Source organism: Jiangella muralis, from assembly GCF_001270745.1.
GTDB classification, from domain to species: domain Bacteria; phylum Actinomycetota; class Actinomycetes; order Jiangellales; family Jiangellaceae; genus Jiangella; species Jiangella muralis.
On the sequence record NZ_KQ434755.1, the window covers coordinates 223,271 to 280,941 of the forward strand.

General features: G+C 72.3%; 48 protein-coding genes (1 of these 48 cut by a window edge). 37 read left to right on the forward strand and 11 right to left on the reverse strand.

Annotated elements, in window-relative coordinates; genetic code table 11:
* Both ACW62_RS11355 and ACW62_RS11360 read left to right on the forward strand, forming a co-directional pair.
* On the forward strand, positions 1-239 hold the end of the coding sequence (locus ACW62_RS11355; protein ID WP_157574678.1) for a carbohydrate ABC transporter permease. Its footprint begins 661 nt before the window's first position; only the last 239 of its 900 coding nucleotides appear in the window; its start codon lies beyond the left edge, outside the window; it ends in the stop codon at positions 237-239.
* 25 nt (positions 240-264) lie between these two features.
* Positions 265-1,218, forward strand: a complete 954-nt coding sequence (locus tag ACW62_RS11360; RefSeq protein WP_053204216.1) for a carbon-nitrogen hydrolase family protein — start codon at positions 265-267, stop codon at positions 1,216-1,218.
* Between the two features lie 69 nt (positions 1,219-1,287).
* Here the strand turns inward: ACW62_RS11360 and ACW62_RS11365 are convergent, their stop codons facing one another.
* From ACW62_RS11365 to ACW62_RS11395, 7 genes are all read right to left on the reverse strand, one after another.
* Complete coding sequence (locus tag ACW62_RS11365) at positions 1,288-4,152, reverse strand: carbohydrate binding domain-containing protein (RefSeq protein ID WP_053204217.1); 2,865 nt, start codon at positions 4,150-4,152, stop codon at positions 1,288-1,290.
* A gap of 31 nt (positions 4,153-4,183) precedes the next feature.
* A complete protein-coding gene (locus tag ACW62_RS11370; RefSeq protein ID WP_157574679.1) occupies positions 4,184-7,087 on the reverse strand; it encodes a hypothetical protein in 2,904 nt (967 codons plus the stop codon).
* Positions 7,088-7,124: 37 nt separating this feature from the next.
* Positions 7,125-9,551, reverse strand: a complete 2,427-nt coding sequence (locus tag ACW62_RS11375; protein ID WP_053204219.1) for a ligand-binding sensor domain-containing protein — start codon at positions 9,549-9,551, stop codon at positions 7,125-7,127.
* Between the two features lie 37 nt (positions 9,552-9,588).
* Positions 9,589-12,540, reverse strand: a complete 2,952-nt coding sequence (locus ACW62_RS11380) for a hypothetical protein (RefSeq protein WP_157574680.1) — start codon at positions 12,538-12,540, stop codon at positions 9,589-9,591.
* 137 nt (positions 12,541-12,677) lie between these two features.
* Positions 12,678-14,171 carry a DUF4127 family protein gene (locus tag ACW62_RS11385; protein WP_169792038.1) on the reverse strand — a complete coding sequence of 498 codons (1,494 nt, stop codon included), beginning with the start codon at positions 14,169-14,171 and terminating at the stop codon, positions 12,678-12,680.
* Between the two features lie 22 nt (positions 14,172-14,193).
* Positions 14,194-15,510: a mandelate racemase/muconate lactonizing enzyme family protein gene (locus tag ACW62_RS11390; protein ID WP_053204221.1), complete on the reverse strand. Its 1,317-nt coding sequence runs from the start codon at positions 15,508-15,510 to the stop codon at positions 14,194-14,196.
* Entirely contained in the window at positions 15,507-16,733 is a 1,227-nt protein-coding gene (locus ACW62_RS11395; protein WP_053204222.1) for an AGE family epimerase/isomerase, read from the reverse strand. The genes ACW62_RS11390 and ACW62_RS11395 overlap by 4 nt, the downstream gene beginning before the upstream one ends.
* A 94-nt stretch (positions 16,734-16,827) precedes the next feature.
* Between ACW62_RS11395 and ACW62_RS11400 the strand changes: the two genes are divergently transcribed.
* The 8 genes from ACW62_RS11400 (at position 16,828) to ACW62_RS11435 (ending at position 26,334) form a co-directional block, all read left to right on the forward strand.
* A complete protein-coding gene (locus ACW62_RS11400; RefSeq protein ID WP_053204223.1) occupies positions 16,828-17,814 on the forward strand; it encodes a LacI family DNA-binding transcriptional regulator in 987 nt (328 codons plus the stop codon).
* 189 nt (positions 17,815-18,003) lie between these two features.
* A complete protein-coding gene (locus ACW62_RS11405) occupies positions 18,004-19,584 on the forward strand; it encodes a thiamine pyrophosphate-binding protein (protein ID WP_053204224.1) in 1,581 nt (526 codons plus the stop codon).
* Positions 19,585-19,609: 25 nt separating this feature from the next.
* Complete coding sequence (locus tag ACW62_RS11410) at positions 19,610-20,680, forward strand: ABC transporter substrate-binding protein (protein ID WP_053204225.1); 1,071 nt, start codon at positions 19,610-19,612, stop codon at positions 20,678-20,680.
* Positions 20,677-21,546, forward strand: a complete 870-nt coding sequence (locus ACW62_RS11415; RefSeq protein WP_053204226.1) for an ABC transporter permease — start codon at positions 20,677-20,679, stop codon at positions 21,544-21,546. The genes ACW62_RS11410 and ACW62_RS11415 overlap by 4 nt, the downstream gene beginning before the upstream one ends.
* Entirely contained in the window at positions 21,543-22,334 is a 792-nt protein-coding gene (locus ACW62_RS11420; protein ID WP_053204227.1) for an ABC transporter permease, read from the forward strand. Before ACW62_RS11415 ends, ACW62_RS11420 begins: the two co-directional genes overlap by 4 nt.
* A complete protein-coding gene (locus ACW62_RS11425) occupies positions 22,324-23,463 on the forward strand; it encodes an ABC transporter ATP-binding protein (protein WP_205629290.1) in 1,140 nt (379 codons plus the stop codon). Before ACW62_RS11420 ends, ACW62_RS11425 begins: the two co-directional genes overlap by 11 nt.
* Positions 23,464-23,504: 41 nt before the next feature.
* Positions 23,505-25,085 (forward strand): zinc-binding metallopeptidase family protein, encoded by a 1,581-nt coding sequence (locus ACW62_RS11430; protein WP_053204228.1) that lies wholly within the window; start codon positions 23,505-23,507, stop codon positions 25,083-25,085.
* A 49-nt stretch (positions 25,086-25,134) separates the two neighbouring features.
* Complete coding sequence (locus ACW62_RS11435) at positions 25,135-26,334, forward strand: hypothetical protein (RefSeq protein WP_053204229.1); 1,200 nt, start codon at positions 25,135-25,137, stop codon at positions 26,332-26,334.
* 575 nt (positions 26,335-26,909) lie between these two features.
* Here the strand turns inward: ACW62_RS11435 and ACW62_RS11440 are convergent.
* Positions 26,910-28,445: a helix-turn-helix domain-containing protein gene (locus ACW62_RS11440; RefSeq protein ID WP_053204230.1), complete on the reverse strand. Its 1,536-nt coding sequence runs from the start codon at positions 28,443-28,445 to the stop codon at positions 26,910-26,912.
* A 227-nt stretch (positions 28,446-28,672) separates the two neighbouring features.
* Here ACW62_RS11440 and ACW62_RS11445 point away from each other — a divergent pair, with 227 nt between their 5' ends.
* From ACW62_RS11445 to ACW62_RS11565, 25 genes are all read left to right on the forward strand, one after another.
* Positions 28,673-29,617, forward strand: coding sequence for an Lrp/AsnC family transcriptional regulator (locus tag ACW62_RS11445; protein ID WP_169792039.1), 945 nt, complete (start codon positions 28,673-28,675; stop codon positions 29,615-29,617).
* A 64-nt stretch (positions 29,618-29,681) separates the two neighbouring features.
* Positions 29,682-30,449: a FadR/GntR family transcriptional regulator gene (locus ACW62_RS11450; RefSeq protein ID WP_053204232.1), complete on the forward strand. Its 768-nt coding sequence runs from the start codon at positions 29,682-29,684 to the stop codon at positions 30,447-30,449.
* 16 nt (positions 30,450-30,465) lie between these two features.
* A complete protein-coding gene (locus tag ACW62_RS11455) occupies positions 30,466-31,497 on the forward strand; it encodes a thiamine pyrophosphate-dependent dehydrogenase E1 component subunit alpha (protein WP_053204233.1) in 1,032 nt (343 codons plus the stop codon).
* A 22-nt stretch (positions 31,498-31,519) separates the two neighbouring features.
* Positions 31,520-32,548: an alpha-ketoacid dehydrogenase subunit beta gene (locus tag ACW62_RS11460; RefSeq protein ID WP_053204234.1), complete on the forward strand. Its 1,029-nt coding sequence runs from the start codon at positions 31,520-31,522 to the stop codon at positions 32,546-32,548.
* Positions 32,545-33,426 carry a mycofactocin-coupled SDR family oxidoreductase gene (locus ACW62_RS11465; RefSeq protein ID WP_053204235.1) on the forward strand — a complete coding sequence of 294 codons (882 nt, stop codon included), beginning with the start codon at positions 32,545-32,547 and terminating at the stop codon, positions 33,424-33,426. The genes ACW62_RS11460 and ACW62_RS11465 overlap by 4 nt, the downstream gene beginning before the upstream one ends.
* 25 nt (positions 33,427-33,451) lie before the next feature.
* Positions 33,452-35,131, forward strand: a complete 1,680-nt coding sequence (locus tag ACW62_RS11470) for an ABC transporter substrate-binding protein (protein WP_053204236.1) — start codon at positions 33,452-33,454, stop codon at positions 35,129-35,131.
* 10 nt (positions 35,132-35,141) lie between these two features.
* Positions 35,142-36,170, forward strand: coding sequence for an ABC transporter permease (locus tag ACW62_RS11475; protein WP_053204237.1), 1,029 nt, complete (start codon positions 35,142-35,144; stop codon positions 36,168-36,170).
* Positions 36,167-37,012 carry an ABC transporter permease gene (locus ACW62_RS11480; RefSeq protein ID WP_053204238.1) on the forward strand — a complete coding sequence of 282 codons (846 nt, stop codon included), beginning with the start codon at positions 36,167-36,169 and terminating at the stop codon, positions 37,010-37,012. The genes ACW62_RS11475 and ACW62_RS11480 overlap by 4 nt, the downstream gene beginning before the upstream one ends.
* A complete protein-coding gene (locus tag ACW62_RS11485; RefSeq protein WP_083459644.1) occupies positions 37,005-37,793 on the forward strand; it encodes an ATP-binding cassette domain-containing protein in 789 nt (262 codons plus the stop codon). Before ACW62_RS11480 ends, ACW62_RS11485 begins: the two co-directional genes overlap by 8 nt.
* 9 nt (positions 37,794-37,802) lie before the next feature.
* Entirely contained in the window at positions 37,803-38,819 is a 1,017-nt protein-coding gene (locus ACW62_RS11490) for an oligopeptide/dipeptide ABC transporter ATP-binding protein (RefSeq protein ID WP_053204240.1), read from the forward strand.
* Positions 38,819-39,712 (forward strand): mycofactocin-coupled SDR family oxidoreductase, encoded by an 894-nt coding sequence (locus ACW62_RS11495; RefSeq protein ID WP_083459645.1) that lies wholly within the window; start codon positions 38,819-38,821, stop codon positions 39,710-39,712. The genes ACW62_RS11490 and ACW62_RS11495 overlap by 1 nt, the downstream gene beginning before the upstream one ends.
* Positions 39,709-40,110 carry a nuclear transport factor 2 family protein gene (locus ACW62_RS11500; RefSeq protein ID WP_053204241.1) on the forward strand — a complete coding sequence of 134 codons (402 nt, stop codon included), beginning with the start codon at positions 39,709-39,711 and terminating at the stop codon, positions 40,108-40,110. The genes ACW62_RS11495 and ACW62_RS11500 overlap by 4 nt, the downstream gene beginning before the upstream one ends.
* Positions 40,091-41,485, forward strand: a complete 1,395-nt coding sequence (locus ACW62_RS11505; RefSeq protein ID WP_053204242.1) for a dihydroorotase — start codon at positions 40,091-40,093, stop codon at positions 41,483-41,485. The genes ACW62_RS11500 and ACW62_RS11505 overlap by 20 nt, the downstream gene beginning before the upstream one ends.
* A 16-nt stretch (positions 41,486-41,501) precedes the next feature.
* Positions 41,502-42,407 (forward strand): hypothetical protein, encoded by a 906-nt coding sequence (locus tag ACW62_RS11510; protein WP_053204243.1) that lies wholly within the window; start codon positions 41,502-41,504, stop codon positions 42,405-42,407.
* 779 nt (positions 42,408-43,186) lie between these two features.
* Positions 43,187-44,011, forward strand: a complete 825-nt coding sequence (locus ACW62_RS11515) for a MerR family transcriptional regulator (RefSeq protein ID WP_053204244.1) — start codon at positions 43,187-43,189, stop codon at positions 44,009-44,011.
* Position 44,012: 1 nt separating this feature from the next.
* Positions 44,013-44,933 carry a polysaccharide deacetylase family protein gene (locus tag ACW62_RS11520; RefSeq protein WP_205629291.1) on the forward strand — a complete coding sequence of 307 codons (921 nt, stop codon included), beginning with the start codon at positions 44,013-44,015 and terminating at the stop codon, positions 44,931-44,933.
* Positions 44,930-45,310: a cupin domain-containing protein gene (locus ACW62_RS11525; protein ID WP_053204246.1), complete on the forward strand. Its 381-nt coding sequence runs from the start codon at positions 44,930-44,932 to the stop codon at positions 45,308-45,310. Before ACW62_RS11520 ends, ACW62_RS11525 begins: the two co-directional genes overlap by 4 nt.
* Positions 45,307-46,119, forward strand: a complete 813-nt coding sequence (locus ACW62_RS11530; RefSeq protein WP_205629292.1) for an ABC transporter ATP-binding protein — start codon at positions 45,307-45,309, stop codon at positions 46,117-46,119. Before ACW62_RS11525 ends, ACW62_RS11530 begins: the two co-directional genes overlap by 4 nt.
* Positions 46,116-46,952 (forward strand): ABC transporter permease, encoded by an 837-nt coding sequence (locus ACW62_RS34710; protein WP_053204247.1) that lies wholly within the window; start codon positions 46,116-46,118, stop codon positions 46,950-46,952. Before ACW62_RS11530 ends, ACW62_RS34710 begins: the two co-directional genes overlap by 4 nt.
* A gap of 25 nt (positions 46,953-46,977) precedes the next feature.
* Positions 46,978-48,348, forward strand: a complete 1,371-nt coding sequence (locus ACW62_RS11540) for an ABC transporter substrate-binding protein (RefSeq protein WP_053204248.1) — start codon at positions 46,978-46,980, stop codon at positions 48,346-48,348.
* Between the two features lie 14 nt (positions 48,349-48,362).
* Entirely contained in the window at positions 48,363-49,154 is a 792-nt protein-coding gene (locus ACW62_RS11545; protein ID WP_053204249.1) for an ABC transporter permease, read from the forward strand.
* Between the two features lie 38 nt (positions 49,155-49,192).
* On the forward strand, positions 49,193-50,221 hold the full coding sequence (locus ACW62_RS11550; protein WP_053204250.1) for a thiamine pyrophosphate-dependent dehydrogenase E1 component subunit alpha: 1,029 nt from the start codon (positions 49,193-49,195) through the stop codon (positions 50,219-50,221).
* A complete protein-coding gene (locus ACW62_RS11555; RefSeq protein WP_053204251.1) occupies positions 50,218-51,240 on the forward strand; it encodes an alpha-ketoacid dehydrogenase subunit beta in 1,023 nt (340 codons plus the stop codon). The genes ACW62_RS11550 and ACW62_RS11555 overlap by 4 nt, the downstream gene beginning before the upstream one ends.
* Before the next feature lie 24 nt (positions 51,241-51,264).
* Positions 51,265-52,146: a mycofactocin-coupled SDR family oxidoreductase gene (locus ACW62_RS11560; protein WP_053204252.1), complete on the forward strand. Its 882-nt coding sequence runs from the start codon at positions 51,265-51,267 to the stop codon at positions 52,144-52,146.
* The gene (locus ACW62_RS11565; protein WP_053204253.1) at positions 52,137-52,949 is read left to right on the forward strand and encodes an SDR family oxidoreductase; all 813 of its coding nucleotides are present in this window, start codon (positions 52,137-52,139) and stop codon (positions 52,947-52,949) included. Before ACW62_RS11560 ends, ACW62_RS11565 begins: the two co-directional genes overlap by 10 nt.
* Positions 52,950-53,226: 277 nt before the next feature.
* Here the strand turns inward: ACW62_RS11565 and ACW62_RS11570 are convergent, their stop codons facing one another.
* Positions 53,227-53,871 (reverse strand): TetR/AcrR family transcriptional regulator, encoded by a 645-nt coding sequence (locus ACW62_RS11570; RefSeq protein WP_053204254.1) that lies wholly within the window; start codon positions 53,869-53,871, stop codon positions 53,227-53,229.
* A gap of 48 nt (positions 53,872-53,919) precedes the next feature.
* Between ACW62_RS11570 and ACW62_RS11575 the strand changes: the two genes are divergently transcribed.
* The gene (locus ACW62_RS11575; RefSeq protein WP_053204255.1) at positions 53,920-55,266 is read left to right on the forward strand and encodes an MFS transporter; all 1,347 of its coding nucleotides are present in this window, start codon (positions 53,920-53,922) and stop codon (positions 55,264-55,266) included.
* Complete coding sequence (locus ACW62_RS11580; RefSeq protein ID WP_053204256.1) at positions 55,263-56,315, forward strand: lipocalin-like domain-containing protein; 1,053 nt, start codon at positions 55,263-55,265, stop codon at positions 56,313-56,315. The genes ACW62_RS11575 and ACW62_RS11580 overlap by 4 nt, the downstream gene beginning before the upstream one ends.
* On the opposite strand, the gene ACW62_RS11585 is transcribed toward ACW62_RS11580, so the two are convergent.
* Both ACW62_RS11585 and ACW62_RS11590 read right to left on the reverse strand, forming a co-directional pair.
* Positions 56,285-57,274 (reverse strand): M56 family metallopeptidase, encoded by a 990-nt coding sequence (locus ACW62_RS11585; protein ID WP_053204257.1) that lies wholly within the window; start codon positions 57,272-57,274, stop codon positions 56,285-56,287. The genes ACW62_RS11580 and ACW62_RS11585 overlap by 31 nt on opposite strands.
* A gap of 4 nt (positions 57,275-57,278) precedes the next feature.
* A complete protein-coding gene (locus tag ACW62_RS11590) occupies positions 57,279-57,659 on the reverse strand; it encodes a BlaI/MecI/CopY family transcriptional regulator (protein ID WP_053204258.1) in 381 nt (126 codons plus the stop codon).
* Between the last annotated feature and the right edge of the window lie 12 nt (positions 57,660-57,671).

Consider the following 57,671-nt stretch of genomic DNA (forward strand, 5'->3'; position numbering starts at 1 on the left):
CGACCCTCGGGACGTTCGTCTTCCTGTGGCACTGGAACGACTTCCTCTGGCCGCTGGTGTCCATGCGCAGCCCGGAGAACTACGTGTTGACGGTCGGGCTGAACAGCATCCAGGAACAGAACGTCCCGCTCGCCACCGTGATGGCGGCCGCCGCCGTCACGTTCGTTCCCACGTTGCTCGTGTTCTTGTTCCTGCAACGGTTCTTCGTCCGCGGCGTGATGATGAGCGGCCTGAAGTGATCCAACCAGCGAGAGGTGACGCCACATGGTCAACAGGGTGACGGTCGCCGCGGTGTCGGCGTTCGCGCAACCGTGGGACGAGCAGGTGAAGCCGGCCGACGTCGTCGACCGGATGATCACGCATTGGGGCGAGCGGCTGGAGACCGTCATCCACCAGCGGCCGGACCTGCTGGTGCTGCCGGAGTACTGCGACCGGCCCTACGTCGCGACCTACCCACGCGACCTCCTCGAGGAGTACTACGCCATCCGCGGCGATCGGATCCGCGACTTCTTCGCGGAGAAGGCGGCCGAGTTCGGCATCAACATCGCCTACTCGGCGTCCCGGGACACCCCGGCGGGCCGGTTCAACTCGACCCAGTTCCTCGGCCGCGACGGCGCCGTCGTGGGCGTGTACGACAAGTGCTTCATCACCGACGGTGAACGGTCGGTGATGGGCGTGACGCCGGGCGCCGGCGCCCGCACCGTCCAGCTGGACTTCGGCAGCGTAGCCGGAACCATCTGCTTCGACCTGAACTTCGAGGAGCTGCTCGTCGACGTCGCCCGGCTCCGGCCGGACCTGGTGGTGTTCAGCTCGGCCTTCCACGGCGGGTACCTGCAGAGCCACTGGGCCTACACCGCCCGGGCGCACTTCGTCGGGGCGATCTACCCGCCGTCGAAGAGCGCCGTCCTGAACCCGTTCGGCGAGGTGATCTCCACCAGCACCAACTACCGGCACGAGACGATCGCCGAGATCAACCTGGACTCGGCGCTCATCCACATCGACTTCAACGGCGTCAAGTTCAACGCGATCCGCCGCGAGTACGGACGCGACGTGCGCATTCACGACCCGGGCTCGATCGGCGCCGTCATGATCAGCTCGGAGCGGGACGGGCTGAGCATCGACGAGGTGATCGACCGGTTCGAGTTGGTGCGCCTGGACGACTACTTCACCCGCGTCCGGACGTTCCGCGCGGACGCGAGCCGAGCCGGAACCGTCTGACTGCCCGCGGGACGACGGAAGGGGCCGCGCCGGATGGCGCGGCCCCTTCTCGTTGGCTGCCGTGAAGGATCAGTCCACCACGCACTGTCCGCTGCGGGGACCGGTCACGGTGTTCGATCCGGCCTGCTCGATGATGGCCGGGCTGTTGCCGGTACAGGCCAGTGGGCCGGTGATCTCGTTGTCGGCGAAGTCGACCTGGTCGGCGGCGTTGCCGGCCAGTTCGACGGGGCCGGTGACGGTGTTGCCGCTGAACCGGAACCGGCCGGTGGTTCCGGCGATGGCGACCGGGCCGTTCAGCGTGGAGCCGGTGACCTCGACGGTGCCGGCCGAGCTGACGCGGAGCGGGCCGGTGATCGTGGCGTCGGTGGCGTGCAGGCTGCCGCCGCCGCTGATGGTCACCGGTCCGTCGACCGTCGCACCGGTCACGCAGACGGTGCTGCCGTCGGCGGTCAGCGGTGCCGCGAGGTCCTCGTCGACGGTGACATCGCACCGCACTGCCGGTGCGGCCGGGGTCCAGCGCAGCAGCTCGGAGCCGGTCGCGTAGTAGTACCGGCCCTGGGCGTCGATGGCGAGGTTGGCGGTGTTGGTGGCGATGATCTCCATGTCCAGCGTCAGGGGATCGACCTCGAAGACCCGGCCGCTCGTGGATCCCACCAGCATGCCGTTGTGCCAGTACAGCTCCCGCCCCCGGACATAGGCGGCGCTGTCGTCGGTGTTGAAGTACCGCCGCTGGGCGACGACCTGCCTCGTCTCGGGGTCGAACTTGAAGATCGAGTTCGCGGTCAGCCCCCACAGGTACCCGTCGTCGTCGAAGACCAGCGCCGAGACGTGGCCGTCGCCCGGCACCGGGACGGTGTCGAACACGACCTCGCCGGTGGCCGGGTCGAAGACGAACAGCTTGCCCTCGGTCTCGGTCGGTTCCTGACCAAGACCGCCGGTGATGCCGGAACCGCCGTAGAGCAGGCCGTCGCGGTACTGGAGCGCGTAGATCGACTGGTTCTGGATGAGGTTGTCGTGGACCTCCAGGGTCATCGACTCCGGGTCGAGGATCGCCAGCGCTCCGCCGAGCCGCGCCGGAATGGGGAAGGTGCCGACGGCCACCTTGTCGCCCATGCTGGTCATCGCGATCGGCCGGTCCTGCTCGTGGCCGACGTAGATTCTCGGCCGCGGGTTGACACCCGGCTCGAGCGGCTGCGACGGGTCGTAGACGTTGATGCCGGCATTGGTGTAGGTGCCGTAGATCAGCAGGCCGTCGTGCGAGTGGAAGTCCATGATCTGCCCACTCAGCGGCAGCGAGGTCGTCTCGTCGGTCTCCGGGTCGAGGTGGACGAAGCCGGCACCGCCGAGATACACGTCGCCGGCCGGGCCGGCGCCGATGGAGCGGATGAGGATGGCGGCGCCCAGCGCCTCGGTCGGCCGTGTGCCGCACTCGCCGCTGACCGGATCGTAGGTGTAGAACGTGCCGTCGGCGCGCGCGGTGACGAGTGTCTTGTCGGAACCGCCGTCGTTGGGCAGCGGCACCGGGTTCCACATGCGGGCGGCGCCGCCGTCGAGGTCGAAGCAGGTGGACCGCTCGGTTCCGGTGTCGAGGTCGTAGGCGACCGAGCCGCCACCCATCAGCGGAACCAGGACCTCGCGGTGGGTCTCTGCCCCACTGACGGTCTCGAACACCGGGGAGACGCCGAGCCCGACGGCTTCCTGGCTGATCGTGTCGATCCAGGTGGAGGTCTCGAGGTCGTAGACGTGCAGCCGGTTCGACGGGTAGTACCGGACGAACAGCAGGTTCTCCCGGACGTCGACGTCGTAGGCGAACTCCTGGCCGGTCTCGGAGTCGGGGTTCGGGATGATCGTCACCTGGTCGGTGGTCAGGTCGACGACGCCGACGGCGGCCGTCGAGCCGAGGCCGACGTAGGCCGTCTCACCGACGACGTCCATGCTGCGCACGTACTTGTTGCCGGCCTGGACCGTGCCGTGGTCGTGCCAGGTGCCGTCAGCGGGGTCGTAGGAGAAGACCTTGCCGTCGGGGTACGAGCCCCACACGATCCGGCCGGACTCGGTGACGCCGGTGGCCCAGAGGTTCGTCTGGCCGAACGGCTTCTCCTTGATCAGTTCGAACGACAGGTCGTCGGGGTCGAACCGCCACACGGCGCCCATGACGTCGCTGCCGACATAGATCGACCGGTCCGGCGCGGTGGCGTACGACCACGCCTGCCAGATGTTGTCCATCTCCTTGGACGCCAGCAGCTCGCCGGTGTTGATGTCGACGACACTGGCGATGGACGGCTCGCCCTTGGCGATCACCAGCCCGATGGCCCGGCCGGACGCGTCGGTGGTGTAGCCGATGCCGGCCGACACGAGATTGGTGATCGGTGTGCCCAGGCTCTCATGGGTGCCGCGGAACGGGGCCGGTTCGAACCGGACGTTGTCCACGTAGGCGTCGACGGTGGCGGTGCTGCCGCTGTTCATCACCACCTGGGCCTGCGTGGCGCCGTCCGGCACCGTGGTCGTCCAGGACTGCGGGGACCACGCGTCGAGGTCGGGGGACCACCGCACGTTGTCGATGCCGACCCGCTCGCCCGCGCCGTCCAGGAAGTACATCGTGGAGTTGATCGTTCCGGACGTGACGTACAGATCGAGGCGGACCCGGTACTCCTCCCCGGCGGTGACGGGCACGGCAGCCGAGACGACGGCGCCGCCGTACTGCGTGTCCTCGTCGACGAAGTGCAGACTCCGGGAGCCGTCAGAGGCGCGCTCGTCGGTCACCTCGACCCGGACGGTGGGACGCAGCCACTGGGGTGACCAGCCCTCGATCTCTCCGCCGGCGCCGACGGCAGCCTCGAAGCTGGGATTGACCAGCGGGTTGCCGGCCGCCTCGTCCGCCGCCGCGGTGGGCAGGGCAGCCAGCAGGCCACCGATGGCGACACTCGCCAGCATGGCTGGCACAGCACGTGTCGACAGGGTCATGTCACTCCATCCCCAGCTGGCACTGCCCGTCGCGCGGCCCGGTCACGGTGTTCGAGCCGGCCTGGCCAACGAGGTAGGCGTTGTTGCCGGTGCAGGCGAGCGGTCCGGTGATCTCGTTCGCGGTGAAGCTGAACTCGTCGGCGGCGTTGCCGGTCAGGCGCACCGGTCCGCTGATCGTGTTGCCGGTGAATCGGAGGCGGGTGCTGGTGCCGCCGATGTCGACCGGGCCACTCAGCGTGGATCCGGTGACGTCGAGCGTGCCGGCCGAGGTGACGCTGAGCGGGCCGGCGATCGTGGCGTCGGTGACGTGCAGGCTGCCGCCGCCGGACACGTTGACCGGTCCGTCGACCGTCACGCCGTTCACACAGACGGTGCTGCCGTCGGCGGTCAGCGGTGCTGCGCGGTCCTCGTCGACGGTGACGTCGCACCGCACCTCGGCCGCGGCGGGGGTCCAGCGCAGCAGCTCCGACGAGCGGCCGTAGTAGTACCGGCCGTCCCGATCGATGGCGAGGTTGGCGGTGTTGGTGGCGATGATCTCCATGTCCAGCGTGTCCGGGTCCACCTCGAAGACCCGCCCGCTGGTCGAGCCGACCAGCATGCCGTTGTGCCAGTAGAGTTCCCGGCCTCGGACGTAGGCTCGGCTGTCGTCGGTGTTGAAGTACCGCCGCTGCGCGACGACCTCGCGGGTGGCAGGGTCGAACTTGAAGATCGAGTTTGCCGTCACGCCCCAGAGGTAGCCCTCGTCGTCGAAGACCAGTCCGGACACGTGGCCGTCGCCAGGCACCGGAACCGTGTCGAACACGACTTCCTCGGTGTCGGGGTCGAAGATGAACAGCTTGCCCTCGGTTTCAGTGGGCACCTGCCCAAGACCGCCGGTGATGCCGGAGCCGCCGTAGAGCAGACCGTCGCGGTACTGCAGGGCGTAGATCGACTGGTTGTGGATGATGTTGTCGTACACCTCCATCGTCATCGCCTGCGGGTCGAGGATCGCGAGCGCACCGCCCAGCCGGGCCGGCACCGGGAAGGTGCCGATGGCCACCTTGTCGTCCATGCTGGTCATCGCGATGGGCCGGTCCTGCTGGTGTCCGACCCGCAGCCTCGGCCGCGGGTTGACGCCGGACTCCCAGGGGAGCGACGGGTCGTAGACGTCGATGCCCGCGCCGGTGTAGGTGCCGTAGATCAGTAGGCCGTCGTGCGAGTGGAAGTCCATGATCTGACCGCTCAACGGCAGGCTGGTGGCCTCGCCGGTGTCCGGGTCGATGTGCGCGAACGCGGCGCCGCCGGTGTAGATGTCACCCGCTGGGCCGGTGCCGATGGTGCGCATCGTGGTCGCCGCGCCGAGCGCGTCGGTGGGCAGCATCTTGCAGGAGTCGGTGGCCGGGTCGAAGGCGAAGAACTCGCCGTTGTTGCCGCGCGCCGTCACCAGCACCTGGTCGGACATGCCGTCGATCTGCATCGGCACGTCGCTCCAGTTCCGCACCGCCGAGCCGCCGATGTCGAAGCAGGTGGGCCGGGTCGCCCCGGTGTCCAGGTCATAGGCCAGCGACTTGCCGCCGACGAGCGGGAACATCACCTCGCGGTGGGTCACGCCGTCGCGCACGGTCTCGAACTCCGGCGAGACGTTCAGTCCGACGACGGGCTGCTCGATCTCGTCCACCCAGGTGCCGGTGGTCAGGTCGTAGACGTGCAGGATGCTCGACGGCCGGTAGCGGACGAACATGAGGTTGCCGCGGATGTCGATGTCGTCGACGAACTCCTGGTTCGTCTCCGACGGCGGGTTCGGCAGGATGGTCACCACGTCGGTGGTCAGGTCGACCTTGGCCAGGACGGCGGCGGTGGCGCCGAGGCCGACGTACGCGGTCTCGCCGACGATGTCGATGACCCGGGCGTACTTGTTGCCGGGGTTGACGGTGCCGTGGTCGTGCCAGCTGCCGTCGGTGGGGTTGTAGGAGAAGAGCTTGCCGTCGGGGTACGAGCCCCACACGACGCGGCCCGACTCGGTCATGCCGATGCCCCAGAGGTTCGTCTGGCCGTACGGCTTCTCGTTCAGCAGCTCGAAGGTCATGGCGTCGGGGTCGAACCGGTAGATGGCACCGACGAAGTCGCTGCCGATGTAGATGCTGCGGTCGTCGGCGGTCACGTAGGTCCAGGCCTGGCCGATCTTGGGCATCTCCTGGCTGTGCAGCAGTTCGCCGGTGTTGATGTCCACCACGCTCGCGACCGACGGCTCGCCCTTGGCGATCACCACTCCGATGGCCCGGCCGGAGGCGTCGGTGGTGTAGCCGATGCCAGCCGACACGAGATCGGTCAGTGGCCGGCCGAGGCTCTCCTCGGTCCCGCGGAACGGCGCCGGCTCGAACCGGACGTTGTCCACGTAGGCGTCGACGGTCGCGGTGCTGCCGCTGTTCATCACCACCTGGGCCTGCGTGGCGCCCGCGGGCACGGTGGTCACCCAGGTCTGCGGGGACCACGCGTTGAGCACGGAGTCCCAGCTGTAGGTGTCGATGCCGACTCGGGTCCCGGCGCTGTCCAGGTAGTACACGGTGGAGTTCATGGTCCCGGACGTGACGTAGAGGTCGAGCCGGATGCGGTACTCCTCACCGGCGACGGCCGGTACCGCGGCGGAGGCGATGGCGCCGCCGAGCCTCGTGTCCGGGTCGGCGAAGTGCAGGCTCTGGGCGCCGTGGGAGGCGCGTTCGCCGGTCACCTCGGCGGTCCCCGCGGGCGGCAGCCACAACGTCGACCAGCCTTCGATCGCACCGTCCGCACCCACCGGTGCCTCGAAGCTGGGGTTGACCAGCGGATTGCTGCCGTCTTCCGCCGACGCCGCGGGCGCGGCGGCGGCCGGTACGGCCGCCATCAGCCCGGCCGCCAGGACCGAGACGCCTCGTCTTCTCCACGTCATGTGGCACTCCTTCGCAAGTGGTGGCAGCGGGATGTCGTCAGAGGCCGGCGCATTGGCCGGTGCGGGCGCCGGTGACGGTGTTGGGTTCGCCGTCGCTGACCGGTGCGGGGTCGTTGCCGGTGCAGGCGAGGGCCCCGGTGATGGTGTTGCCGCCGACGACGGGTGGCGCCGTGGTGGTGTTGCCGGTCAGGCTGACCGGGCCGGTGATCTCGTTGCCCGTGACGGCGAGGGTGCCGGTGGTGCCGGTGAGGAGGATCGGCCCGGTGATCCGGGAGCCGGTGATGATGACGGTGTCGGCGCCGCTGGTGGCGATGGGGCCGCTGACGGTGGCGTCGGTGATGCAGAGCGTGCCGTCGGTGACCGACAGCGGCCCGACGTGGGTGCCGGTGATCTCCTGGTCGCAGACGACGGGGTCGGGGACGTCGTACGTGAACAGGTGGACGCCGGTCGAGAACAGGATGTCGCCGTTGGGGTCGACGTTGGCGTAGTTGCCGGCGCCGTTGACCAGCCGGGTGTACTCCATGGTGTCCGGGTCGATGCGGAACAGCGAGCCGCGGTTGGTGCCGTAGACGTTGCCGTCGGCGCCGGTCACCAGGTAGGCCCAGGCCCAGACCGTGCCGGAGCCGTAGCGGTGGCCCAGCAGCTTCTCGGAGTAGACGATCTGCTCCTGCGCGGGGTCGTACTTGAAGACGGTGTCCTCGGAGACGCCCCAGATCAGGCCGTCGGGGCCGACGGTGAGGCCGGTGACGCCCTCGTCGCCGGCCACCGGGACGAAGTCGTGCACCTTCTGCCCGGTGTCGGGGTCGAACACGACGAAGTGCGCCTCGGTCTGGCCGGACGGGGGAGCGCCCAGGCCGCCGTCGAGCGTGGTGCCCACGTACAGCAGCCCTTCGTGGTAGAGCACCGAGATCACCGACTGCTCCGCCACGATCTGCGTGGTGAAGACGGTCTTCTCCTGGGTGGCGAAGTCGTACATCGTGACGGCGCCCTGATGGGTGCCGTAGTAGGGGACGGTGCCCATGAAGACGCGGTCGTTCTGTTCGTCGTAGTCCATGGCGAACGGGCGGTCCTGGTCCTCGGCCTTGAGATCGAACAGCAGCCTCGGCGCCGCGCCGGACGCGGGGTCGTACTCCAGCAGCTTCCCGTTGCCATACGCGCCGAGCAGCATCTTCCCGTCCCGCACGGCCGCGGACTCGTACTGGCCGGACTGCAGCGTCGCGCCGATCTCGCCGGTGACCGAGTCGAACGGCGTGAGCCCGATCATGTAGCCGGAGGCGTACATCGAGTCGGGACCGGTCAGGATCTTCTGCACCGTCACCGGGTTGGCGAAGTCGACCGTGTGCAGTTCGGACCGACCGGTGGTCGGGTTCATCAGGACGCTGCCGCCCTGGGTCGCGGCGAGCATGCTGTAGCCGGGCCACTCGGGGTCGTCGAGCTGGATCCAGCGGCTGTCGTTGAGGTAGGCGTTCGTCTTGATGCCGAGGTCGCGCGTGGTCGCGGTGGCGGAGTCGTACTCCCAGAAGTTCGTGCCGAACCCGAAGATGAACTTGCCGGGAGCGTCGGGGCGGGCGGACACGTGGTATCCGAACGCTTCTCGGTCCTTGCCCGTCCAGTACTCGACGGTGTCGTCGGGTCGCAGGACCAGCAGCTGGCTGGAGACCGTGCGGGCGAACAACCGGTCCCCGGTGAAGGTGAAGGTGTTGATGAACGTCTCGTCCATCAGCCCGGGCGCGTTCTCCGCGGTGATCAGCGCGGTCTTCGTCCCGTCGGACGTGATCTTGTAGACCTGGGCCCGCGTCCCGCCCACGCCGACGTAGAGGGTGTCGCGCTCGAAGTCGTACGCGAGCGCCCGGACGTAGGCCTGGGTCGGGTCGACGGCGCCCAGGTTGACGATGGAGCCGTCGGCCGGGTCGTACTTGAAGAGGTACCCCTTCGGGTAGGTGCCGATGTACATGGTGCCGTCGGGGCCGGCGGTCATCGTGATGGGGTAGCCGTCGCCGGGCTTGTCGGGGTTGACGAGGCCGAGATCGGTCACCTGCTGGGTGGCGGGGTCGTACTGCCACAGCTTGTAGTCGTGGTTGGTGCCGATGTAGACCTTGCCGTCGGTGGACTTCCTGATCTCGAAGTTCCCCTCGGCGCCGGCCAACGGCAACGCGCGGATGACCTCGCCGGTGTTGGCGTCGGCGACGACGAGCGTGCACGGGTTGTCGGTGTCCGCGTGGCCGCGGTAGGCGCCGTAGGTGACGGCCCTGCCGTCCTCCTCGCCGAGCACCGAGTTGGTGGTGATCTTGCTGGTCACCGGCGTTCCCAGGTAGCTGATCGCCGGGTCCTGGGCCAGCACGTCGTCCGGGGTCGGGCTGGACGGGAGCGGCGGCGGCGTCGCGGCGGCGGCCGGCGGGCCGGCGAGTGCCGCGCCGGTCAGCGCGAGTCCCGCGGCGGTGACCAGGGAGAGGATTCGGTGCATCACTACCTCGCTTGTCGTCGGGTCGAGAGGCGCGTGGTCAGAGGCCGGCGCACTGGCCGGCGGTGGGGCCGGTGACGGTGTTGGGGTCGCCGCCGTCGACCGGCGCCGGCGCGTTGCCACTGCAGGCCAGCGGACCGTCGATGCGGTTGTCGCCGACGACGGACGGCGCCTCAGTGGTGTTGCCGGTGAGGCTGACCGCCCCGGTGATGTCGTTGCCGGTGAGGGTGAGCGTCCCGGTGGTGCCGGTGAGGTGGATCGGCCCGGTGATCGTGGAGCCGGTGATGGCGACAGTGTCGGCGCCGGTGGCGGTGATCGGGCCGCTGACGGTGGCGTCGGTGACGCAGAGCGTGCCGTCCGTGACCGCCACCGGTCCGGTATGAGTGCCGGTGATCTCCCGGTCGCACTGGAGCGCGTCGGGGACGTCGTACCTGTACACGTCCACACCGTGGGAGAAGAGGAGGTCGCCGTTCGCGTCGACGTTGGCGTAGTTGCCGACGCCGTTCACGAGGAGCGTGTACTCCATCGTCTCGGGGTCGATCCGGAACACCGAGAACCGGTTCGTGCCGTAGACGTTGCCGTCGGCGCCGGTCACCAGGTAGGCCCAGGCCCAGACGGTGCTGGTGCCGTACCGGGTGCGCAGCAGCTTCTCGGAGAAGACGATCTCCTCGGTCGCCGGGTCGTACTTGAAGACGGTGTCCTCCGACACGCCCCAGATCAGCCCGTCCGGGCCCACCGTCAGGCCGGTCACGCCCTCGTCGCCGGCCACCGGGATGATGTCGCGCACCTGCTGCCCGGTGTCGGGGTCGAAGACGACGAAGTGGCCGTCGGTCTGGCCGGACGGGGGAGCGCCGAGGCTGCCGTCGACGGTCGTGCCGGCGTACACGAGCCCGTCGTGGTAGAGCACCGAGATGACCGACTGGTCGGTGACGATGCCGGTCGTGTGGACGATCTTCTCCCCGGTGGCGAAGTCGTACTGGGTGAGCGCGCCCTGGTTGGAGCCGTAGTAGGCGACCGTGCCGACGAACAGCCGGTCGTTCTCCTCGTCGTAGTCCATGCCGAACGGGCGGTCCTGGCCCTCGGCCTTGAGGTCGAACAGCAGCCGCGGCGCGACTTCGGCGGCCGGGTCGTACTCCGATACCCGGCCGTTGCCGTACGAGCCGAGCAGCATCGTGTCGCCGCGGACCGCCGACGACTCGTACTGGCCGGACTGCAGCGTCTCGCCGGCCTCGCCGGTGACCGAGTCGAACGGCGCGAGTCCGACCATGTAGCCGGAGGCGTACATCGAATCCGGCCCGGTGAGGATCTTCTGCACGGTGACCGGGTTGGCGAACTCGACGGTGTGCGGCTCGGACCGGCCGGTCGCCGGGTTCATCAGCACCGTGCCGTCCTGCGTGGCGGCGAGCAGGCTGTAGCCGGGCCACTCGGGATCGTCCAGTTGCACCCAGCGGCTGTCGTTGAGGTACCCGTTCGTCGCGATGCCCAGGTTGCGGGTGGTCCGGGTCGCGGAGTCGTACTCCCAGAACGTCGAGCCGAACGTGAAGACGTACTTGCCGGGCGCGTCCGGGCGGGCCGAGACGTGGTACCCGTGCATCTCGTTGCCCTGGCCCCTCCAGTACTCCACCGTGTCGTCGGCCCGGATGACCAGCAGTTGGTTGGCGACCCGGGCGAAGAGGCGGTCGTCGACGAAGGTGAACGTGCTGACGAACGACTCGTCCATGGCGCCGGGCGTGGCCTCGTCGCTGAGCAGTTCCGTCGTGGTGCCGTCGGGGGCCACCTTGAAGATCTGGGCCCGGGTGCCGCCGGTGCCGACGTAGAGGGTGTCCCGCTCGAAGTCGTAGGCCAGGCCCTTGATGTAGGCCTGGGTCGGATCGACCGCACCGAGGTTGGTGATCGAGTCGTCGGCCGGGTCGTACAGGTACAGGTAGCCCTTGGGGTACGTGCCGATGTACATGGTGCCGTCGGGGCCGGCGGTCATGGTGAAGGCGTGGCCGTCCTTGGGGGTCTGCGGGTTGAGCGGCCCGATGTCCCGGAGTTGCTGGGTTCCGGGGTCGTACGACCACAGGTGGAAGTCGGGGGTGGTGGCGAAGTAGATGGTGCCGTCGGTCGAGGCCCGCGTCTCGAACGTCCCTTCGGCGCCGGCGGCCGGCAGGGCGCGGATGACCTCGCCGGTGTCGGCGTTCGCCACCACGAACGTGGCCGGGTGATCGGTGTCCGGGTGGCCTCGGTAGACGCCGTACGTGACGGCCGTGCCACCCTCGTCGCCGAGCACCGCGTTCGTGGTGATCTTGCTGGTGACGGGCGTCCCCAGGTGCGAGATCCGCGGGTTCTGCGCGACGACGTCCGCCGGCGTGGGGTCGGTCAGCCGGGGCGGCTCGACGGCGCCGGCGGTGACCGTGACCGTGTCGAAGTAGCCGGCGCCGCGCGGGGAGGTGGCCGAGTAGAGCAGGACGGTGCCGGTGACCGCGCCCTCGGGGGCGGTGGCGGTGATCGACGTCTTGGTCCACGCGCCGCCGGTCTCGCCCTGCGGGGTGGCGACGTTCGTGAGGCGGTGGCCCTCGGCGTCGTAGAACCGCAGGTAGACGGCGAGCTGGTCGCGGTCGACGCGGGTCATCGCCGCGGCCGTGTAGGCCCGCCGCACCTCGACGTCGAAGTGGTCGCTCTCGATGGCGACGCCGTAGACGTCGGACCCGTCGGTGATCGACAGGCTGTGGGTGCCGTCCTGCGCCGCGTCCTCGGTGACCGCGTACGAGGTGTCCGGCCGCTCCGCACCCACCAGCTGCCACCCTGGGATCGCCCCGTCGGCGACGGGCTCCTCGAACGACGGGTTGACCAGGACCGGGTCCGCCACCGCGGCGGACCCCGCGGCCGGCGCAGGCGTCGCCGCCGATGCCAGCAGCAGCGCGGTGGCGCCGAGAAGCGCGGCGGCGCGGGCCGCGAGGCGACCGGCCAGCCCTGGGCCGTGGGGTCCGTTCACGTGCCGAGAAGTCATCGCGACTAGCTCCCTTTCCTCGCCGGAATGGAACCGAGCGCCGCGCATGCAAGGGGAGCGGCCGGAGCGGCCGGCGGACGATACAACCGATTGCATGCAAGCGGTTGCAAGGAAGCTAGCGGTCTGGCCGCGAGCCGTCAAGAGGGCGTGGTGGCCACCCGCGTCAGGTCGAAGTCGACGGTGAACGTGTACGACCAGGGCAGCCTGGCGTTGTCGATGCGCCACCCGGCGAGCGCGTCGACACCGGCCGCCCAGGCGCGAAGATCACGGGTGATCCGGTCGTGGACAGCCGGCAACTCGTCGAGCGGGGGGTCGAGGAGCCCACGGGCGGCGGCCTCGTCCTGGATCCGTCGCCGCACGACCGGCAGGTAGTGGGCGTCCTCGATGATCTTGCGGGCCAGGAAGCGGCGTCGTTCGGCGGCCGCGGCCTCGGTCCCGTCGAGAACGGCCGCGACGCCGGCGGCGAGGGTGGTGCCGATCGAGTTGCCGGCGGTGTTCCAGCCGCCGTAGGCGCTCAGGCGTCCCAGTGCCGACCGCGCGTCCAGCGCCTCGACCAGCCGGGGGTCGCCGCCGTTGGCGTAGTGCACGTCGGCCAGCGCCACCACGTGACCGCCGTCGAGCAGCCGTTCGACGGCGTCGGCGAGCGAGTCCACCGGCGCCGCGGCGGCGAGGTCAGGTGGCGAGGACACCCAGTCGCCGGGCTCGCGCGCCGGTGGGTGCACGGCGAGCACCAGGTCCGCGTCGGCGGGATCGGCCACCTGGACGCCGCCGACGGCCCGGATCTGGTTCCCTAGGCCGACCCGGAGCGGCCGGTCCTCGTACGGCGCGATGCGGTCGAGGCCGGCTTCGTCCGGGCAGACGACCGCGATCCGCGGCCGCACGCCGGCGGCGCTGGCCGCGACGCGGGCCACCAGCACGCTGGGCACCTCGTCGGCGCCCGGATACATCAGCACGTCGGCGCCGAGACGGTCGGCCCAGTGCCCGAGCAGGCGGCGCTCGGCCGCCGGCAGGCCGCGCGGCGCGGTGTCGTCCGAGGAGATCACCAGCGTGTCGAAGGCGCCGTCGGCCGCCAGCTCCAGCGCGGCGAGGTTCACCGCGTGGTTGCGGGCACGACGCCGCACGAGGTCGCGGACGTACTCGTCGGGAACGCGCGCGCGGGCGGCGGCGACCGCCGTCTCGTCGGCCTCGCCGAGCGACGCCTCATCCCACAGCCTGGAGAGCGTCCCGAGCGCCGCGCCGTGGGTGGCCCAGTACTCCGGCTCCTGTCGGGAGCGGGCGCGGTTGTCGTAGGTGGGAAGCCGGGTCACGACGCCGTAGGCGGTCACCGGCGCCCCGAGCTCGCGCAGGACGGAGAGCCGCGGGACGACGTCGGCCATCCGGTCATCGGTGTTCCGCGACGGGATCAGCCCACCGTGCACGAGCAGTTCGAGCGAGACCAGCACATGGTCGACGTCGGGCGCGACGCGACGCAGCCAGCCGGCGAGGGCCGCGGTGTCGGCGGGCGTCCGGAACGACGGCATCAGCTCCGCGGGCGGTGTCACGACGTCGACGCCGGCGCAGCGGCCGATCGTCGCCGCGTAGCCGCGGGTGTTCGGCCGCTCGTCGGGCGGGAGCAGGGCGATGCGGGTCACGTCGGGCACCTTCCGGAGGGGGTCAGTAGAGGCCGGGCTCGGCCGGCGCGGAGATCGTCACGGCGCCGTCGCGCACGGTCGTGAGGTCCGGCCGGTCGCGGCCGAGCCGGTCGTTGGCCGCCGGCGCGTACTGCCGGCTGTTGTACTCCAGCAGCGGTGCGGGCAGGTCGAACAGGCTGACCAGCCGGGCCGAGTGCACCAGCGCGAGGTCGACCGCGGTGAGGTCCTGGACGGTCACGTAGAGACCGGCCGTCTTGGCGGCGGCGTGCGCGAGCAGCGCGGCGCTGTGCCCCTTGCCCGCCTTGATGACGATCCCGCTCCAGCCGGCGTCCCGCAGCGCCGGCACGGTGTGCGGATCGGTCAGCCCCTCGTCCATGACGATGGGAAGGCGGCGGCCGATGCGGGCCAGTCCGGCCGGATCCGGCGTCGCGTCCCGCGGCACCGGCTGCTCGACGTAGCCGACGGCCCGGCCGGCCGCTGGATCGATTCGCTCGAGCTCGTCCAGCAGGTCCTCGACGTCGTCCGGCCGCTGGTAGCCCTCGTTCGGGTCGATCGCCAGCGCCAGGTCGAGGCCGAGGTCCCGGCCCAGCCGGTGAACGGCGGCCACCCGCAGGGCGTCCTCGCTCGCGTCGCGGGCATGGACCTTGACCTTCACGTGCCGCACGCCGTCGGCCGTGATCCACTCGCGCAGGGACCGCTGGTCGTCCGCGGCGTCGTCCGGCTCGAGCGGGTCGGTCGCGCCGGCCAGGTGCTGGACCTCCAGCCGGGTCCGGCGGGCGGCGAGGAAGTCGCCCGGCCACCGGCCGCTCAGCGCCGGACCGAGCGAGACGCCGAGGTCGTCGTGCAGGTGCCGCCCGGTGTACATCGTGTGGGCGGGGCGCTGCGCGGCCCGGGCCCAGGCGTCGTGCAGCGCGTTGTCGACGGCGCCGAGCGACAGCAGTGCGGCCAGCGACGGCACCGGCTCACCGAGCCGGGCGGCCGCGGCGATGCCCGCGGCGGCGTCGCCGACGGCCTCGTGGGCGTCGAGCCAGCGGCGGATCGGGTCGACCGGCGGCAGGCCGCACGATTCGTCGGCCAGCCGGCGGGTCAGGTCGCGCAGGACGGCGTCGCGCTGCTCGACCGTGAGCGCGGAGCCCGGCCAGGCCCACGGGACCGAGAGGATCGACGCGCCGCGGCCCGTGGCGAGCCGGCCCGCGCGGTTGCGGACGTCCAGCTCGACGACGGCCACCGTGAACCACGCGATGGTCCGGCCGCTGATGACGAAGGGGTGGTCGAGGTCGGTCTGCGAGAACGCCACCCGGGCGTCGAGCACCTCGACGTCGGTGTCGATCCCGGTCACGGCTGGGCCTCCAGTTCGACGAGCTGCAGGAGGTTGCGGGCGATGTGGAACGGGTCCTTCACCGGCAGCGCCACGACCTCGTCGAGCGGCCGGCCCGCGCGGTCGCGGATCTGGATCCATTCCGCGCCGTCGGCGCCGCCGGGGAAGGTGTCCAGCGTGTAGTCCCAGATGCGGTCGAACCACTCGCCCGCGCCGGTGTCGCCGTAGCGGCGCGCGGCCAGCGCCGTGGTGTAGGCGGCCTCGGTGTGCACCCACCAGAGCTTGGTGTCCCAGGTGCGGGCGAGCAGCCGCTCATACGGCGTGCCCGAGTCGCGGCCGCGGGGCGCCGCGGGCGCGGCGCGGTCGACGTAGCGGAACAGGCCGCCGTGGGTCTCGTCCCAGGCCGACGCGCACAACGGCGCCACACTGGCCAGCAGGTCCGGGACGACGTCCGGGCGGCCGAGCAGCTCGGCCGTGTGCAGCGCGACCCACAGGCCCTCCAGCGCGTGGCCGGGTACCCGGTGCCGCGCCACCAGCGTCTCGTCGAGGGCCGGGCCGGTGGGCCGCATCTCCACGAAGGTGCCGTCGGGGAGCCGGTGGGTGAGCACGACGTCCAGCGCCGTCTCCAGGCGGTGCCGGTCCGGCTCCGGCAGGCCGCCGAGCCGCTGCCGTGCCTCCGCGTGCACGAGCAGCGTGTTGAGCAGGATCATCCGCGGCCCGAACGCGACGAAGCCAGGCGGGACGTCGTACGGCGGTGTCGGCGCGGTGCCGTCGTCGATGTCGCGGGCGGCCCGCGCCAGGATCGGCTCGGCGAGCTCCAGCCAGCCCGGCTCCGCGGTGACGGCGGCCAGTTCGGCCAGCCCCATGACCACGAAGCAGTCGGCGTACACGCTGCGCGTCTCGCCGTTCGGCCCGGCCGCCGGCGTGCCGTCGGTGGCCGTGACGAAGTGGCACGTCGCGTCGTCGCGGATGGCGTGGCGGGCGAGGAACGCCGCGCCGGCCTCGGCCTGCCGGACGAGGGCGGCGGCGTCGGCGTCGAGCAGGCCGCGCCCGGCCAGCCCGGCCGCACGGGCGAGCAGCCAGACGAAGCGCCCCTGCGACCACGTGTACTTGTCGGTCGACGCCAGCGTGCGGCCGCGGTTGTCGAAACACGTGTGGAAACCGCCGTGCTCGGGGTCGATCCCGTGCTCCAGCCAGAACGGCAGGATGACCTTCTCCAGTTCGGTCCGCGCCTTGGATCGCATCGCCTTCCTCAAGGTAGCAATCGCTTGCAGTAGATTTTCGCGGCTACAGTAGCGCGTGGAAAGGAGAGCAGTGGCAGGCGAACGATCGAAACGGGTGACGATCTACTCGATCGCCCAGGAATGCGGCGTTTCGGCGTCGACGGTGTCGCGGGCCTTCACCCGCCCGGACATCGTGAACGACGATGTCCGCGAGCGCATCCATGCCGTCGCGAAGCGCCTGGGCTACCAGCCGAACAAGGCGGCGCGCGGACTGGCCACCGGCCGTGCGGGCATGGTGGGCCTGCTCGTCCCCGACATCACCAACCCGTTCTTCCCGCCGCTCGTCCGCGCGATCCAGCAGGCCGCGTCCGTCCAGGACTGGTCGGTCCTGCTGCTCGACGCCGACGAGGTGGCCGACGAGGAGACCGAGCTCGTCGAGCAGGTCAGGGCACAGGTCGACGGCCTGATCGTCGCGTCGCCGCGCTCGCCCGACGCCGACCTCGAGGACACCCTCGGCGACCTCCCCGCCGTCGTCGTGAACCGCGTCGTCGCTGGCCGGCCGAGCGTCGTCTGCGACAACTCGGCGGCGCTGACGGCGGCCGGGCAGCACCTGCACCAGCTCGGGCACCGGCGGTTCGCGCTGCTGCGCGGCCCCGAGGCGTCCTGGGCGGCGCGCCAGCGGGCCGAGGCGATCCGCGGCTGGGCGCTCGCGGCCGGGGTCGAGCTGGTCGAGCTCGGCGACTTCGCCGCGTCCTACGAGGGCGGACGCGAGGCGGCGCCGGCGCTGCTCGGCAGCGACGCCACGGCGGCGTTCGCGTTCGACGACCTCATGGCCTGCGGCGTGCTCGCCGGCCTGGCCGAGGCCGGCCGCTCCGTCCCCGACGACCACAGCCTGGTCGGCTGCGACGACGTCCTCCTCGCCCAGACGGTGACGCCCAGCCTCACCACCGTCACCGCACCCGTCGGTGAGCTGGGGACGACGGCCATCGAGCTGCTCCATGCGGCCATGCGGGGCGAGGACGCCCGCCAGGTGCGCCTCGACGGCACGCTGACGCTGCGCGCGTCCACCGGAGCCGTACCGGCAGGTGTCGTCAGCCGCTGACCGCGGCCTGCTCCCGCCACATTCTCGCTGGTGAGACCGGCTCCCTAGCCAGCGGCGTTGTCAGCCGGGCCAGGACGCCCCGGGCCGAGGTTGGTCACGGGGACATGGCCGGCGTCGTGACCTGCTGCCTAGATTGACGAGCATGCCGGGCACCTCGGGCCCCGGAACGCGAGGGGGAGCGGTGTGCGAATGGACTGGATGACCGGCGGCCAGGCGGCGGTGACGGCGCTCGCCGCCCACGGCGTCGAGGTGGTCTTCGGGATCCCCGGCAGCCACAACCTGGAGGTCTACCGGCACCTGACCGCGGCCGGCATCCGGCACGTCGTCTGCCGGCACGAGCAGGGCGCCGGCTATGCGGCCGACGGGTACGCGCGGGTCGCCGGGCGGCCCGGGGTGATCGTCACGACCAGCGGGCCGGGCATCCTCAACGCGGCGGCGGCACTGGCCAGCGCCTACGGCGACTCCGTGCCGGTGCTGGCCATCACGCCGGGACCGCCGCGCGGCACCGAGCGGCTGGACCGCGGCTGGATGCACGAGGTGAAGGACCAGCGCGCCGCGCTGGACGCGATCGTGGACCGCGCCCTGCGCTGCGAGAGCCCGCAGGCCGTGGCCGACGCGGTCGGCGACGTGTTCGCCGGCTGGGCCGCCACCCGGACCCGCCCGGTCGTCCTGGAGATCCCGGTCGACGTGCTCGCCGAGGCCGGCCCGGTCGGTCCGATCGGCGCCCGGCCGGCGCCGGCCGCGCCGATCGCACCGGACGACGCCCTGGCCAGGGCGGCCGGCCTGCTCGACGCCGCCGCGACGCCGGTCGTCGTCGCCGGTGGCGGGGCGATCCGCGCCACCGCGGCGGTCCGGGCGCTGGCCGAGCGGCTGGGCGCGCCGGTCGTCGAGACCCAGCGGGGCAAGGGCGTCCTGCCGGCCGGCCACGAGCTGGCCGTCGGGCCGGCGCTGGGCACCACGGCCGGACGGGCGCTCGTGCGCGCGGCCGACGTCGTCCTCGTCGTCGGCACCGAGCTGAGCGACGCCGAGGCCGGCGGCGAACCGCTGGCCTGCACCGGCACCGTGATCCGGGTGGACCTCAGCCCCGCCCAGCTGCACAAGAACCTGCCCGCCGACCTGCCGCTGCTGGGCGACGCCGCGCAGGTGCTGGACCGGCTGGCCGCGCTGGTCCAGCCGGCCGGCGACGACGACGGCGCCGCCCGGGCGCGACAGGCCGCCGACGCCGTCGCGGCGGAGCTGGACGACGTGCTGCGGCCGCACCGCTGGATCCACGACGCGCTGGTGAAGGTGCTGCCGGCCGGCGCCGTGCTCACCGGCGACAGCTCACAGGTGACCTACAAGGGGACCATCCACCTGTGGCCCGCACCGGCGCCGGACCGGGTCCTGGCGCCGTCCGGGTTCGCCACCCTCGGCTACGCCGTCCCGGCCGCCGTCGGCGCGACCGTGGCCGACCCCGGCGTGCCGGTCGTCGCCGTGCTCGGCGACGGCGCCCTGATGTTCAGCGTCCAGGAGCTGCGGACCGCCGCCGACCTCGGACGCCCGCTGCCGGTCGTCGTCGCCGACAACGGCGGCTACGCCGAGATCGCCGAGGAGATGGACGCCGCGGGGATCCCGCGGCTCGGTGTCGACCTGCCACCGCCGGACTATCCGGCACTGGCCGCCGCCATGGGCGCGGCCTACGCGGCCGTGGCGGACGCGGCGACGCTCGCCGACGCCGTCGCCGCCGCGCTCGACCATCCGGGGCCGACGTTGATCCTGGCCCGGTCCTGACAACCAGAGAATGAGGTCGATTGGCATGAAGAGCAGAAACCTGGCCGTCGCGAGCATCGCCGGCGCTGCCGCGCTGCTGCTGGCCGCCTGCGGAGGCGGCGGCGACACCGCCCAGACCGGCGGGGACAGCGGGTCGGTCACGTTCGTCGCCTGGGGCGGCAACGCTCAGGAGGCCGCCACCAAGGGCTGGCTCGAGCCGTTCTCCGAGGAGACCGGCATCCAGGTCGTCCAGGACAGCCCCAACGACTACGCGAAGTTCCAGCAGATGGTCGAGGGCGGGAACGTCATCTGGGACGTCGTCCAGTCCGGCTCCGACATCGGCGTCGTCGACGACCCCAACGGCATCCTCACCGAGATCGACTGCACCGTGGTGCCCTGCGACGAGCTGAACGGCCTGTTCGGGGCGGAGAAGTACGGCATCCCCGCCCTGGTGTTCAGCGTCGTGCTCGGCTACAACACCGAGGCGTTCGACCAGGCGCCGACGTCATGGGCGGACTTCTTCGACGTCGAGGCGTTCCCCGGCCAGCGCGCCGTCTACGCCAAGGACGCCTCCGGCGGCCTGCAGGGCCTGCTCGACCTCGCGCTCATCCAGGACGGCGTCCCCATCGACGAGCTGTACCCGCTGGACGTCGAGCGGGCGCTGGCCAAGCTGGAGACGATCAAGGACCACCTGATCTTCTACAACGACTTCGCCGAGTGCACGAACCTGCTCGCGACCGGCGAGGCCGTCATGGCCAACTGCTACAACGGCCGCATCGCGCTGGCCAAGGACGAGGGGCTGCCGGTCGATCTCGTGTGGTCCAACCAGGTCCAGTACGCCGACTACATGGTCGTGCCGAAGGGCGCTCCGGCCGAGGAGAACGCCATGCAGCTGATCGCCTACATGGTCGACAAGGACACCAGCGCCCAGCTGGGCAACTTCATCGCCTACGGGTCGCCGAACCCGCAGGCGTCGCCGGACCCGGCGGTCGCGGACACGCTGCCGACGTCGAACGAGCTGTCCGGTGCCGACGCCCCGATCCGCATCGACGACGCGTGGTGGGTGCCGAACCTCGAGGCCGTCAACCAGCGCTGGGCGGAGTGGAAGGCACAGTGACGTCGCCAGAGACGGGCCGGCGCCTGCGCCGGCCCGACTTCTGGACGCTGGCCGGCCTGCCCGGGCTGCTGTTCGTGCTGCTCGCCTTCGGCGTCCCGATGGTGACGATCGTCGTGCGCAGCCTCACCGACCCGTCGCCGGAGAACTTCCAGTTCCTCTTCACCGACGAGCTGTTCCGCCGCTCGCTGCTGCGGACGGTGTACGTGGCGCTGCTGGTGACGGGGCTCAGCGTGCTGCTGGGCTACCCGTACGCGTACGCGATGGCGCGCAGCGGGCCGGTGCTGCGGACGTGGCTGATGGGCGCGCTGCTGCTGTCGTTCTGGACCAGCCTGCTGGTGCGCACGTTCGCCTGGGGCGTCCTGCTCAGCAACACCGGCGTCGTCAACGACCTGCTGCTCGACCTCGGCGTCATCGACCAGCCGCTGCCGCTGATCCGGAACCTGTTCGCCGTGCTCGTCGGCATGGTGCACGTGCTGGTGCCGTTCGCGATCCTGGCGATCTACGCGTCGCTGCGCGGCGTGGACGCCGAGCTCGAGCAGGCGGCGCAGGTCATGGGGGCGCGTCCGGCGCGGGCGTTCTGGCACGTGACGCTGCCGCTCTCCATGCCCGGGGTGGCGGCCGGCGCGGTGCTGGTGTTCGTGCTGTCGCTCGGGTTCTACCTGACGCCGGCGCTGCTCGGCGGGCCGGCCGACATCCTCGTCAGCCAGTCGATCGTGCTGCAGGTGCAGCAGTACCTCGACCCCGGCGTCGGGTCGGCGATGGCCGTGGTCCTGCTCGCGCTCGTACTGGCGTTCCTGGCCATCGCGTCGAAGGTGGTCGGGCTCGGGCGCATCCTCGGCGTGACCGGCAAGGAGGGGACCTCATGAGGGCCGGCCTGTTCGTGCGGGTGTTCGGCCTGGTGTTCGCCGCGATCCTGATCATCCCGACGGTGGTCGTGACCGCGACGGCGTTCACCGAGGGCAGCATCATCACCTTCCCGCCGCAGGGGATGTCGTGGCGGTGGTTCGAGGAGGTGCTGACCGACCCGGTGTGGACCGGGGCGATCCGCACCAGCCTAACGGTCGGCGTGCTCGCGGCGGTGATCGCCGTCCTGGTGGGGACGTCGCTCGCGCTGGCGGCCGCGCGTAGCGGGCTGCTCCCGAGCAGCCTGGTCGTGGCCGTCGGCATGACCCCGATGGTGGTGCCGCTGGTCGTCGTCGCCATCGGCGTCTACTTCGTCTACGTGCGCATCGGGCTCTACGGCGGCATCCTGTCGCTGGCCCTGGCGCACGCGGTGCTGGGCGTCCCGTTCGTCCTCGTCAACGTGCTGGCGGCGCTGCGCTCGCTGGACCCGCACGTGGAGGAGGCGGCGCGGGCCTGCGGCGCCGGTCCGGTGCGGACGCTGCTGCGCGTCACCGTCCCGCAGATCCTCCCGGCGGCGCTGATCGGCGGGCTGTTCGCCTTCATCACGTCGTGGGACGAAGTGGTCGTGGCGATCTTCCTCAACACGCCCACGCTGCGCACCCTGCCGGTCGTCATCTGGGGGCAGGTGCGCTCCGGCCTGGAGCCGTCCACGTCGGCCGTCGCCACCATCCTCACCGTCGTCTCGCTGGTCGTCTTCGCCCTCACGGCCGCCATCAGCTCTCGTCGATCCCGGAGTCGCCGTGTTCACTGACAAGTCCCGATCGCGCGGCACGGACGCGCCCGGTGCCGGCCTGTCCCTGGAGGGCATCGCCAAGCACTACGGCTCGGTCCGCGCCGTCGACGACGTCTCGCTGACCATCGAACCCGGCCAGTTCGTCACGCTGCTGGGCGCCTCCGGCTCCGGCAAGACGACCCTGCTGCGGGTGATCGCCGGGTTCCTGGAGCCGTCCGCCGGCCGCGTGCTGATCGACGGCCGCGACGTCACCGCGGTGCCGGTGCATCGCCGCAACATCGGCATGGTGTTCCAGAGCTACGCGCTCTTCCCGCACCTGTCGGTCGCGCGGAACATCGCGTTCCCGCTGGCCATGCGCGGTATGCGCAAGGCGGAGCGGCGCGAACTGGTGACGCAGGCGCTGGAGTCGGTGCACCTGCCCGGCTACGAGGACCGGATGCCGGCCCAGCTCTCAGGCGGGCAGCGGCAGCGGGTCGCGCTGGCCCGGGCGATCGTCTCCCGCCCCAGCCTGCTGCTGATGGACGAGCCGCTGGGCGCGCTGGACCGCCGGCTGCGCGAGGTCCTGCAGGTGGAGATCCTCAAACTCAGCCGGGAGCTCGGGCTGACGGTCGTCAACGTCACGCACGACCAGGAGGAGGCGTTCACGATGAGCGACCGGATCGCCCTGCTGGCCGACGGCAAGCTGGTCCAGTACGCCTCGCCGGAGGAGATCTACACCCGCCCGGTCTCCGACGTCGCCGCCGGCTTCCTCGGCGAGGCCAACCTGCTGCGCGGCGTGCTGACCCGCGCCGCGGACGGACGGCTGACGCTGCCCGCGCAGGACGGCCACGTCGAGATCGACGCCGCGACGGCCGTCCGCTCCGCCCCCGACGCCGGCGACGAGGTGGTCGTCGTGGTGCGGCCGTGGTCGGTCGGCGTCGAGCGGCTGGGCCGGGACGGCGCCGAGCCCGGCGCACCGTGCTGGCTGCGCGGCCGGCTCAGCGCCGTCATCTACGCCGGCGACTCGCAGAAGCTCATCGTCGAGCGTCCCGACGGCTCCGAGGTGGTCGTGCGCCGCTCGATGGACGGCCAGTTCGAGGCCGCGCCGGGAGAGGAGGTCCTGCTGACCTGGTCGTCCCGCGACGCCGTCGTCACCACGGCCGGCTGAGCCGCCGTACCCGTTCGTGCACTTCCAGAAAGGAACCGTTCATGTCGTTCACCAGCCGGCAGTCGTTGGCCGTCAAGCTCGTCGATGACCTGGCCCCCGAGCTGTCCGAATTCCACCGCCAGATCTGGTCGTACTCCGAGAGCGCCTGGCGCGAGTACCGGTCGGCCAAGCTGTACGTGGACCGGCTGCGAGCGGAGGGCTTCGAGGTCGAGGAGGGCTCCGGCGGGATGCCGACGGCGTTCCACGCGACCTGGGGGAGCGGCGGACCGCAGGTGGCGGCCTACGCCGAGTACGACGCCACGCCCGGCTACAGCCAGGACGCCGTCGCCGAGCGCGGCCCGCAGCCGGGGCTGCACCACTGGGCGCCGGGCTTCACCGACGCGCACAGTGCCCTCGGCGTCGGCGCGCTGGCCGGCGCGATCGCGGCCAAGCGGGCGCTGGAGCAGACCGGCGGCCCCGGCACGATCCACCTGTTCGGCGAGCCGGCCGAGAAGGTCTGCGGGTCCAAGGCCGTGCACGCGGCGAAGGGCTACTACGACGACCTCGACGCGGCGATCAGCTACCACCCGTACTGGCACAACACCGCGCTGTGGGACATCACCAACTGCCTCTACTGGTCGGTGGTCTTCACGTTCGAGTGCGTGGAGGAGGAGCCGTGGGGCAAGGAGCTGTTCCGCAGCAACTCCGTCGGCAGCCACAACCTGGTCCGCTCGCCGGGTGCGCTGGACGCGCTCAGCCTGATGGTCACGACGACCAAGTACACCAAGGAGAACATGTTCCCGAGCACGGGCTCGTGGACGCTCAACGAGGCGGTGCTGGGGGCCAGCCACGCGACCGCCGACAACCTGCCGCCGCGCATCTCGCAGCTGCAGTTCAGCTGGCGCTCGCCGCTGTACGACATCCAGGAGCAGATCCAGGAGATCCTGGTCCGCAACGCCCGGCACGTCGCCGCCATCACCAACACGAAGGTCTCCATGCGGTGGGTCACCCGGACCCGTCCCGGCCTGCCGAACCACGCGCTGACGACCGCGCTGTACGAGAACCTCACCGAGCTGGGCCCGACGACGTTCGGGCCGGAGGCACGGGCGTTCGCCGCCCAGCTGGAGAAGGCCGTCGGGCTGGAGCCGTCGGAGGCGCCGTTCCTGCCCGAGAACGAGGTGCTGATCAGCCCGCAGGAGACCGACCGCAGCATCCGCGAGCACCTGGTGCCCTGGCAGGACTGCACCGGCGCGGACGACTACACCGAGTACTCCTGGCACGCGCCGACGGTGCGCTTCTTCACGTCCAAGCCGTTCCTCGGCCAGCTCGGCATCGACCTGTGGCACTGGGCGAACAACGCGATGAACGGCTACCCCGCCGCCATCGACCCGTGCTGGATCAAGGGCGGCCAGACCATCGCCGCCACGGTCCTGCAGGCGATCGACGACGAGGCGATGCTGGCCACGGCCAAGGAGGAGTACGAGCGGCGCCGCGGCGCGGCCGACCCGCGGCTGGTGCGCCCGCTGCTGCCGGCCGACTTCGCCGCGCCGACCGAGCTGCCCTGGCCGGAGTACGTGCAGACCGCCCGCGGCTTCGAGTGGACCCTGCCGACCAGCCGCGACTACGGCGAGCGCATCGCGTGAGTGACCGGCGCCCGCCGGTCGGCCGGCGGCGTGCGCCGGTCTACTGGAGGTGACCGGCGGGGGGCCGCCGCGGCTGCCGCTGTTCGGTTCGCTGGCGCTCGTGTGCGCGCTGGAGACCCTGTTCGCGGCGGCCGTCCCGGCGCTGCTGCTCACCCGGCTGGCCGGCGCGCAGTATCTGGTGGGCGTCGTGATCGGCGCCGCGCTCGGGCTCGGCCTGCTGGCGACGCCGGCGGCGACGGCGCGGCTGGGGCGCGGCGCCGGGCGGGCGGTGGTGGCCTGGTGCGCGGCCGGCCTGCTGGTGTCCGGGGCGCTGTCGCTGACCCCGGCCGCGCTGCCGGTGGCCGCCGTCGTCGGCACCGCCCTGGTCTTCGGGGTGGCGCGGGCCGTCACGATGCTCGCGCTGCTCACCGAGGTGGGCCGGCTGGGGCCGGCGTCGCGCGGCCAGGGCCTCAACAGCACCGCGCAACGGCTGGGCTCCGGCCTGGGCGGGCTGGCCGCCGGCTGGGTGGTCGCCGGTGAGCGGTATGCGGCGGGCGCAGCGCTGCTCGCCGGTGGCGCGGCCGTCGTCGTGCTGCTGAGCCGGTGGAGCACGTCCGGCCCGGCCGGCGAGCACTCGGCGACGCCGGCGGTCGTGCCGGTGCGGCGGCGCTTCGCCGAGACCGGGGCGCTGCTGCGCCGTGACCGTGCGGTGCAGGCGGCCAGCCTGGTCAACCTGCTGGTGTGGCTGTGCGTGATCGTCGGCAACTCGCTGGTTCCGGTCGCGCTGCTGGACCGCGGCTGGTCCGCCGCGTCGACCGGGGCCGGCATCGTCGTGCTGGTGCTGCTGCGCGACCTGGCCGCCGCCGCGGCCGGCGCGACCTGCTGGCCGCTCGTGCGCCGGCTGCCGGTCGCCACCATCGTCGGCGGGGCGACGGCGCTACAGGTGGCCGCCGTGGTGGTGATGCTGGCCGGCGGGTTCGGCATCGCCGCCCTGGCCGCCGCGTCGGTGTTGTCCGGCGCCGCCGTCGCCGTCGGCATCGCCTGCGCGAACGTCGTCGTGACCAGCGCCTCCTGGGCGGCGCCGGAGCGGATCCCGGTCCGGCTCGCGGCGAGCCAGTACCTCACCGGCCTGCCGATCACGGCTGCGTCGATCCTGCTGGTGGTGGCGCTGGACGAGCTCGGCGGGACGACCGCGCTGGTGCTGACGGCGGCGGCGACGGTCCTCGCCGGCGCGGCGGCCGCGGGACGGTTGGTGGCCGGGGCCCGCTAGGGATCTTCGGCGGCGCGGATCGACGCCCAGCGATGCCGACCGGCGCGGGTGCGCTGGGAGTAGTGCTCGCCTCGTGGTGCGGCAGTTGGCCTGGTCTGCTGCGTTGGCCGGGGTCTGCCGCGTTCGCCGCTTTGTGGCAGGGGGACGGCCAACGCGGCAGACCCCCCGGCGCACGGTCGGCGGCACCGGCCGCGGTTGGGCGCGCACCTTGGCTAGGCTGACCGCCGCCCGGACGTCCGGTTCGTCCCGATTTCCAGCATGGTCAGCAGTGCCAAGGCACCCGCGGCGATCAGCCCACCAACCTGCGTAGATCACGAGGACTTGTTCATCTAGGGGTGTATCCCGAGTCCGTGGCCTATCGGCGACGCCCAGGTGGCGCCTCACCTAGACACCGCTGCGGCTCGTGACGATGTGCGCACCGATGAGAACCATGATCATGGCGCTATTTGTGTCGCCAGAGCAGCACAAACAGCGCCATGATCATGATTCTTACCGGCGGGAGCGGTGCTCGCTCGCGCCCGTTCCCCCTCTCGTGCGGGGCACCTCGGTCGGATTCGCTCCGCTAGCTCCGCCCGCTAGCTCCGCCCGGCCTCAGCCGCCGGGTGGGCGGTCACCGCGAGCCACAGCTGCATCCGCCCGGCGGTGGCGGACAGGTCGAGGCCGGTGAGCCGCTCGATCTGGGCCACCCGGTACTTCACCGTGTTGCGGTGCACGACCAGCGTCTCGGCGGCGCGGGCGATGGAGAAGTCCTCGTCGATCAGCGCCCGCACCGTGCCCATCAGGTTGGCCGGGGTGCGCTGGTCGGCCTCGATCAGCGGCCGCAGGCGTTCCCGGGCCAGCTCCGCCAGCGCCGGCTGCTCCTGCGCCATGAGCAGCCCGGACAGGCTCAGCGCGCGGCGCGGGTTGACGCCGGGACCGCGGCTCATGCCCTCGCGGGCCTCGAGGTAGCTGGTGCGCAGCCCGTCGGCGCCGGGCAGCATCGTGCCGGTGCCGACGTGGGGGGTGCCGCCCTGGGCGACGAGGTGGGCGTGCAGCATGCGGGCGTACTCGTCGGGGTCGCCGCTCTCCGGCACGACCAGGCACAGCGCACCGTCGACGTGCGCGGACAGGCCGACGTTCTCGGCGCGGTCGATCGGCAGCGGGAGCACCTGACGGGACAGGTCGCGCCGCGGGTCGGCGAACCGGCCGAGGATGACGGCGTGCGGCTCCGCGGCGACGACGCCGTGCCGGGCCAGCCGCCGCTCCGCCTCCGACTGTGACAGCGCGCGTCGCACGACGTCCTCGATGACCTGGCCGGCCAGCTCGCGCCGGCCGCTCAGCTCGGCCGCGTGCCGGGCCAGTTCCAGGCCGATCAGCCCGACGGCGAAGTGCAGCATGTCGGCGGAGTCCGGCGGATCGGGGGTGATCAGGTAGCCGGCCGGCACGCCGCCGGCCGTGATCGGCGTCCGGGTCTCCCCGCCGCGCGGCCGGGCGCCCAGGTGGTGCGCGTCGTACGGGGTGGCGACGGCGTGCGCGGGCGGGTACTGCGCGATGATCCCGCCCTGCGGATCGACGACGCGGACGTGCTGGCCGAGGCTGCGCGACAGCGCGGCGACGGTCGCCTGGACGCTGCCGGTCGACAGCACGGTCTCCAGCAGCACGGTCTGCGCCTGCGCCTGCCGGCTGGCAGTGAGGCAGTCGGCCCGGTGGATCACCTGGTCGGCGACGTACCGGCTGATGGCCGCGAACGGCGTGCCGGCGGCGACGGCGAGCACGGCCAGGCCGGCGTCGGCCGCGGCGGACACGACCGGGGGAGACACCGCGCGGAGCGGGCCGTCCAGCCCGAAGCCGACGCACGAGGCGCCGGCGCTGCCGAGGCGGTGGACGAAGGCGACCTGGTCGTCGACGGTGCGCAGCCGGCGGCCGCGGGTCAGCACCAGCGAGCCGTGGACCACGTGCGGCGTGGGGTCGGCCTGCTCGGTCTCGGTGACCCAGGTGACGCTCGCCTCGGTGTCGTCCGGGCCCAGCAGCCGCAGGCCGAGCCCGGCGGCGGCGAGGTCGGACGCGGTGCAGGAGCGGGTGTGCGGCGCCGGTGCGTGCGGCCGCGTCAGCGGGAGGGCGGAGATGGTCACGTCACTCCCGGCAACTCGGAGCGGCCCGGCCCAGCTGCCGCCGGGGCTCGGTACTCTCGGGCGTCCCGACGCCGGCGCCGGGCTGGATGCGGGTCACCGTCATGATGGCTGCCTCCTTGGGCCGATTGACATCGACCGACCTAATGGCACGGAGTATTGACGTCTTGACGCTAGGATGCAAGGGATGTTTGCTGAATTTATCGAAGTGACACGTGATCATGCGTGGCGTGCCGAAGGGTGAATCCGCTCTGATGGACGAGAAGGACCACGAGATCTTCCAGTGCCTGCGCGACGACGGCCGCAGCCCGGCCGCGCGCATCGGCGAGGAGGTCGGACTGTCGGCGGACGCCGTCCGCGCCCGCATCGCGAAGCTGGCCGACGACGGCGTGCTGCGCATCATCGGCGTCGTCGATCCGAGCAGCCTGGGCTACTTCTGCCTCGGCACGCTCGGCCTGGACTACCGCGGCGACATCGGCGAGCTGGTCGAGACGCTGCGGTCGCTGAGCTTCGTCACGTTCGTCGCCCTCACGCTCGGCGAGCACAACGTCATCTGCGAGATCGCCGCCACCGACGACGCCGAGCTGCTGGAGCACGCGACCTCGGTCGTCGGCCAGATCGCCGGCGTGCGCGGGCTGGAGATGTGGCGCATGGTCGACGTGCTCAAGTGGGAGGGCGAGGGGCGGCCGGAATCCACTCAGGCCGGCTCCCGGCGCAGTTACGACGGCCTCGACGGCGACCTGCTGCGGCTGCTGGTGCGCGACCCGCGGATGACCTTCCGCACCCTCGCCGAGCAGATCGGCCAGCCGTACTCGCTGGTGCGCCGGCGCGCCCAGGCGTTGTTCGACGACGGCGCCATCCGCGCGTCCGCGGTGCTGGACCGCAGCTCCGCGCACGCCGGCACCATGGGCATGCTGGGCCTGACGCTGACCGGCCCGCGGATCGACGCGGCGCTGGAGTTCGCCGTCGCGCAGCCGAAGATCACCATCGCCGTGCGCGCCGTCGGCCGCTTCTCGGCCACCCTCGAAGTCGTCTGCGACACCCCCGCTGAGCTGGTCGCACTCGCCGACCGGGTGAGCGAGCTGCCCGCGGTCAGCGCGGTGTCGACATACCTCTACGCACGCAGCCCGGTGCTGCCGATGCCCTGGCTGTTCCGCCGCGCGCCCCAGGGCTGATCTTTTTCGGCACTCCGTGCCGAAACCTTGACGACCCGCCGGGGCTCTGGCAGCATCAGCGGTCATGCGGTCAGACCAGCAGACCTTCAGGCCATTGCGCGGCGTCCATCGGCGCTATCTGCAGGTGGCGTTCCAGATCCTCCAGGCCATCGGCTCCGGCCAGACGCCGCTCGGCTCGCGGCTCCCGTCCGACCGCGACCTCGCCGAGCTCATGGGCGTCAGCCGGCTGACCGTCCGGGAGGCGGTGCTGGCGCTCGAGGTCGTCGGCATCCTGCAGGTGCGCTCCGGTGACGGCACCTACGTCGCCCACGACGGCACCCGGTCCTCGGCGATGGGCGAGCTGCTCACCGGCGCCTCCTTCCAGGTGCCGACGGCGGAGGTGCTGGAGGCGCGGCTCGCGGTCGAGCCGGTGGCGGTCGCGTTCACGGCGCAGCGGATCACCGACGCGGAGGCGGCCGAGATCGAGGAGCTGATCGACCGCGCCGCCGGGCTGGCCGAGGACGTCGACGGGCTCGGCGACTTCGTCAGCCTCGGCCTGGAGTTCCACGCGCACCTGCTCCAGCGCTGCCGCAACGCGCACCTCGCGGCGTTCACGACCGCGCTGGTCGACCTCGACGAGCACCCGCTGTGGACGCTGCTGAACGCCCAGGCCGTGCAGTCGGTCGAGGCGCGGCTCCAGCAGGTCGACGAGCACCGCGAGATCCTGCGCGCCGTCCGGGAGCACGACGCGGACCGTGCGGCGGCGCTGATCACCACCCACCTGGAGCACCTGCGCGACCAGGTGTACCAGCTCACCTCCACGTTCGCGCCGCAGTCCCAGCCCAGCCAGTAGAAGAGAGGCAGACGCGATGACCCAGCAAGCCACGCCCGACCGGACGCTTCCGTTGCCGGGCGACACCCTGGTCGGCCTCTACCGCACGATGGCCCTGATCAGAGCGTTCGAAGAGCGCGTGCACGAGCTGTTCACCGAGGGCGAGCTGCCCGGTTTCCTGCACCTGTGCTCCGGCCAGGAGGCGGTCGCCGCCGGTGTGATCGCGCAGCTGGAGCGCGCGGACATGATCACCTCGACGCACCGCAACCACGGGCACGCGCTGGCCAAGGGCGTCGACCCGCGGGCCATGATGATCGAGCTGTACGGGCGCGCCGGCGGCTCCAACTCGGGCAAGGGCGGCTCGATGCACCTCGCCGACCCGGCCGTCGGCCACCTGGCCAGCGGCGGCATCGTCGGGGCCAGCGCGCCGCTCGCGCTCGGCCCGGCGCAGGCGGCCAAGCTGGCCGGCACCGGCGCGGTCGCGGTCGCGTTCTTCGGCGACGGCGGGGCGCAGCAGGGCACGGTGCTGGAGGCGATGAACCTCGCCGCCGTGTGGAAGCTGCCGGTCGTGTTCGTCTGCGAGAACAACCTGTTCGGCCAGGCGACCACCGTCGACTACGCCTCCGCGGCCGCGCCGTACGCGCGGGCCGAGGGGTTCGGCCTGCCGGCCGAGCGGGTCGACGGGCAGGACGTGGTGGCCGTGTACGAGGCGGCCGGCCGCGCCGTCGAGCGGGCCCGCGCCGGCGACGGCCCGTCCTACCTGGAGTGCCTGACCTACAGCTACCACGGCGCCTGGGAGGGCGAACCGAAGCGGTCCTACCGCCGGCCCGAGGTGGAGTCCGACTTCCGCCGCCGCGACCCGCTCCGCCTGCTCGACGACGTCCTGACCGCGGCGCTGCCGGACTGGCTGGACATCAAGGACCGAGTGGACGACGAGGCCGCCGAGCAGGTGGACGGCGCCGTCGAGGCCGGCCGCGCCGCGCCCTACCCCGACCCGTCGACGGTGCTCACCGGCGTGTACGCCGACCCGAACGTCGTCATCGACCGCGACGGCCTGGCCGTCCGCTGATCATCAGCAGAGAGGACCGAGCATGAAGACCCTGTCGTTCGCCGACGCGATCAACGAGGCGCTGCGGCTGGAGATGACCCGTGACCCGCGGGTCTTGGTGACCGGCGAGGACGTGTCCGGTGGCGCCACCATCCCGGGGTTCGAGCGGGCCGACGCGTGGGGCGGCGTCTTCGGCGTCACCCGCGGGCTGGTCGCCGAGTTCGGCCGGGACCGCGTCATCGACACGCCGATCTCCGAGTCCGCGTTCATCGGCGCGGCCATCGGGGCAGCCGCCGCCGGCTACCGCACCGTGACCGAGCTGCAGTTCCTCGACTTCATGGGCGTCTGCCTGGACCAGATCATCAACCAGGCGGCGAAGCTGCGCTACGCCCGCGGCGACCGCGCGCCGGGCGTCCCGATCGTCATCCGCGCGATGATCGGCGCCGGGTCGCGCGCCGGCAGCACGCAGTCGCAGAGCCACTACTCGTCGGTCGCGCACTTCCCGGGGCTCAAGGTCGTCGTGCCGGCCACGCCGGCCGATGCCAAGGGCCTGATGATCGCGGCCATCCGCGACGAGGACCCGGTGCTGTTCCTGGAGAACAAGGCGCTCTACGAGACCAAGGGACCGGTGCCGGACGGCGACGAGCCGGTGCCGATCGGCCGGGCCCGGGTCGCCCGCGAGGGCGGCGACGTCACGATCGTGACGATCGCGCGGATGCTCTCGGTGGCCGAGAAGGCCGCCAAGGAGCTGTCCGAGCGGGGCATCGAGGCGGAGATCATCGACGTGCGCACGGTGGCGCCGCTGGACCTCACGACGATCCTGGAGTCCGTCGAGCGCACCGGCCGGCTCGTCGTCGTCGACGAGGACACCCCGCGCTGCTCGGTGGCCTCCGACATCGTCGCGCTGGTCAGCAGCCGGGCGTTCGACCGGCTGACCGCCGCGCCGCGGATGGTCACCCCGCCGCACACGCCGGTGCCGTTCGCGCCGGTGCTGGAGGACGCGTACATCCCGAGTCCGGAACAGGTGGTCGAAGCGGTGCTGGCGACGGCCGGTCAGGAGGTGGCGGCATGAGCGCCGAACAGGGCTTCGAGACCGGCCGCCACGCCGGCAAGGTGGCTCTGATCAGCGGCGGAGCCCGCGGTCAGGGCCGCGAGATCGCCGTCCGGCTGGCCCGCGAGGGCGCCGACATCGCCATGTTCGACCTGTGCGAGCAGCCGGCGACGTCGCAGTACCCGGGCGCGACCACGGAGGACCTGGCCGAGACCGTCCGGCTGGTCGAGGAGACCGGCCAGAAGGTGCTGTCGGCCGTCGTGGACGCCCGCGACCACGCCGCCGTCGACGCGTTCGTCGACGACACCATCGCGTGGGCCGGGAAGATCGACCTCGTCTGCGCCAACGCCGGCCTGGTGACCTGGGTGCCGTTCCTCGACCTCAGCCCGCAGCAGTGGGCCGACGTCATGGACATCAACGTCACCGGCGTGTTCAACACCGTCCAGCCGGTCCTGCGGCACATGGTCGCCCGGCAGCAGGGCAGCGTCGTGCTCACCTCGTCGGTCAACGGCGTGGAGCCCGGCGAGAGCATCGCCCACTACACCGCGTCCAAGCACGCGGTGCTCGGGCTGACGAAGAACCTCGCCCTCGAGTTCGGCCCGGCCAACATCCGGGTGAACGCGGTCATGCCCAGCGCGGTCAACACCGTCATGGGCAACAACAGCACGAACCTGAAGTGGATCTTCGGCCGCGACGACGCGACGGAGGACGACTACCTGGCCGCGACGCGGCAGTGGCACATCCTCCGCAACCGGCCCGCGCTGCACCCGTCCGCGGTCGCCGACGTCGTGTCCTGGCTGTGCGGCCACGACGCCCGCTTCATCACCGGGACGGCGGTCCCCGTCGACGCCGGCCACCTCGTCCTCCCCGGCTTCAACCACAAGCCTCTGTTCGACTGAGGCCCAACTGTTTGGAGGTGGTCCCGTGATCGACAACGGGATGGTCTCGCGACGCAGTCTGCTCAAACTCGGCGGCATCGCCGTGACGTTGCCGCTACTCGGCACCGTGGCGTGCAGCCGCACACCGGCGCCGTCCGGCGAGCCGTCGGCCGGCGGTGACGGCGCCCAGCTCACCATCGCCGTCAGCGCCCTGATGGCCTCGCTGGACCGGGAGTACGAGATCGGCGCGGCGTCGATGGAGGCGATGAACAACCTCTTCGAGCCGCTGGTCGAGTTCTCCCGCCGGCCGTTCGGCGACAGCGGCTCCCCCCGGCAGCACTTCGACTCCAGCACCTGGGAACTGCGGCTGCTGGCCGAGGAGCCCGCCGTGTCCGACGACGGGCTCACCTGGACGCTGGTCTTCCGCGACGACGTCAGCAGCCACTCCGGCAACCCGCTGACGGCGGAGGACTTCGCGTACGCGATCGAGCGGCACCAGCAGGTCTGGGTGCTCGGCTCGTTCTACAACTTCGTCGCCGGGCTACTGCCGCGCGAGCGGATCAGCTGGAACGTCGTCGACGCGCAGACCCTCGAGGTCACCACCGAGCAGCCGAGTCCGTTGTTCAAGATCCTGCTGCAGAACAACTTCGCGTTCGGCCTGTTCGACGCCGTCGCCTCGCGGGCGGCGGGCACCGACGCCGACCCGTGGGCCACGGAGTGGATGAAGGCCAACGGCTCCGAGGCCGGCCACGGCCCGTACACGATCAGCAGCCACCAGCCGGGCCAGCAGACGGTGTTCACCGCGTTCGACGGCTACCACGGCGGCGCCCCGGCGGTGCAGACCGTCGTGCACCGTCAGGTCGACTCGTCCAGCACCCGGGTGGCGCTGCTGAAGTCCGGTGAGGTCGACATCGTCCGCGACCTGCTGCCGACGGAGCTGAAGTCGCTGGAGGGCGCCGACGGCGTCGTCGTCGACAACTTCGACCAGTCGCTGTTCCTGCTGCTGTTCATGATGATGAACAACTCGGTCGCGCCGTTCGACGACCCGCTCGTGCGGCAGGCCGTCGCCTACGCGACGCCCTACCAGCAGATCGTCGACGACGTGTACCAGGGCTACGCCTCGCCGTGGAAGGGCGTGATCAGCCGCGACTACCCGTACTTCGACCCGGACGCCTGGATCTACGGCGACGGAGCGAACCCGGACAAGGCGCGCGAGCTGCTGGCGCAGGCCGGCTACGCCGACGGGTTCAGCTGCGAGCTGTTGTGCAACTCCAGCGAGCCGGTGTCGGAGCAGGTCGCGATCCTGGTCCAGTCGTCGCTGAGCGAGATCGGGATCGACTTCCGGCTGAACAAGCTGTCCGCCGCGGCCTTCACCGAGCGGCTCACCGGCAAGCAGTACGAGGGCGCCGCGATCTGGCAGGACCTCGCCCTCACCCCGGACATCGGCTACAACTGCTTCCTCTACTACCGGTCGACGGCGTTCGCCAACGTCGCCGGGTACGCGTCGGACTCCACCGACCAGCTCATCGACGTGCTGCTCACGACGATGGACGGGCCGGAGCGGGAGGCCGTTGCCAAGGAGTTCCAGCGCCAGATCGTGGCGGACTCGCCGGCGGTCTTCCTGGCCCAGCCGCACTACGTCGTGGCCCGCCGCGACCACGTCAAGGGCGTCACGGCCTACCCGTCGCGCACGATCCGGTTCGACGAGATCGAGCTGGCGCGATGAACGCGGCGCCATGAGCAGGCTGATCGGCCGGCGCCTGGCGCTGCTCGTCCCGCAGCTGTTGCTGATCTGCTTCGTCAGCTTCCTGCTGATCCAGCTGACCCCGGGCAGCCAGGCCCGGGCTCAGCTGGGCAGCAGCGCGTCGGACGAGGCGGTGGCGGCGCTGGAGGACGAGCTGGGGTTGAACGACCCGTGGCCGGCGCAGTTCGTCCGCTATCTCGGCGGGCTGCTGCGCGGCGACCTCGGCACCTCGTGGACGACCGGCCAGCCGGTGCTCGACGACATCGCCCGCCGGGCCCCGGCCACGCTGGAGCTGATCACCGTGTCGTTCGCGGTGATCATCGTGCTGGCGCTGCTGCTGGGGCTGGCCGGCGGGTTCGCCCGGAACCTGCTGGGCCGGATCGGCGACAAGATCAGCTACGTCTACTCGCTGATGGCGGGCGCGGTGCCGGACTTCTGGTTCGCCATGATCATGGTGTTCGTCTTCTACTACACGTTCCCGATCGCGGTCGCGCCGGTCGGCCAGTACGACGAGGCGTTCGGCACGCCGGCGGTGATCACCGGGTCGGTGCTGATCGACACCATCGTCACCGGCGACGTCCCGGTGCTGGTGAGCCACCTCGACCACCTGATCCTGCCGGTCCTCGCACTCGTCTTCATCAACACCGCGCCGATCCTGCGGATGGTCCGCAGCAGCGTCGGCGAGGCGCTGACGTCGGGCTACATCACCCTCGCCCGGGCGAACGGGCTGCCGCAGCGGCGCATCGTGGGGTACGCGCTGCGCAGCGCGCTGCCGCCGATCGTCACGCTGGCCGGCGTCTGGTACACGATGCTGATCGCCGGCGCGGTGCTCACCGAGACCATCTTCAGCTGGGGTGGCGTCGGCCAGTACGCCGTCCAGGCGGTGCAGAGCGCCGACTGGGCCGCGCTGCAGGGCGTCGTCCTGCTGGCCGCCCTGCTCTCGCTGCTCGTCTACCTGGCGATCGACCTGGTGCACGCCTGGATCGACCCGCGGGTCCGCGCCTCCGGAGGGACCCGATGACCACCGTCGCGCCCACGTCCACGCCGACGCGGCGGCGCAACCCGCAGCTGCTGATCGGGCTGACCGCCGTCGCGGTGATCCTGCTGGTGGCGCTGCTCGCGCCGCTGCTGGCCACGCACGATCCGGTGCGGGTGTCCGGTGCCGTGCTGCAGCCGCCGTCGGGCGAGCACTGGCTCGGCACCGACCGGTCCGGCCTCGACATCTTCTCCCGGGTCGTCTACGCGCCCCGCGTCGACCTGCTGCTGGCCGGCGTCGGCACGCTGCTGGCCGCGCTGCTGGGCGTCCCGCTGGGCGCGCTGGCCGGGTACGCGCCGGGCATCGTCGGCGAGGCGATCAGCCGGACGCTCGACGTCGTGCAGGCGTTCCCGTTCTTCATCCTCGCGATGTGCCTGCTCGGGATCGTGGGCGGCTCGCTGCCGAACATCATCGCGGTGCTGGCGATCGTCAACGCCCCGATCTACGCCCGGCTCATGCACAGCCAGACCCGCACGCTGCGCGGCCGGATGTTCATCGACGCCGCCCGCGTCTCCGGCTGCCGGCCGCGGCAGGTGATCCTCGGCCACATCGTCCCGAACTCGCTGAGCCCGATCCTCGCGCAGATGTCGGTGACGCTCGGCATGTCGATCATCCTGGTCGCCGGCGTCAGCTTCGTCGGCGCCGGGGTCGAGCCGCCGACCGCCGAGTGGGGCGTGATGATCGGCGACGGCTCCGGCGGCATGTTCACCGGGCAGTGGTGGCCGGTGGTCTTCCCCGGCATCGCGCTGGCGCTGACGGTCGTCGCGTTCGCGCTCGTCTCCAACGGCATCACCGTCGCCAACCAGCAGAGGAGCCGTCGTGCCTGACACCCCTGTGCTCGACGTCGCCGGCCTGGAGGTCGGCAACGACGCGGACCGCCCGTTCACCCTCGGGCCGCTGGACCTCGCGCTGGCGGCGCGGGAGATCGTCGGCGTCGTCGGCGACTCCGGCGCCGGCAAGTCGCTGTTCGTCTCGACCCTCACCCAGACGCTGCGCCCATCGGCCACCGTCGTGAGCGGTCAGGTGCGGTTCGAGGACGTCGACCTGCTGACGCTGGACCACCGCCGGCAGCAGCGCATCCGCGGCGCCCGGATCGGGTTCATCGGCTCGAACCCGCACGGGCTGCTGCACCCGATGCTGCCGGTCGGCCGGCAGGTGGCGAACGTGCTGCGGGCGCACGAGCCGGTCTCCAAGGCCGAGGCACGGGCCCGGGTGCTGGACATGTTCAGCGCGGTCGGCATCCCCGACCCGGCCCGCCGGCTGGACGCGTACCCGCACGAGCTCAGCGGCGGGATGGCGCAGCGCGTCGTCATCGCGGTCGGGCTGATCTGCGACCCGGACCTGATCGTCGCCGACGAGCCGACCGCCGGCCTGGACGTCACCATCCAGGCGCAGGTGCTGGAGCTGATCGAGGCGCTGGTGCGGTCGCGGGACAACCGGGCGCTGCTGCTGGCCACCCGCGACCTCGGCATCGTCGCGCGGTTCTGCGACCGCGTCGTCGTGCTGGACGACGGCCAGGTGGCCGAGCAGGGGCCGGTGCGCGACCTGTTCCGTACGCCGGAGGCCGCGATCAGCCGCGAGCTGCTCACCGCGGCGCGGGGATTCTAGGAGGCGGCGATGACCAACGACGAGACGGTGCTGGAGTGCGCCGAGCTGGTCCGGCACTTCCCGGTCAAGGGCAGCGACAAGGTCGTGCAGGCCGTCAACGACGTGTCGCTGACGTTCGGCGCGGGCGAGACGGTGGCGCTGGTCGGCGAGAGCGGCTCGGGCAAGACGACGGTCGGCCGGATGATCCTCGGCCTGCTGGCGCCGACGTCCGGGCGGATCGTCTACCAGGGCACGGCGCTGGACGAGATGGACCGGCGGCAGCGGCGCGATTTCCGGGCCGGCGTCCAGGCGGTGTTCCAGGACCCGTACGACTCGCTCGACCCGCGCCGCCCGGTGCTGGCCAGCGTCCGCGAGCCACTGCGGCGGCTGGAGCTGGAGGAGTCGGCGCGCGACGGCACGCGGCGCGCGATGGCGGCGCTCGAGGCCGTGGGGTTGGCCGGCATCACGCCGAAGACCCGGCCGCATGACCTCAGCGGCAGCGCCTGCCAGCGGGTCGGCATCGCCCGCGCGCTGGTCACCCGGCCGCGGTTCATCGTGCTGGACGAGCCGACGTCGGCGCTCAGCCCGATCGCCCGGGCCGAGGTGATGCGGTCGCTGCACGACGTGCAGCAGTCCACTGGCGTGTCCTACCTGTTCATCACGCACGACCTCGCCGTCGTGGAGTCGCTGGCGCACCGGGTCGCGGTGATGTACCTCGGCCGCGTCGTCGAGGCGGCCGCCGCCGGCGACGTCTTCGGCCGCCGACTGCACCCCTACACCGAGGCGCTGCTCGGCTCGGTCCTCTTCCCCGACCCGGACCGGCTGGACGGGTTCGGGGTGCTGCGCGGCGAGATCCCCAGCCCGATCGACCTGCCGCCGGGCTGCGCGTTCGCCTCGCGGTGTGCCATCGCCGGCGACGACTGCCGCACGGCTGTCCCGCCGCTCATCGACGACGCCGTCGCCGGGCACCACGTGGCCTGCATCCGTCAGCTCTCCCGCAGCCGCGACCGGCAACTGGCGTCCACTCTCAGGAAGGAGACCCCCTGATGACCGATCTCTCCGGCAAGGTCGCCCTGATCAGCGGCGCCGCCCGGGGCCAGGGGCGCTCGCACGCGCTGGCGCTGAGCCGCGCCGGCGCCAGGATCGTCGGCTTCGACCTCTGCGAGCAGATCCCCGCGACGAAGATCCCGATGTCCACGCCGGCCGACCTGGAGGAGACGAAGACGCTCGTCGAGGCCGCCGGCGGCGAGATGCTGGCCATCCGGGCCGACGTCCGGGAGTCCGCGCAGACCAGCGCCGTCGTCGACCAGGCGATGGACCGGTTCGGCCGCATCGACATCGTCGTCGCCAACGCCGGCATCGACTCGATCGACGCGACCATCGACCTGCCCGACGAGGCCTGGGACGCCGTCATCGACGTCAACCTCACCGGCGTGTTCCGCACCATCCGCCCGGCGCTGCGGCCGATGATCGAGGCCGGCCGCGGCGGCTCGATCATCGTCACGTCGTCCTGCGCAGGCCTCACGCCCTACCCCAACCACGTGCACTACGGGGCGGCGAAGTACGGCGTCATCGGCATCACCCAGTGCCTGGCGCTGGAGCTGGCCGCGCACCGCATCCGCGTCAACGCGCTGGCGCCGTCGGCCGTCGGGACCGACCTGGCGCTCAACCCGGTGCTGTTCAAGCTGTTCACCGGGAAGGCGGACGCCACCGCCGAGGACGCCGCGCCGATCTTCCAGAGCCTCAACCTGATCGAGCGGCCGTGGCTGGAGCCGGAGGAGGTCAGCAACGCCGTGGTCTGGCTGTCCGGCGACGAGACCCGGGCGATCACCGGCATCGTGCTGCCGCTGGACCTCGGCTTCATGATCAAGGGCCCGTTCAACGCCCGCGACGCGGCCATGCGCCTGGACGGCAACAGCTCCGAGGGACTGGTCTCGTGACCGACCCGGCGGGGTGGCGCGAGCGCTTCCTCACCGTCTACGAGGCGGCCCGCTGCACCGGCGACGTCGATTCCCTCTCGGAGCTGCTCGCTCCCGGCCTGCGGCTGGAGGACCCGCAGCTGCCTGGCGGCGCCGGCACCCGGGCGGACCTGCTGCGGCTCACCGCCGACCTGGCGGCGCGATGCACCCGGCTGGCCGTCCGGCGGCACGGCCCGGTGTGCGTCAGCGCCGGCGGTGACGTGTTCACCCAGCGCTGGTTCGTCGAGGCCGAACCCGCCGATGCCGGAACCGTGCACGTCGAGACGTTCGAGTCGTTCACCGTGACCGGCGGGCTGGTCAGCGCCGTGGCGATCGTCGTCCGGGATCTGAGGAGCAGCGATGTCCGTGCCGCAGTTTGACCTCGTCCTCACCGGGGGGACCGTGGCCAACGCCGACGGCGACTTCCGCGCGGACGTCGCCGTCGCCGGCGGGCGGATCGCCGCCGTGTGGCCGGCCGGCACCGCGCCGGCGTACTCGGCCGGCGAGGTGCGCGACTGCACCGGCCAGTGGATCCTGCCCGGCGGCGTGGACCCGCACGTGCACGTCGGCATCACCTTCGGCGACGTCGTCACGTCCGAGGGGCATGCGGCCTGCACCCGCGCGGCGCTGGCCGGCGGCACCACGACGATCGTCGACTTCGCCATCCCGCGGCCCGGCCAGGACCCGCTCGCGGCGGTGCTGGAGCGGCAGGAGGGGGCCCGCCGCGGCGCCGTCACCGACTACGCGCTGCACGGCTGCTTCACCGACGAGCACGTCGGGAACCTGGACCAGATCGACGAGCTGGTGCGGCTCGGCGTCCGGACCATCAAGGTCTACACGACCTACCGCGACGAGCTGATGGCCGGCGACAAGCTCATCGCCGCGGTGATGAGCGCGCTGCGCCCGCACCAGGGCCTGACCTACGTCCACGCCGAGGACAACACGACCATCGAGCGGCTGCTGGCCGAGCTGGGCGACGCCGGGCCGATCCCGTACGAGAAGATCGTCGAGGCGCGGCCGGAGTCGGCCGAGGAGAAGGCCGTCGCCCACGTGCTCGCGCTGGCGCAGGAGCAGCGCGCGCCGGTCTACTTCGTGCACCAGTCCACCCCGGCCGCCACCGAGCTGACCCGCGCCGCGCGGGCCGCCGGCGTCCCGGCGTTCTCCGAGGTCTGCCCGCACTACCTGCTGCTGGACGAGTCCGTCTACGCCGGCCGGTCGGGGGAGTGCTTCACCTGCTGCCCGCCGCTGCGGGCCCGGCCGACGGTCGACGCGCTGCTGGCCCGGGCGCTCGCTGGGCAGGTGGACACCATCGCCAGCGACCACTGCGCGTTCCGGCGCGACCACAAGTCGGCCAACGCGCACGAGCTGCGGCAGATGCCGTTCGGGATGCCGGGCGTGCAGACCCGGCTGCCGGTGGTGCTGTCCGAGCTGGTCGTGCACCGGGGGCTGCCGGTCTCCGCCGCCGTCGAGCTGCTGTCCGCCGGCCCGGCCCGGCTCAGCGGCCTGTACCCGCGCAAGGGCGTCGTGCGGGCCGGGTCCGACGCCGACCTCGTGCTGTGGTCCCGCGACGGCGAGACGGAGATCTCCGCCGCCGGCCTGGAGCAGGACAGCGACTACACGCCCTTCGAGGGACTGCGGGTGCACGGCCGCATCACCACGGTCGTGCGGGCCGGCGTCGTCGTCATCGGCGACGGCGCCGTCGCCGACCCACCGGCCGGGCAGCTGCTGCCGTCCGGCCCGATCATCGTCGACTGAGAGAGGAGCGCCGTCCATGACGCGCGTCGTCGTCCTGGGTGACACCGCCGCAACCCGCTACTTCCTGCGGCAGGGGTTGAGCATCCAGCAACTGGAGTTCGTGGGGCTGGCCACCGGGCCGGACCGGGAGCGGCTGGCCTACGGTTTCGAGTACGGCTCGGCCGCGAGCCGGTTCAAGGGCACCGTCGAGGTCGGCGCCGACGCGGTCGTGCTGGCCGGACGGTACGGCCGCGGCGGGCTGCGGCACGACACCATCCCGTTCCTGGACATGGCTGCCTCGGCCGGGGAGCCGGTCAAGCCGGACGTCGTGGTGCTCGCGGCGGACTGGGACCGGCCGCTGCCCGGCTGGCTCACCGAGTCCGCGCCCCGGGTCGTCCGGTTCGGCCGGCCCACGTCCGTCGCGCCGGAGGCGGTCGTCGTGCCGCCGGCGGTGGGGTGGGTGGCGGGGGAGATCGCCGCGGCGATCCGGCCGCTCTCGGCCGTCACCGCTGCGGCCGTTCTTGTTGACGGTGGCGGCGTCGACGGGGACCCGGACCGGGCCGCGGCGCTGGCCGCCCGCGGCGGCGCTGCCGGTGCGGTCGTCGATCCGTGGTCCGCCGGCGACGACATCGTGGCCGCGACGGTGGCCGACGGCGCGCCGCGCGCGGTGGCGACCGCCGTGCTCCACCTCGCCGTCGAGGAGCCGGTCGAGGCGGCGGCGGTGGTCCGCCGCATCACCTCCGCGGCCCGTCGCACCCGCCTCGACGTCCGCCCCGGCCCGGCCGGCGGCGCCGACGCGCTCGGCTCGGCGGGCGCGCTGGTCGACGCCTCCGCGGTGACGGCGGCCGGCCGGTCGGTGGTGGTCCCGTTCCACTGCGACGTGCGCACCCTGGAAGCCGCCCTCGCCTGCGACGTCACCACCGGGCTCGCGACCTGGGCCTGACGCGCTCTCGGGGTTGGTGCAAGTTGCGCCGGGTCCGCACGTGGGCCGTCCCCCTGCTGCCAAGAACGGGCAGCGATCAGGGGGCGGGGGAAGTGCGGGCAGAGCCCGCCCGGCGGCGTGGGGCTGTGATGGTGGTGGTCGTCTTCGATATCGGGGGCCGTGGTCTGGGTGTGTCGAGGACGGTTTCTGCCATCGAGGACGACTTTCGCTGTTGAGGACGACGGGGCGGGTCCTGGTCTGGTGTGACGTCCTGGTCTGTGGTTGCGCTTTATGGCGGTTTCAGGGCTGGTGGCGTGACTGGGGACCAGGACGTGACGGCAGACCAGGAGGCCGACGCCGCAGTGTCCCGCGAACGGTGCATATCGGGCGCGGGCTGTGTCCGGTTCTTCCCCGTCCCCCTGATAGGTGCCCGTTCTTGGCCGGGAGTGCGCGGGTCAAGCGGTCACCGTCGCGCGAAGCGCCTATGGGTCCGCTTGAGGCGCGTGGTTCCGGCTAAGAAAATGGGCAGCAGGGGGACGGCCAACGTGCGGACCACGGCGCACTGCCGGAAGGCGGCGAACGGACGGCCGCCGGCGCACGGAAGCAGTTCGGCGCACCGATTGCAGCTCCAGCCAGCCAGCCTCATGACCCGACCACCGCAGGCCTCACCCGCGGAAGCGATGGGCGCGGCCGGCGGCGGCAGTGAGCTACAGTAACGCTTCAATAAAACTGCAACTGATCGCTTTACAACTCCTGATTCGTAGCTACAGTAACGATGTAGTTCTAGTGGAGGAGGCCGCGTGTACACGGTGACCGAGGCGGCGCAGCTCGTCGGAGTCAGCAGCGGCACGCTCCGGCTGTGGGAGGCGCAGGGGCTGGTCCAGCCGCAGCGTGGGCCGGGCGGGCGGCGTCGCTACAGCGAGGCCGACCTCGAGCGGCTGCGCAAGATCCAGTGGTGGCGCCGGGTGCGCGGGCTGAACGCGCCGGCCATCCGGCGGGAGCTGGAGCGGGAGGAGTACGCGCGTCTCGGCGACGCCCAGCCGGCGGCGCCGGCGCGCCCGGAGCGGGCCGACCTGCAGCTGCGCACGGCGCGCCGCCGGGCCGGGCTGACGCTCAAGCAGCTCAGCGAGCGCTCCGGGCTGAGCGTGTCGTTCCTCAGCGCGGTCGAGCGTGGGGTGAGCGCCCCGTCGCCGACGGCGGCCGCGCGGCTGACGGCGGCGCTGCACGGCGACGTGCGGGTCGACGCGCAGCAGGAGTCGCCGGTGCACCGCCTCGGCTCGGGCAAGCGGGTCGACATCGCGCCCGGCATCACCTACGAGTGGCTCTCCGGCCACCAGGGCCTGCTGGAGCCGCAGCTGGCCGTCGTCCAGCCCGGCGCGCACAGCGACAACACGTACCAGCACGACGGCGAGGAGTTCCTCGTCGTCCTGTCCGGCAGCTTCGAGCTCGTTCTCGGCGAGGCCGTGCGGGCGCTCACGCCGCGCGACTCCGTCCACTTCGACAGCCAGGTGCCGCACTCGTGGGCCAACCGCGGCGACGTCGAGGCGGAGGTGCTGTGGATCACCACCGAGCGGGGCGTCTGGCAGGCCGGCTCCAGCAGCCATGGACCGCGGAAGGACGGATGACGTGAGGACTCGTGACCTGGTCGGGTACGGCCGCCGGCTGCCGGCGGGGCGATGGCCCAACGGCGCGCGGCTGGCCGTCTCGCTGGTGCTCAACTACGAGGAGGGCTCCGAGCGCAGCTTCGCCATGGGCGACGCCGATCAGGAGACCGGCACCGAGTGGGGCCAGTACCCGTACCCCGCCGGCATCGCGAACCTGGCGATGGAGTCGATGTACGAGTACGGCTCGCGGGTCGGCGTCTGGCGCATCTTCGACATCGCCGACTCCTTCGACGTCCCGCTGACGATCTTCGCCTGCGCCCAGGCGTTCGAGCTCAACCCCGACGTCGCCGCGTACGTCCGCGACAGCGCGCACGAGGTGTGCAGCCACGGGTACCGCTGGGAAGAGGTCTTCCGGCTGACGGAGCAGGAGGAGGCCGAGCACATCCGGCTCGCCGTCGCCAGCCTGGAGAAGACCGTCGGACGCCGCCCCGCCGGCTGGTACTGCCGCTACGGCCCGAGCACCCGCACCCGCGAACTGCTGGTCGCCGAGGGCGGCTTCCGCTACGACAGCGACTCCTACGCCGACGACGCGCCGTACTTCGTGCTGGCCGGCGGTGAGCGCCGGCTGGTCGTGCCGTACTCGCCCGACGTCAACGACTTCCGGTTCTGGCAGGCCAACGGGCCGGCCACCGCGGCGCTGCTGACCGAGTACCTCACCGACAGCTTCGACGAGTTGTACCGGGAGTCCGAGCGGACGCCGCGGATGCTCTCGTTCGGCCTGCACCCGCGCATCATCGGCCGGCCCGGCCGCATCCGGGCGCTGCGCGACTTCATCGAGTACGCGCTCGGCCACGACGGCGTCTGGTTCGCGACCCGCGAGGAGATCGCCGACGCCTGGCTGCGGCGCGACGCGGTTGACGTCGACGAGCAGGCGGTCCGGTGACCGCCCTGCCGGCGCCCGACCCGTCCGCCGGGCCCGTCCAGCAGGCCGTGCTCGCGGCCGAGCCGGCGCCGTCCGGCCACCCCGGGTACGGGCTGCACGCCGGGGTCACACACCTGCTCCCCGGCGGCTCGACCCCGCTGATCAGGCACGACGTCGCCGAGTTCGTGCTGGTGCACGACGGCGTCCTCGACGCCGAGCTGGACGGCGCCGTCCGCCGGGTCCGCCGCGGCGACCACTTCACCGTCCCGGCCGGGTGCTGGCACGGCTTCACCAACCCCGGCGCGGAGCCGGCCTCGATGATCTTCGCCTTCGGCGGCGAGCCGGGACCGGTCACCGTGCGACGCGACCGTCCGGCCCGTGAAGGGAGCCTGCCATGACCGGTGCGACCAACGGCCCCGCCACGACCCCAGCGGTGACGGCCGTCGAGGACGGGCAGCCGCTGATCGAGGCCGGCGGCGTCGACATGGCCTTCCGGACCGGCCGCGGCCGCCGGGCCGAGGAGCACCGGGTGCTCGAGGACGTCAGCTTCGGCATCGGCGCCGGCGAGTTCGTGTCCGTCATCGGCCCGTCCGGCGGCGGCAAGACCACCCTGCTCAGCCTGATCGCCGGCCTCGCCACGCCCACCGGCGGCCGGATCGTCGTCGGCGGCCGGCCGGTCACCGGGCCGGGCGCGGACCGCGGCGTCGTGTTCCAGCAGGACGCGATCCTGCCGTGGCGCACCGTGCGGCGCAACGTCGAGTACGGCCTCGAGCGGGCCGGCCTGCCGCGCACCGAGCGGGCCGAGCGGGCGGCCGAGTTCATCGAGCTGGTCGGGCTGACGAAGTTCGCCGACTACCTGCCCAAGCAGCTGTCCGGCGGGATGAAGAAGCGGGTGGCGATCGCCGCCGTGCTGGCCAACGACCCGGCCGTGCTGCTGATGGACGAGCCGTTCGGCGCGCTCGACTACTCGACCCGCGTGCACCTGCAGGACGAGTTGCTGCGGATCTGGGAGCAGCGCCGCGTCACCACGGTGTTCGTCACGCACGACATCGAGGAGGCGCTCTACCTCTCCGACCGGATCCTGGTGCTGGCCGGCGGCCGGCTGGCCGAGGACTTCGCCGTCCCGTTCGGCCGCCCGCGCCACCCGGAGCTGCGCATGGGCGCCCAGATCCAGCAGGCCAGGAGCCATCTCTGGGGCTACCTGTGAGACTGCACCGGCTCGCCGTCAGCGCCCTGGGCTGCCTCGCGCTGGTCGCCGCGTGGGAGGTCGGCGCCTACGTCGTCGGCGGGCGCAGCGCGAACCCGGAGATCGTCTGGCCGCACCTGTCCGACGTGCTCGGCGAGGCGCTGCCCGCGCTGGCCACCGTCGACACCACCGGCGGCCAGCAGCTGACCGGCGTCGCGGACCCCAGCCTGAGCGGCGCGGCCCGGGTGCTCGGCGAACAGGCCCTGGTCACCACGCTGCGGGTGCTCGGCGGGACCGCGCTGGGCCTGATCGCCGGCGTCGCGCTCGGGTTCCTGCTCGCCACGGTGGGCTGGTTCCGGCGCACGTTCTCGCCGGTGCTGCAGACGCTGCGGCAGGTCCCGCTGTTCGCACTGACCCTGCTCTTCGTCATCTGGTTCGGCGGCACGACCACCGGGATCGTGGTCTTCGTCGCGTTCGGGACCGGGCTGATGATGATGGTCGCGACGCAGGAGGCCATCGCGTCCGTCCCCGCCGTCCACGTCACCTACGCACGCACCCTCGGCGCCACCCGTGCCGGCGTGCTGCGCACCGTCGTGGCACCGGCCATCGTCCCGCAGCTGGCGGCGACCACCCTCGTCGTCGTCGGGCTGGCCTGGGCCATGGTCATGGCCGCCGAGTTCCTCGGCACCCAGCAGGGTCTCGGGCGGCTCATCCTCTTCTTCCAGATGTTCCAGCTGACCGACCGGATGGTCGTGGTCGCGGGCGTCCTGACGGTGCTCGCGGTCGCCTCCCAGCTGGTCCTGACGCAGGTTCTCGCCCGGCTGACCCGCTGGGTCCCGCGCGAGAACGGCTGACCCTCCGACAGACAGGAGTTCACCGATGATCTCCAGGCGCACCGCGGCACTGGTCGCGCTCGCCGGGTTGTCGTTCGGCGCGCTGGGCGCGTGCGGCGACGACTCGTCCGGCGACGGCACCACCCCCGCTCTGGACGAGAGCCTGACCAACGTCGGCGTCGGCGCGTGGGACGGGGTCCTCGGCGTCGACATCACCGACGCCGACCCCGCCGTCCCCGACGTCGAGGTCCGGCTCGCGCAGGCCCCGTTCTGGGACCACAGCACCGAGCAGATCGGCATCGAGCTGGGCTACTTCACCGACGCCGGCATCACCGTGACGCCGCAGCCGTCCGGGACCATCCTCGGGATGGACCAGATCGCGCCCCAGCTGCTGGCCGGGCAGATCGACGTGGGCACGATGGTCCCGCAGATCTGGACGTCCTCGCTGGACCAGGGCGTCACCGCGCGGGTGTTCACGTCGCGCGACATCTTCATGGGGCACGCCTTCCTGGCCGCGCCGGGCACCGGTGCACGCTCCGTCGGCGACTTCATGGATGACGGCATGGGCTGGGACGACGCCGTCGTCGCCGCCCTGGAGCAGCTCGTGGGCCAGACGGTGTACGTCACCGACGAGGCCAGCCCGCGCTCGTTCCGCGAGGTGGCGCTGGAGGCGGCCGGGCTGACCCCGGACGACTTCGAGTCCAACGTCCTCGACGACACCACCATGCAGCAGCTGGCCATCAGCGGCCGGGCCGACTTCGTCGCGCCGGCGTCCGGGCCGAACATCGTCTCGCTGATCGCCGAGGGCTGGATCCCGCTGGTCAGCACCAGCGACATCGTCGAGCACGGCAACGCCGACCAGCTGCTGACCGTCGTCGTCAACACCGGACTGGCGGCCGAGGTGTCCTGGCTGCGGGCGAACCCGGAGACGGCGCTGCGGCTGGCGTCGGTCGGCTACCGGATCATCGACCTCAAGAAGACCGACCCGGAGGCGGCGGCGGGCATCCAGATCCCGTTCATCAACAGCATCGCCGGGACGTCGTTCACGATGGCGGACGCGGAGACGCTGGACCAGCGGATCGACCCGTTCTACTCGTTCGAGGAGCAGACCGAGTTCTTCCAGGACGAGGCGTCGCCGTTCTACTGGTCCAAGCCGATCGACGCGACGGTCGAGAGCCTGCGCGACGCGGGCCTGCTCACCGGCGAGCACGAGGCGTCCGACGTCTCGTGGGCCGACAGCACCTGGCTGACGCTGGACTCGCTGCGCGCGCAGAGCGCCGAGCTGATCGACGAGCTGACGGCATCCGGCCTCACCGGCCAGGCGGCCGAGCAGCTCGCCGAGGCGGAGGAGTACCTCGCCGCCCGCAACTATCTGGACGCGTTCCGCTTCGCCAACGCCGCGAAGCTCAACGCCTGACCGGGGAGCGCACGGTGTCCATCGTGGTGTCCGTGACGCGGCGGGCCGGCGGCCTGGCCGGTGCGCTGCTGCTGCTCGCGCTGTGGGCGTGGCTGAGCACGAGGACGGTGCCGACGCGGCTGCCCGGGCCGGACGCCGTCCTGCGGGTGATGGCCGAGAGCCTGACGTCCTCGCCGGTCATCGCGGCGCAGGGCGGCGGCTCGGGCGGGTTCCTCCCGCACATCTGGGCGACGCTCTGGCACACCGTGGTCGCGGTGGCCGCCGGCGCGCTGCTGGGCTGCGGGCTGGGCTGGGCGCTGGCCACCGCGCAGGGCGTGCGGTGGCTGCTGCAGCCGCCGCTGGAGATCCTGCGGCTGGTGCCCAGCCTGGTCGCGGTGCCGTTCTTCGTGCTGTGGTTCGGCATCGGGCCGGTGCCGCAGTTCGCCCTGATCGTCGGCTACACGGTGCTGGTCATGCAGGTCGCGGCGTACACGGCGGTCCGCGACTTCCCGCCGCACGTCCGCGACTACGCCCGGACCATGGGCGCGGGCCGGTGGGCCGTCGCGCGCACCGTGCTGCTGCCCGGCGCGCTGCCCGGCCTGCTGGGCTCGCTGCGGGTGACGCTGCAGCTGGCCTGGGGCCTGGCCGTCGTCGCGGAGCTGCTGGGCGCGCAGGTCGGCGTGGGCCGGGTGATGTCGTCGGCGGCGCGGCTGTTCCGCACCGACTACGTGATGGCGGGACTGGTCTGGATCTCGGTGATCGCGATGGTCACCGACGCGGTGTTCCGCTGGGCGATCCGCCGCACGACCGCCTGGAGCAGGGACTGACGTTCGGCGGGGAAGCCCGCCGAGGAGAAGAGGTAGAGGTGACGATCGACGACGACCGGCGCCGTGGCGTCCTGGCGACCATGATCGCCGCGCGCGCGTTCGAGGACGGGCTCGGCGCCGAGTTCGCGAAACAGCGCGCCCACGCCAAGGGCGCCTTCGGCGGGCGCAACGGCGCCTTCGAGGACCACAGCCTGGAGTTCCGCATCCCCATCCAGGGCAACATCGAGCTGTCCACCGGGCAGGAGGCGGGGCCGGCCGCGCTGTGCAGCTGGCTCACCGCCGACGACTACGCGGCCGGGACGCACCGGTCGCATTCGCTGGCCGTCGCCAAGGGCGTGCGGTGGCGGCCGATGCTGGCCGAGATCTACGGCCGCGCGACCGGGCTGTGCGGCGGCCGCGGCGGCGACTTCATGCTCAACGATCCGGCGGTGAACTTCGAGAACAGCGCCATCATGGCGCAGCTGACCGCCGTCGCCCTGGGGCACGCGTTCGCGCACCGGCGCGGCGGCACCGGCGGGGTGGCCGCGGCGGTCATCGGCGACGGCGCCAGCAACCAGGGCGTCGTGCACGAGTCGATGAACCTCGCCGCGCTCTGGCGACTGCCGGTGCTGTTCGTCATCGAGGACAACGGCTACGCGATCAGCACGCCGCGGCGCCGGTCCAGCCCGGTCGGCGACCTCAGCGTCCGGGCCGCGGCCTACGACATGCCCGGCGCCTCGGTCGACGACCGCGACGTCGACGCGGTGATCGAGACGTTCGGCACGGCGGTGGCCCGGGCCCGCGGCGGCGACGGGCCGAGCCTGGTCGTCGTCCGCACGCACCGGCTGCGCGGAGCCTTCGAGGGCGACAACCAGTCGTACCGCCCGTCCGGCGAGCTGGACGGCGAGGCCGCGGCGGACAGCCTGCCGGCCTACGCCGCGCGGCTGCTGGCCGAGGACGTCGTCACCCAGCAGTGGCTGGACGAGACCCGGGCCGCGGCGGACCGCTCCTTCGACGACGCGCTCCGGTTCGCCGAGTCGTCGCCGTTCCCCGATCCCGAGCACGCGCTGGAAGGACTGTTCGCATGACCACTACCGTGCCGGCCGGGCGCCAGCTCACCTTCACCGAGGCGATGGTCGAGGCGCTGGAGTTCGCCTTCGCCGAGGACGACGGTGTCTTCCTGATGGGCGAGGACGTCGGCGTCATGGGCGGGGTGGCGGGCCAGACCCGCGGCCTGCACGCCCGCTACGGCGACGATCGCATCCTCGACACCCCGATCTCCGAGGCGGCCTTCTTCGGCCTGGCCGCCGGCGCCGCCCAGCGTGGGCTGCGGCCGGTGGTCGAGCTGATGCGGGTCGACTTCGCCGGCGTCGTGATGGACCAGATCTACAACTACATCGCCAAGATCGGCTACTGCACCGGCGGCCGGCGCCGGGTCCCGATGACGATCATGACCCAGGTGGGCAACCCGCTGCGGCAGGGCGCGGTGCACGCGCAGACGCTGTACGGCACCTTCGCGCACATCCCCGGCCTGCGCCTGGTCGCGCCCGCGACCAGCCACGACGCCAAGGGGCTGCTGCGGGCGGCGATCCGCTGCGACGACCCGGTGGTGTTCTTCTTCCACTCCAGCCTGCTGGCCATCCCGTACGGCGTGGGGGTGGAGGAGTGGACCGCGCTGCCGGTGGCCGAGGACGACTACGAGATCCCGCTCGGCGTCGCCCGCACCATCCGCCCGGGCGACGACGTCACCGTCGTGTCGATGTCGCACACCGTGCACGACTGCCTCCGGGCCGCCCGCCGGCTGGCCGCCGACGGCATCTCCTGCGACGTCGTCGACCTGCGCACCATCGTCCCGCTCGACGTCGACCACATCGTCGCGTCGGTGGCGCGCACCGGCCGGCTGCTCGTCGTCGACGAGGACTACGCGTTCGCCGGGCTGAGCGCCCAGATCGTCGCGTCCGTCCTGGAGGCGGGCGTGTCGCTGGCCGTGCCGCCGGCGCGGGTCGCCCGGGCGCACGTGCCGATCCCGTACTCGCTGCCGCTGGACGACGCGGTGCGGCCGGGCGTCGCCCGCATCGAGGCCGCCGCCCGCGCGCTGGTGGCCTGACCCCGTCAACCCGAGGAGAGAACGATGAGCCTGTCCGGCAAGACCTTCCTGATCACCGGGGGAGCCCGCGGCCAGGGCCGCGCGATCGCCCTGAAGGCGGCGTCGCTCGGCGCGCGGGTCGCCGTCGTCGACGTCTGCCACGACGTCGACACCGTCCCGTACGCGCTGGGCACGAAGGACGACCTGGCCGAGACGAAGCGGCTGGTGGAGGAGCTCGGCTCGTCCTGCCTGACGCTGGCCGGCGACGTCCGCTCGCAGGACGACATGGACCACGCCGTCGCCGCCACCGTCGAGGAGTACGGCGCCGTCGACGTGTTCTGCGCCAGCGCCGGCGTGCACAGCTTCGTGCCGTTCTGGGAGATGACCGCGGAGCAGTGGCACACCGTGCTGGACATCAACCTCACCGGTGTCTGGCACGGCGCCCGGGCGGTCGCGCCGCGGATGATCGAGCAGTCCAGCGGCGCGATCATCATCACGTCGTCGGTGATGGGCCACGAGACCGGCAAGGACCTCGCCCACTACGCGGCGTCCAAGCACGGCGTGCTCGGGCTGATGAAGAGCATCGCCTACGAGCTGGGCCGCTACGGCATCCGCTGCAACGCCGTCCTGCCCAGTGTCGTGCACACCGCGATGGGGGAGAACCCGGAGACCCGCAAGTGGATCTTCGGCCGCGACGACGCCACCACGCAGGACTACATCGAGGCGACGAAGCACTGGCACCTGCTGCCGGGCCGGTCCGGGCTGCCGCCGAGCGCCATCGCCGACGCCATCGTCTGGCTGGCCTCGGACGAGGCCCGCTACATCACCGGTGTCGAGCTGCCGGTGGACGCCGGGCACCTGCAGCTGCAGGGCTTCAACCACGAGGTCGTCGAGCGCGACGGGGAGCCGGTCGGACCATGGTACTGAGCACTGACGGCTGGGTCGTGGTGGTCAGCGGGGCGGCCCGCGGCCAGGGCCTGAGCCACGCGAAGGCATACGCCGCCGACGGCGCGCACGTCGTGCTGCTGGACGTGCCCTCGGGGCTGGCGACCGTCCCGTACCCGGTGTCGGACCAGGACGACCTGGCCGCCGCGCACGAGGAGGTCGACGCGGCCGGGACGGGCACCGTCCTCAGCTACGCCGCCGACGTCCGCGACGCCGACCGGGTCGCCGAGGTGCTGGCCGACGTCGCCGATCGCCTCGGCGGCGTCGACGTCGCCGTCGCCAACGCGGGGATCTTCAGCTTCGCCCCGTCCACCTGGGAGTTGCCGCCCGAGACGTGGAAGGAGTGCAGCGACACGATCCTCTACGGCTCGTGGACGCTGGCCCGCGCGGCGATCCCGCACATGCTCGGCCGCGCGGGCGCCAACCTCGTCTTCGTCGGGTCGGTGTCGGCGCACAAGGGCATCGCCGCCACCGGCCACTACGTCGCCGCCAAACACGGCGTCGTCGGGCTGATGAAGACGCTCGCGGTGGAGCTGGCCCCGGAGGGCATCCGGTCGAACATGATCTCGCCGACGGCCGCGCGGACGGTCATGGCCACCAGCCCGGCGATGGCCGAGTGCGTCCGCTACCAGGAGGATCGCGGCTCGAATATGTCGAACCTGCTGGCGGTCGACCTGATCGAACCGCGCGACGTCACCGACGCCGTGCTGTGGATCAGCTCCGACCACGCGCGCTACGTCACGGGCGAGGTGATCAAGGTCGACGCCGGCTTCACCGTCCGCTGACCCGGCCCGCCGGGCTCGCCCCGTGTCCGCACGAACGTTGGTCCGGCCTCACCGCCGACTGGCGGCGGGGTTCGCCGCGTTGGCCGTTGTGCGGCAGGGGGACGGCCAACGTGCGGACCCGGCGCACGGCCGGCCGCGGCTGGCGTCACCCGGTCACCGGCCATCACCTTGGCTAGGCTGATCGCCGCCCGGACGTCCGGTTCATCCCGATATCCAGCATGGCCAGCAGTGCCAAGGCACCCGCGTCGAGCTGCCCGCCCAGGCTGCGTAGAAACATCTAGGGGCGCAGGCGGCCGGGGTCGAGGAGCTCGCGGGGGAGTACCTCTCGCCACCACTGCTCGATCCGGTCGGGCGTCCACTGGCGCTCGGTGACGAAGGTCGAGTAGGCGTCGATGTTGCAGATGGCGGCGTAGATGTCGATCGCGGTGGGCAGGTCCAGGCCGTCGCGCAGCGAGCCGGGCGGCCACGATTCGAAGACCTGCCGCCGGTTCCGATCCGCGGCCTTGCGGCCGTTGGTGTAGATGGCGGCGAGTTCGGGTTCGCTGCGGCCGGCGTCGCGGATCAGGACGATGATGTCGCCGGCGCGTTCGTAGAGGCGGCGGTCGAAGGAGGCCATGCTGGCGAGCTGGTCCGCGGGGTCGGCGGCGGGATGCTCGAGTTCCGCGAGCATCTGCGCGGGGTCGGCCGAGAGTCCGGCGGCGTCGGCGAGGGCGCGGGTCAGGCCGGTCTTGTTCTGGTAGGCGGCGTAGACCGTCGGCACGGAGACGCCGGCCTCGCGGGCGACGTCGCGGACGGTCGTGGCGGCCCAGCCCTGCGCGAGGAAGAGCCGGCGCGCCGCCCGGGCGATCTCCGCACGGGTCTCCATGGCCTGTGTCTCTCGCCGCAGCGAATCGTAGCGGCGCTTCTTGGGTTCGTCGGGCATCCCCACCCCCATTGGCTTTACGTGTTATCTAATGAATATAGTGCCTGTATGACCCGCGATCGGTCCGGTCCCGTGCTGGCCACGGTATGCGTGGCGTTCTTCATGACGATGCTCGACACCACCATCGTCAACATCGCGCTCCCCGACATCCAGCACCGGCTCGACGCCTCACTGTCGCAGGCGCTGTGGGTGGTCAACGGCTACACGCTGGTCTTCGCGGTGCTGCTGCTGACCTTCGGCCGGCTCGCCGACCGGTACAGCCCGCGGACGATGTTCCTCGCCGGCCTGGCGACGTTCACCGTCGCCTCCGCGCTGTGCGGCCTGGCGCAGGACCCCGCTCAGCTGATCGCGACCCGCGCGTTGCAGGGCGCCGGGGCCGCCATGCTGATGCCTCAGACGCTGACGCTCATCACGACGACGTTCCCGCCGGAGCGGCGCGGCTTCGCGTTCGGCGTGTGGAGCGGTGTCGCCGGGCTGGCGACCGTCGCGGGCCCGGCCGCCGGCGGGCTGCTGGTCGACGCACTCACGTGGCGCTCGATCTTCCTCGTCTACGTCCCGCTCGGGCTGATCGCGCTCGCGGCGGGGTACGCCCTCATTCCCGAACGGGCGTCGCGGCGGGACCGCGCGGCCGGCCTCGACCTCGTTGGCATGCTGCTGTCGACGGGCGGACTGTTCCTGACCGTGTTCGCCCTGCTCGAGGGGGAGTGGTACGCAGGCGGTCCGGGGCTCTTGCTGCTGGCCGGGTTCGTGCTGCACCAGCGCACGACGCAGGGCCGGGCGCCGCTGGTGCCGTTCGAGCTGTTCGGACGGCGGAACTTCGCCCTGATGAACGCGGTGCTGATGGCCGCCTTGTTCGCCACGGTCGCGCTGCTGCTCGTCTACACGCTCTACCTGCAGTCGGTGCGGGACCTGACGCCGACGGAGGCGGGGCTGATCCTCGCCCCGCCGGCCGTGGCCACGCTGCTCATCTCGCCGGTCATGGGCCGCCTCGCCGACAGGGTCGACCCGCGGCTCATCTTCCCGCCCGGCCTCGCGCTGTTCGCCGCGGGTTTCCTCGTGCTGCTCGCCGCGTCCGGCGACGACACCGACGTGCTGGCGCTGCTGCCGGGGATGATCATCTGCGGTGTCGGCGCCGGCATCGTGTTCGCGCCCGCGAACGCGCTCGCCATGCGCGACGTCCCGCCCGCGATGGCCGGCGCCGCCTCCGGCGTGATCAGCACCCTGCGCCAGGTCGGAACGCTGCTCGGCGCGGTCGTCGTCGGCGCCATCCTGCAGGCGGGCGGCTCCTACACCGACGCGATGCCGGCCGCGATCTGGACCGTCGTCGGCGTGCTCGTGCTCACCGCGATCGTCACGACCCGCACCCATCCGCCGTCCGGAAGGCAGACCCCATGACCACCAGCAGACGACGCGTCATCGCGCTCGGCCTGGCCGCCACCGCGGCCCCCGTCCTCGGCCCGCTGGACCTCGCACCGGCCGCCGCCTCGCCGGCTCGGCCCGCTGCGCAGACCTTCCCTCGCTACGTGCGCCTGCCGGACGACCAGGCCTCCGACCCGGACGTCGGCTACGAGTGGTGGTACGTCGTCGGCCACGTCCGGGCCGGGCGGCGCTGGTACGGCTACGAGGTCACGATCAACCGCTCCAGCGCCGGCCCGGAGGTGCACGCGGCGATCACCGACGAGACCGCCGGCACGCACCGCGGGCTGGTCGAACGCTACGAGCCCGGCGAGGCGACGTTCTCCACCGACGTCCTCGACGTCCGCACGCCCGCCGCCACCCTGGCCGGCCCCATGGACGACATGCGCCTCGCCGCGAGCCTGCCCGGCGCGCGGATCGAGCTGACGCTGCGCCATGCCGGTCCGGCGCTGTACCCCGGCGGCACCGGCCTCATCCCGTTCGCCGACGGTTTCAGCTACTACTACTCGCTACCGTCGCTGGCCACGCGCGGCACCCTCACCGTCGACGGCCACCCGCACCGGGTGCGCGGCACGTCCTGGCTCGACCGGCAATGGGGCACCTGGCACTGGGCGAGCATCCAACGTTGGACCTGGATGGCCGTCCACCTCGACAACGGCGACCGCCTGAACGTCTGGAACCTGATCCAGGACGGCGACGACCAGGCCTACGCCACCATCGTCGACCCCGACGGCCACCACACGGTCGCGTCGATCGTCCCGCTCGCCGACCACGCCCGCGACTTCTGGACCAGCCCGCTGACCGGCCAGACCTACCCCACCCGCTGGCGGGTCGAGATCCCCGGCCGCGACACCCGGCTCGACATCCGCTCGCTGGTCACCGAGCAGGAACTCGACGTGTACTACCCCGGCCAGCCGCGCGGTCTCTACGAGGCCGACTGCGCCGTGACCGGCAGCTACGCCGGTCGGCGCATGACCGGGCGCGCCTACGTCGAGCTCTACGGCGACTGGAAGACGCCGGGTTCCTGACCCGCCACCGCGGCGGACGGCAGGGGACAGGTGACGACGTGGACCGCGGCGCTGGCGGGCGCCGCGGCGAGCCAGGCCATCGTCATGAGCGGTCCGGCCACCGCGGCGGCGACGAGCAGGCCGCGCGCGGCGCCCAGTCGTTGACGTGGCACCAGCAGCCGCCGGACGCGTGCCCCGCTGCTGCTGCCGGCGCCGAGCGCGGGCGCGGACGGACGGCCGGCGGCCACCCGGAGGATGCCCTCGGCCAGCGTCAGCCGGTCGTGGGTGCGCAGGGCGGCGTCGTCTGCGGCCAGCTCGACCAGGAAGCACACCTGGTCGTGCGCGTGGGCGAAGGCCGGGACCCACGGGAAGGCCTGCTTCAGGACCAGCGCGGCCGCGATCAGGAGATCGTGCCTCGACCGCAGGTGGGCCCGCTCGTGCGCGACGACCGCCGCCAGCTGCGGGCGGCTGAGGCTCGCCAGCGCGGCGGTCGTGAGGACGATCTGGCGCCCGCGGCCGGGCAGGCAGTAGGCCTGGGGCACATCGTGGTCGATGACGGCGGCGCCGAGGGCCGGCTCGCGCCGGCCGATCAGCCGGAGCGCGACCGCGTGCCGCGCGCGTTCGGCGGCCCGCCACCGGGCGACCCGGAACGAGCACAGCGTCAGGCGGCCGGCCACACCGATCATGATCCCGGCGCCGGCCACCGCGGTCGCCGCACCGGCCGGGGTGGAGTACTGCGCCCGGATCTCGTCCACGCACAGGTGCACGAAGGTCGCGACGTCCGTGGTCAGCGGAACGCTGGGCAACGTCATCGTCAGGCCGCCGAAGAGCACCGAGGCGACCGCGACGCCGCTGAGGGTGAGCCACACGGCGATGCCGAGCCGGGGCGCGCGCTGGGGCCACCCGGCACGTCGCAGCAGTGGCCCGCCGGCCGCCGCCAGGAACGTCCCCTGGAACAGCAGGAGCAGCGTCGCCGTCATGGGGCTACGACCCCCGCTCCGTCGTGGCCGCGTCCAACGCCGCCCGCAGCGCCGCCACCTCGTCGTCGCCCATCGACTCGACCAGGCGGAGCAGGGCGCCGGTGCGGTCCGTCGTCGTGGTCAGCGCCTCCCCGAGCAGGGCGGCCGTGTAGTCGTCCCGAGACCGGCTCGGCGCGTAGCGATGCGCCTTGCCGTCCCGGGCCCGGCTGAGCCAGCCCTTGCGATACAGGATGTCGACGACCGTCTGGACGGTGGTGTAGGCCCGCTCCGGGTGCTGGGGCAGCCGATCCTTGACCTCGCGGATGGTGATCGGGGCCGCGGCGGACCAGACGACGTCCATGATCGCCGCCTCCAACTCGCCGAACGGCCGCACCCGTGCCTCCATCCGATCGCCTAA

Coding starts and splice junctions, on each gene's coding strand:
- ACW62_RS11430 (WP_053204228.1), top strand. CDS start 23,505: ATGTCGTTCACCAGCCGGCAGTCGTTGGCCGTCAAGCTCGTCGATGAC.
- ACW62_RS11465 (WP_053204235.1), top strand. CDS start 32,545: ATGAGCGCCGAACAGGGCTTCGAGACCGGCCGCCACGCCGGCAAGGTG.
- ACW62_RS11365 (WP_053204217.1), bottom strand. CDS start 4,152: ATGCTGGCGAGTGTCGCCATCGGTGGCCTGCTGGCTGCCCTGCCCACC.
- ACW62_RS11375 (WP_053204219.1), bottom strand. CDS start 9,551: ATGCACCGAATCCTCTCCCTGGTCACCGCCGCGGGACTCGCGCTGACC.
- ACW62_RS11505 (WP_053204242.1), top strand. CDS start 40,091: ATGTCCGTGCCGCAGTTTGACCTCGTCCTCACCGGGGGGACCGTGGCC.
- ACW62_RS11560 (WP_053204252.1), top strand. CDS start 51,265: ATGAGCCTGTCCGGCAAGACCTTCCTGATCACCGGGGGAGCCCGCGGC.
- ACW62_RS11580 (WP_053204256.1), top strand. CDS start 55,263: ATGACCACCAGCAGACGACGCGTCATCGCGCTCGGCCTGGCCGCCACC.
- ACW62_RS11585 (WP_053204257.1), bottom strand. CDS start 57,274: ATGACGGCGACGCTGCTCCTGCTGTTCCAGGGGACGTTCCTGGCGGCG.
- ACW62_RS11455 (WP_053204233.1), top strand. CDS start 30,466: ATGACCCAGCAAGCCACGCCCGACCGGACGCTTCCGTTGCCGGGCGAC.
- ACW62_RS11590 (WP_053204258.1), bottom strand. CDS start 57,659: ATGGAGGCACGGGTGCGGCCGTTCGGCGAGTTGGAGGCGGCGATCATG.
- ACW62_RS11555 (WP_053204251.1), top strand. CDS start 50,218: ATGACCACTACCGTGCCGGCCGGGCGCCAGCTCACCTTCACCGAGGCG.
- ACW62_RS11360 (WP_053204216.1), top strand. CDS start 265: ATGGTCAACAGGGTGACGGTCGCCGCGGTGTCGGCGTTCGCGCAACCG.
- ACW62_RS11380 (WP_157574680.1), bottom strand. CDS start 12,540: ATGACTTCTCGGCACGTGAACGGACCCCACGGCCCAGGGCTGGCCGGT.
- ACW62_RS11420 (WP_053204227.1), top strand. CDS start 21,543: ATGAGGGCCGGCCTGTTCGTGCGGGTGTTCGGCCTGGTGTTCGCCGCG.
- ACW62_RS11405 (WP_053204224.1), top strand. CDS start 18,004: ATGGACTGGATGACCGGCGGCCAGGCGGCGGTGACGGCGCTCGCCGCC.
- ACW62_RS11410 (WP_053204225.1), top strand. CDS start 19,610: ATGAAGAGCAGAAACCTGGCCGTCGCGAGCATCGCCGGCGCTGCCGCG.
- ACW62_RS11480 (WP_053204238.1), top strand. CDS start 36,167: ATGACCACCGTCGCGCCCACGTCCACGCCGACGCGGCGGCGCAACCCG.
- ACW62_RS11395 (WP_053204222.1), bottom strand. CDS start 16,733: ATGCGATCCAAGGCGCGGACCGAACTGGAGAAGGTCATCCTGCCGTTC.
- ACW62_RS11575 (WP_053204255.1), top strand. CDS start 53,920: ATGACCCGCGATCGGTCCGGTCCCGTGCTGGCCACGGTATGCGTGGCG.
- ACW62_RS11460 (WP_053204234.1), top strand. CDS start 31,520: ATGAAGACCCTGTCGTTCGCCGACGCGATCAACGAGGCGCTGCGGCTG.
- ACW62_RS11475 (WP_053204237.1), top strand. CDS start 35,142: ATGAGCAGGCTGATCGGCCGGCGCCTGGCGCTGCTCGTCCCGCAGCTG.
- ACW62_RS11540 (WP_053204248.1), top strand. CDS start 46,978: ATGATCTCCAGGCGCACCGCGGCACTGGTCGCGCTCGCCGGGTTGTCG.
- ACW62_RS11565 (WP_053204253.1), top strand. CDS start 52,137: ATGGTACTGAGCACTGACGGCTGGGTCGTGGTGGTCAGCGGGGCGGCC.
- ACW62_RS11450 (WP_053204232.1), top strand. CDS start 29,682: ATGCGGTCAGACCAGCAGACCTTCAGGCCATTGCGCGGCGTCCATCGG.
- ACW62_RS11490 (WP_053204240.1), top strand. CDS start 37,803: ATGACCAACGACGAGACGGTGCTGGAGTGCGCCGAGCTGGTCCGGCAC.
- ACW62_RS11510 (WP_053204243.1), top strand. CDS start 41,502: ATGACGCGCGTCGTCGTCCTGGGTGACACCGCCGCAACCCGCTACTTC.
- ACW62_RS11530 (WP_205629292.1), top strand. CDS start 45,307: ATGACCGGTGCGACCAACGGCCCCGCCACGACCCCAGCGGTGACGGCC.
- ACW62_RS11370 (WP_157574679.1), bottom strand. CDS start 7,087: ATGACGTGGAGAAGACGAGGCGTCTCGGTCCTGGCGGCCGGGCTGATG.
- ACW62_RS11495 (WP_083459645.1), top strand. CDS start 38,819: ATGACCGATCTCTCCGGCAAGGTCGCCCTGATCAGCGGCGCCGCCCGG.
- ACW62_RS11570 (WP_053204254.1), bottom strand. CDS start 53,871: ATGCCCGACGAACCCAAGAAGCGCCGCTACGATTCGCTGCGGCGAGAG.